The organism is Micrococcus sp. M4NT, assembly GCF_033790745.1.
Classification (GTDB): domain Bacteria; phylum Actinomycetota; class Actinomycetes; order Actinomycetales; family Micrococcaceae; genus Micrococcus.
The window spans coordinates 1-44,308 of record NZ_JAMYEH010000015.1; the positions used below are offsets into that span (position 1 = coordinate 1).

The 44,308-nt window shown below is 73.3% G+C and carries 35 protein-coding genes, 4 tRNA genes and 1 rRNA gene; 25 read left to right on the plus strand and 15 right to left on the minus strand.

Annotated features, from left to right (window positions below):
• The first annotated feature begins 1 nt into the window (after position 1).
• Positions 2 to 118: ribosomal RNA gene (rrf, locus tag NJC10_RS10690) — 5S ribosomal RNA — on the plus strand.
• Positions 119 to 221: 103 nt separating this feature from the next.
• Here rrf and NJC10_RS10695 read toward each other — a convergent pair.
• The gene (locus NJC10_RS10695; RefSeq protein ID WP_319076512.1) at positions 222 to 647 is read right to left on the minus strand and encodes a hypothetical protein; all 426 of its coding nucleotides are present in this window, start codon (positions 645 to 647) and stop codon (positions 222 to 224) included.
• 173 nt (positions 648 to 820) lie between these two features.
• Here NJC10_RS10695 and NJC10_RS10700 point away from each other — a divergent pair.
• Positions 821 to 897, plus strand: a tRNA-Pro gene (locus NJC10_RS10700).
• Positions 898 to 1,094: 197 nt separating this feature from the next.
• Here NJC10_RS10700 and NJC10_RS10705 read toward each other — a convergent pair.
• Positions 1,095 to 5,441 carry a lamin tail domain-containing protein gene (locus tag NJC10_RS10705; protein WP_319076513.1) on the minus strand — a complete coding sequence of 1,449 codons (4,347 nt, stop codon included), beginning with the start codon at positions 5,439 to 5,441 and terminating at the stop codon, positions 1,095 to 1,097.
• Between the two features lie 284 nt (positions 5,442 to 5,725).
• On the opposite strand from NJC10_RS10705, the gene NJC10_RS10710 reads away from it, so the two are divergent.
• Together NJC10_RS10710 and NJC10_RS10715 are read left to right on the plus strand one after the other, a co-directional pair.
• Positions 5,726 to 6,205, plus strand: a complete 480-nt coding sequence (locus NJC10_RS10710) for a DUF2975 domain-containing protein (RefSeq protein ID WP_319076515.1) — start codon at positions 5,726 to 5,728, stop codon at positions 6,203 to 6,205.
• Positions 6,205 to 6,435 carry a helix-turn-helix domain-containing protein gene (locus NJC10_RS10715; RefSeq protein ID WP_248115332.1) on the plus strand — a complete coding sequence of 77 codons (231 nt, stop codon included), beginning with the start codon at positions 6,205 to 6,207 and terminating at the stop codon, positions 6,433 to 6,435. The genes NJC10_RS10710 and NJC10_RS10715 overlap by 1 nt, the downstream gene beginning before the upstream one ends.
• A gap of 39 nt (positions 6,436 to 6,474) precedes the next feature.
• On the opposite strand, the gene NJC10_RS10720 is transcribed toward NJC10_RS10715, so the two are convergent.
• Together NJC10_RS10720 and NJC10_RS10725 are read right to left on the minus strand one after the other, a co-directional pair.
• The gene (locus NJC10_RS10720; protein WP_319076518.1) at positions 6,475 to 8,061 is read right to left on the minus strand and encodes a DUF5129 domain-containing protein; all 1,587 of its coding nucleotides are present in this window, start codon (positions 8,059 to 8,061) and stop codon (positions 6,475 to 6,477) included.
• Positions 8,062 to 8,129: 68 nt separating this feature from the next.
• Positions 8,130 to 8,936, minus strand: coding sequence for an NADPH-dependent F420 reductase (locus NJC10_RS10725; RefSeq protein WP_319076520.1), 807 nt, complete (start codon positions 8,934 to 8,936; stop codon positions 8,130 to 8,132).
• Between the two features lie 196 nt (positions 8,937 to 9,132).
• On the opposite strand from NJC10_RS10725, the gene NJC10_RS10730 reads away from it, so the two are divergent.
• Entirely contained in the window at positions 9,133 to 10,398 is a 1,266-nt protein-coding gene (locus NJC10_RS10730; protein WP_319076521.1) for an endonuclease/exonuclease/phosphatase family protein, read from the plus strand.
• A 47-nt stretch (positions 10,399 to 10,445) separates the two neighbouring features.
• Here NJC10_RS10730 and NJC10_RS10735 read toward each other — a convergent pair whose 3' ends face one another.
• The gene (locus tag NJC10_RS10735; RefSeq protein ID WP_319076524.1) at positions 10,446 to 11,348 is read right to left on the minus strand and encodes a fumarylacetoacetate hydrolase family protein; all 903 of its coding nucleotides are present in this window, start codon (positions 11,346 to 11,348) and stop codon (positions 10,446 to 10,448) included.
• 40 nt (positions 11,349 to 11,388) lie between these two features.
• On the opposite strand from NJC10_RS10735, the gene NJC10_RS10740 reads away from it, so the two are divergent.
• From NJC10_RS10740 to treZ, 4 genes are all read left to right on the plus strand, one after another.
• Entirely contained in the window at positions 11,389 to 12,435 is a 1,047-nt protein-coding gene (locus NJC10_RS10740; protein WP_319076526.1) for an aldo/keto reductase, read from the plus strand.
• 78 nt (positions 12,436 to 12,513) lie between these two features.
• A complete protein-coding gene (locus NJC10_RS10745) occupies positions 12,514 to 12,972 on the plus strand; it encodes a hypothetical protein (protein WP_319076528.1) in 459 nt (152 codons plus the stop codon).
• A gap of 69 nt (positions 12,973 to 13,041) precedes the next feature.
• Positions 13,042 to 15,507, plus strand: a complete 2,466-nt coding sequence (gene treY / locus NJC10_RS10750; protein ID WP_319076529.1) for a malto-oligosyltrehalose synthase — start codon at positions 13,042 to 13,044, stop codon at positions 15,505 to 15,507.
• A 28-nt stretch (positions 15,508 to 15,535) separates the two neighbouring features.
• Positions 15,536 to 17,590 carry a malto-oligosyltrehalose trehalohydrolase gene (gene treZ / locus NJC10_RS10755; protein ID WP_319076530.1) on the plus strand — a complete coding sequence of 685 codons (2,055 nt, stop codon included), beginning with the start codon at positions 15,536 to 15,538 and terminating at the stop codon, positions 17,588 to 17,590.
• Between the two features lie 6 nt (positions 17,591 to 17,596).
• Here the strand turns inward: treZ and NJC10_RS10760 are convergent, their stop codons facing one another.
• Positions 17,597 to 18,910, minus strand: a complete 1,314-nt coding sequence (locus NJC10_RS10760; RefSeq protein ID WP_248115341.1) for a DUF4032 domain-containing protein — start codon at positions 18,908 to 18,910, stop codon at positions 17,597 to 17,599.
• 124 nt (positions 18,911 to 19,034) lie between these two features.
• Between NJC10_RS10760 and NJC10_RS10765 the strand changes: the two genes are divergently transcribed.
• The 5 genes from NJC10_RS10765 (at position 19,035) to NJC10_RS10785 (ending at position 24,315) form a co-directional block, all read left to right on the plus strand.
• The gene (locus NJC10_RS10765; protein ID WP_248115342.1) at positions 19,035 to 19,901 is read left to right on the plus strand and encodes a DsbA family protein; all 867 of its coding nucleotides are present in this window, start codon (positions 19,035 to 19,037) and stop codon (positions 19,899 to 19,901) included.
• A 56-nt stretch (positions 19,902 to 19,957) separates the two neighbouring features.
• Positions 19,958 to 20,031 (plus strand) — tRNA-Thr (locus NJC10_RS10770).
• Positions 20,032 to 20,160: 129 nt separating this feature from the next.
• Complete coding sequence (locus tag NJC10_RS10775) at positions 20,161 to 22,098, plus strand: S8 family serine peptidase (protein ID WP_319076532.1); 1,938 nt, start codon at positions 20,161 to 20,163, stop codon at positions 22,096 to 22,098.
• Positions 22,099 to 22,216: 118 nt separating this feature from the next.
• Positions 22,217 to 22,290, plus strand: a tRNA-Val gene (locus tag NJC10_RS10780).
• Between the two features lie 126 nt (positions 22,291 to 22,416).
• On the plus strand, positions 22,417 to 24,315 hold the full coding sequence (locus NJC10_RS10785; RefSeq protein ID WP_319076534.1) for a threonine/serine ThrE exporter family protein: 1,899 nt from the start codon (positions 22,417 to 22,419) through the stop codon (positions 24,313 to 24,315).
• 39 nt (positions 24,316 to 24,354) lie between these two features.
• Here NJC10_RS10785 and NJC10_RS10790 read toward each other — a convergent pair whose 3' ends face one another.
• Positions 24,355 to 25,032 carry a uracil-DNA glycosylase gene (locus tag NJC10_RS10790; protein WP_298713892.1) on the minus strand — a complete coding sequence of 226 codons (678 nt, stop codon included), beginning with the start codon at positions 25,030 to 25,032 and terminating at the stop codon, positions 24,355 to 24,357.
• A 53-nt stretch (positions 25,033 to 25,085) separates the two neighbouring features.
• On the opposite strand from NJC10_RS10790, the gene NJC10_RS10795 reads away from it, so the two are divergent.
• The 3 genes from NJC10_RS10795 (at position 25,086) to groL (ending at position 28,419) form a co-directional block, all read left to right on the plus strand.
• Positions 25,086 to 25,424: a DUF3263 domain-containing protein gene (locus NJC10_RS10795; protein WP_319076536.1), complete on the plus strand. Its 339-nt coding sequence runs from the start codon at positions 25,086 to 25,088 to the stop codon at positions 25,422 to 25,424.
• 3 nt (positions 25,425 to 25,427) lie between these two features.
• Positions 25,428 to 26,438 carry a LytR C-terminal domain-containing protein gene (locus NJC10_RS10800; RefSeq protein ID WP_319076538.1) on the plus strand — a complete coding sequence of 337 codons (1,011 nt, stop codon included), beginning with the start codon at positions 25,428 to 25,430 and terminating at the stop codon, positions 26,436 to 26,438.
• A 346-nt stretch (positions 26,439 to 26,784) separates the two neighbouring features.
• Positions 26,785 to 28,419 (plus strand): chaperonin GroEL, encoded by a 1,635-nt coding sequence (gene groL, locus NJC10_RS10805; protein WP_248115347.1) that lies wholly within the window; start codon positions 26,785 to 26,787, stop codon positions 28,417 to 28,419.
• An 89-nt stretch (positions 28,420 to 28,508) separates the two neighbouring features.
• Here groL and NJC10_RS10810 read toward each other — a convergent pair whose 3' ends face one another.
• The 5 genes from NJC10_RS10810 to NJC10_RS10830 form a co-directional block, all read right to left on the minus strand.
• Positions 28,509 to 29,441: a DUF4031 domain-containing protein gene (locus NJC10_RS10810; protein ID WP_319076539.1), complete on the minus strand. Its 933-nt coding sequence runs from the start codon at positions 29,439 to 29,441 to the stop codon at positions 28,509 to 28,511.
• A gap of 38 nt (positions 29,442 to 29,479) precedes the next feature.
• Positions 29,480 to 29,770 carry a WXG100 family type VII secretion target gene (locus NJC10_RS10815; RefSeq protein ID WP_319076540.1) on the minus strand — a complete coding sequence of 97 codons (291 nt, stop codon included), beginning with the start codon at positions 29,768 to 29,770 and terminating at the stop codon, positions 29,480 to 29,482.
• Positions 29,771 to 29,926: 156 nt separating this feature from the next.
• On the minus strand, positions 29,927 to 31,696 hold the full coding sequence (locus NJC10_RS10820; protein ID WP_319076541.1) for a HAMP domain-containing sensor histidine kinase: 1,770 nt from the start codon (positions 31,694 to 31,696) through the stop codon (positions 29,927 to 29,929).
• A gap of 1 nt (position 31,697) precedes the next feature.
• Positions 31,698 to 32,405, minus strand: a complete 708-nt coding sequence (locus NJC10_RS10825; RefSeq protein WP_319076543.1) for a response regulator transcription factor — start codon at positions 32,403 to 32,405, stop codon at positions 31,698 to 31,700.
• Positions 32,406 to 32,466: 61 nt separating this feature from the next.
• Positions 32,467 to 32,739, minus strand: a complete 273-nt coding sequence (locus tag NJC10_RS10830) for a hypothetical protein (RefSeq protein WP_319076544.1) — start codon at positions 32,737 to 32,739, stop codon at positions 32,467 to 32,469.
• Between the two features lie 235 nt (positions 32,740 to 32,974).
• Here NJC10_RS10830 and NJC10_RS10835 point away from each other — a divergent pair, with 235 nt between their 5' ends.
• Both NJC10_RS10835 and NJC10_RS10840 read left to right on the plus strand, forming a co-directional pair.
• The gene (locus NJC10_RS10835) at positions 32,975 to 33,358 is read left to right on the plus strand and encodes a cold-shock protein (protein ID WP_248115353.1); all 384 of its coding nucleotides are present in this window, start codon (positions 32,975 to 32,977) and stop codon (positions 33,356 to 33,358) included.
• Positions 33,355 to 33,816 carry a DUF3027 domain-containing protein gene (locus NJC10_RS10840; RefSeq protein WP_298713911.1) on the plus strand — a complete coding sequence of 154 codons (462 nt, stop codon included), beginning with the start codon at positions 33,355 to 33,357 and terminating at the stop codon, positions 33,814 to 33,816. Before NJC10_RS10835 ends, NJC10_RS10840 begins: the two co-directional genes overlap by 4 nt.
• A gap of 7 nt (positions 33,817 to 33,823) precedes the next feature.
• Here the strand turns inward: NJC10_RS10840 and serC are convergent, their stop codons facing one another.
• Positions 33,824 to 34,957, minus strand: coding sequence for a phosphoserine transaminase (serC, locus tag NJC10_RS10845; RefSeq protein ID WP_319076545.1), 1,134 nt, complete (start codon positions 34,955 to 34,957; stop codon positions 33,824 to 33,826).
• A 128-nt stretch (positions 34,958 to 35,085) separates the two neighbouring features.
• Here serC and NJC10_RS10850 point away from each other — a divergent pair, with 128 nt between their 5' ends.
• The 3 genes from NJC10_RS10850 to NJC10_RS10860 all read left to right on the plus strand — a co-directional run bounded on the left by NJC10_RS10850 (position 35,086) and on the right by NJC10_RS10860 (position 38,382).
• The gene (locus tag NJC10_RS10850; RefSeq protein WP_319076546.1) at positions 35,086 to 35,808 is read left to right on the plus strand and encodes a metal-dependent transcriptional regulator; all 723 of its coding nucleotides are present in this window, start codon (positions 35,086 to 35,088) and stop codon (positions 35,806 to 35,808) included.
• Positions 35,809 to 35,930: 122 nt separating this feature from the next.
• Positions 35,931 to 36,425, plus strand: coding sequence for an HNH endonuclease (locus NJC10_RS10855; protein ID WP_248115357.1), 495 nt, complete (start codon positions 35,931 to 35,933; stop codon positions 36,423 to 36,425).
• An 82-nt stretch (positions 36,426 to 36,507) separates the two neighbouring features.
• Complete coding sequence (locus NJC10_RS10860; RefSeq protein WP_319076547.1) at positions 36,508 to 38,382, plus strand: ABC transporter ATP-binding protein; 1,875 nt, start codon at positions 36,508 to 36,510, stop codon at positions 38,380 to 38,382.
• Positions 38,383 to 38,406: 24 nt separating this feature from the next.
• Here the strand turns inward: NJC10_RS10860 and NJC10_RS10865 are convergent.
• Together NJC10_RS10865 and NJC10_RS10870 are read right to left on the minus strand one after the other, a co-directional pair.
• Positions 38,407 to 38,483 (minus strand) — tRNA-Arg (locus NJC10_RS10865).
• Between the two features lie 44 nt (positions 38,484 to 38,527).
• Positions 38,528 to 39,127, minus strand: coding sequence for a hypothetical protein (locus NJC10_RS10870; RefSeq protein WP_319076548.1), 600 nt, complete (start codon positions 39,125 to 39,127; stop codon positions 38,528 to 38,530).
• A 73-nt stretch (positions 39,128 to 39,200) separates the two neighbouring features.
• Between NJC10_RS10870 and pcrA the strand changes: the two genes are divergently transcribed.
• The 3 genes from pcrA (at position 39,201) to sucD (ending at position 44,083) form a co-directional block, all read left to right on the plus strand.
• Complete coding sequence (gene pcrA, locus NJC10_RS10875) at positions 39,201 to 41,801, plus strand: DNA helicase PcrA (protein ID WP_319076550.1); 2,601 nt, start codon at positions 39,201 to 39,203, stop codon at positions 41,799 to 41,801.
• Positions 41,802 to 41,969: 168 nt separating this feature from the next.
• The gene (gene sucC, locus NJC10_RS10880; protein ID WP_319076551.1) at positions 41,970 to 43,139 is read left to right on the plus strand and encodes an ADP-forming succinate--CoA ligase subunit beta; all 1,170 of its coding nucleotides are present in this window, start codon (positions 41,970 to 41,972) and stop codon (positions 43,137 to 43,139) included.
• 26 nt (positions 43,140 to 43,165) lie between these two features.
• Positions 43,166 to 44,083 (plus strand): succinate--CoA ligase subunit alpha, encoded by a 918-nt coding sequence (gene sucD, locus NJC10_RS10885; protein ID WP_319076552.1) that lies wholly within the window; start codon positions 43,166 to 43,168, stop codon positions 44,081 to 44,083.
• Positions 44,084 to 44,308 lie beyond the last annotated feature (225 nt).

Below are 44,308 nucleotides of genomic sequence, written 5' to 3' on the forward strand. Positions count from 1 at the left end.
TTACGGCGGTCATAGCGTGGGGGAAACGCCCGGTTCCATTCCGAACCCGGAAGCTAAGGCCCACAGCGCCGATGGTACTGCAACCGGGAGGTTGTGGGAGAGTAGGTCGCCGCCGGACATCTTTTGAGGCAAAGGCCCCGCATTCGTGCGGGGCCTTTGCTGCGTTCAGGGGTCTTCTCCGCTCCGTTCCACCACGGCGAACACGGGGAAGCCCCGAGCCCTCAGTCCTCCAGCAGCTCTCCCTGGGCCTCCAGGGCTGAGGTCAGGACACGCGTGAGCCGGCGCCTTGATCCTTCGACCCGCCGGCCCAGGACCTCGATCTGCCGAGCGAACTCGTCGGCGTGCCAGGGCTTCTGGTCGTCTGGGATGGCGAGGAACGCGTCCACGGCTCGGGGGAGGTGTCGCTGCAGGACGTCGAGCACGTCGAGAGCCTCCGCTGCGCGCGCGGCGGCCATCCGATCCCAGGCGGGAAGCAGTGCCTCCACCCCGGCATGGAGGTCCCACAGTTCCCTCCACGTGTCCGGGCGCAGACGGTCACTCTCCCGCGTCAGCAGCTCGCGGAGGCCGTCGGCGGCGGCCTTGAGGTCCTCCCTCGGGGCCAGGCTCTCACGGACGCCTCGCGGCCGGTCCTCGGCGCGAGCGGGCATGTCGGCGCGGGAGGAATGCCTCCAGGGCGGCCAGTGCATCTCTCCTCCTCTGCTGTCACCTGCGGCGGCGTCGTGACCATCCTGCCTGACGAGCGGGGGCATGGGCTGGTTTGGCTCCGTCACTCCACCGTGGTAGTGTGGCTCCCTGTTGGATTCCGGTCTTCGACCGCCAACGGGGTGTGGCGCAGCTTGGTAGCGCGCGTCGTTCGGGACGACGAGGCCGCAGGTTCAAATCCTGTCACCCCGACCACAGGGAAGGCCCCCGCTCAGCTGAGCGGGGGCCTTCGTCGTCGGCACCGTCAAGGTGCCGAGCAGCCGTCGTCCTCCCCGTTGCCGTGGACGGTGCCGACCACACGGCGGCCGGCGGTGCCCCACCGGGCCGCGCCTGCCTGCTCGAACAAGCGGGAGGGGCGGGACGCGCGTCCCGCCCCTCCCGTTCTGAGGCCGTCAGGGACGACCGTTGCCCTTGCCGGGGTGGCCGTCGCGGTGTCCCGGGGGGACGCCGTCCTTGAGGCCCTTGCCCTTGCCGGGGTGGCCGTCGCGGTGTCCCGGGGGGACGCCGTCCTTGAGGCCCTTGCCCTTGCCGGGATGCCAGGGGGCAGGTCCCGGCTCCACCTCGACGGGCGGCTCGGTGGGGGACACGACGACGAACTCACGCACGGCGCTGAGGTCGACGGCGCCGTACGGGTCCTCGGTGCGGATGTACCAGCCGTACTCGCCGGGCGTCAGGCCTGCCCAGGTCGAGCTCACGGTGGAGCCGGAGGCCACGTCGGCCTGCTGGTCGATGAGCTTGCCGGTCAGCACCTCGACGGTGACGGCGTCGGTCCCGAGGGTCTTGGTCCGCGACTCGATGCCGAGCTGGGCGTAGGACACCTCGAACTCCTGGTGCTGCGGCTCCAGGGACGGATCATCGGCGTTGTAGTCCTGCAGGGACGGCGAGTAGGTCCGGGCGAGCATCCGCTGCCCCTCGTTGTCGAAGTGCAGCAGGCGCAGGTATCCCAGGCCGCCCTCCGCGAGGCCCTGGTAGTCGAAGAGAACCTGCGTGACCTGACGGTCGTCGACCCCGTCCCCGTCGTCGTCGAACCCGTCGACGCGGGTAAAGGCGTCGTGGTAGTGACCCGAGAACACCAGGGAGACGTTCGGGTTGGTCGCCACGACCTCGTCGTAGATCCGCTGCGGGATCGGTCCGAGGCCGCCGGTCGTCAGCATGTACTCGTGGAGGTTGAGGACCGCGGTGCGCTCGGGGTACTGGGCCAGCACCTCGTTCATCCAGGCGATCTCCTCGTCGCCGGCCCCCCACCCCTGGTACAGCATGATGAAGTCCACGCCGTCGACCGTGATGAGGTCGTAGTGGCCCCGGTTGTCCTCGTACGACCCGCCGTACCAGGGGTTGCCGTCGAACCGCTCCGCGCCGAAGAACGTGCCGTAGGGCCCGTAGTCCTCAAGGGCGTGCCCCACGTCGTGGTTGCCGGCCAGGACTCCATACGGCAGACCCGCTTCGTCGAGCATCCGGTAGGCGTCGTCGGCGCGCTCCCACTGCTCCGGCTTGTCCCACTCGTCCACGATGTCGCCCGTGTGGAAGACGTAGGCCAGGTTGAGCCGCTCGCGCGCCTGGAGGAAGTACTCGTGGATCGCGAGCTGATGCTCGTACCAGGTCTCGTTGTAGTACTGCGTGTCCGACTCCCAGCCGAGGGTGAAGTCGTACTCGGAGCGGGGCACGTCCTCCGGGTGGCCGCCGGCCACCGCGGACTCGCGGGTGCTCAGGTCGGTGTGGGCGAAGCCCTCCGAGTGCTGGACGAGCAGCTGGACGCTGCCGTCGCGCACGTGGTCTGCGACGTCGACGAGGCCCTCGAGCGTGAACTCCGTCGGGTTGTCCCCGGTCGTCAGGGCGCGGTCGAGCTCCTCCCAGCGACCGGTGGCGGTGTTCAGCACCGAGAGGATCACCTTGGCGTCCGGATTGGCGCTGCCGTCCCAGGTGACGCGCACCTTCCCCTCGGCGGTGACGTCGTCGACGGGGACCTCGAGGAGCTGGTACGGGAATGCGTCGTCCGAGCTCACGACGTGCTCACGGCCGTCGTCGGCGCCCATCAGCTCGAGCGCCGCGGCGTCGGCCACGACCTTGCCGTCCCGCTCGGTGGCCGCGGCCACGGTGGTCTCACCGGTCCACACGTCGAGGCCCTCCTCGCCCGGAACGACCTCCCGGCCCGCGTAGAAGTCGACGTCGAGCGCATCGCCGCTGGGGTCCGTGACGGTCGCGGACAGCTCCACGTCCGGGCCGTCGACGGCTGCGCCGTCCGCCGGTGACACCGGCGTCGCCCCGGGCTGCTCGACCGGAGTCGTGAACGTGATCGTCCGGGTCGAGGTGTTGCCGGCCAGGTCCCGCGCGGTGAGCACGAGCCGGTGCTCGCCCGCCGGCAGGCTCAGCGAGCTGATCTCATGGGGAAGCTCGACGGGCGTGCCGTCCAGCTCGGCGGTGAGGACGTCCACGCCGGCCCCGGCATCGGAGGCAGTGGCCTGAAGGGTGTGGGCGCCGCGGACCTCCGCGCCGTCGGCCAGGTCGGTGCTGATCTCCGGTCCCGTGTTGTCCACGGTGACGGTCCGGGTGACCGTCGTGGTGCCGTCCGTCGCCGTCACGGTGTGCTCGCCGTCGGCCACCGTGGTGGTGTCCCAGTCGAACGCGGTCGCGGAGAAGGCGTCCTGGGGCAGGTCGAAGGCGGCGTCGACGTAGTCGTTCTTGCCCGCGGAGTCGCCCATGGGGATCCACTGCGTGCCGTCCTCGAGGCCTGCCGGGCGCAGGGTGCGGCCGTCCGGCAGGACGAGGCGCAGGTTGCGGATCTGGAAGTCGTCGTTGTTCTCGTCCGGGTCGATCTTCGGCCAGGCCTTGGTGCCCGCATAGACGCTGAGCGTCAGCGGCTCCCCTGCGGTGATGTGCTCGAGCGGCACGTCGACGGGCACGGTGACCTCTCGGTCGTAGAAGCCCTCGTCGAAGATGTGCAGCACCTCGTCACCGACGAGCACGCCGTTGCGGAAGAAGGCGTCGGTGCTGGTGGCCTCGAAGGCGAACACCGGGCGACCTTCGAGTGCGGCCTCGGTGCCCTCCACACGCACGCCGTCCACCGCGACGGTGGTCGTGGAGGGGTAGGCGTCGCCGCCGGCGGTGATCCGTTCGCGGCCGGAGACGACCTCGCCCTCGGCCACGGACAGGCGGACGCCACTCTGATCGACGCCCGCGACCGGCACACGGTGGGTCTCCAGCTCCGTGGTGTGCGTGCCGTCGGAGGCCACGACGGAGTACTCGACCCACCGCTGACCGGTGAGGTCGACTGCGTTGATGACGTGCCGGTAGAGGTCGCCTTCGGCAGCCCGCAGGGTGTGCGTGACGGGCTCGGCCATGCCGGAGGTCCGCACCGCCACGGTGACCGTCTTGACCTGGACGTCGTCAGCGATGTGCAGCTCGATGGGGAAGTCCGCCGCCGGGTCGACCTCGGTGGCGGTCCGGTCCTCGATGACGGGTCCGGCGGCGTCCGCGGCGGGAAGCATGAGGCCGGCGGGGACCTGCTCGGTGGTGACGCTGCCGGGGGAGGCGGGGGCGGTGCCGACGAGGGTCTGCCGGTTCGGGTCAGCCGGGTCGACGGCGTACTGGATGCCCTGGTCGGCGATCGCGTCGTCCGCGCCGTTCAGGTTGTAGTAGGCCGTGTTCACCGGGAAGCCGGTGTTCGTGACGATCTGCAGGCCACGCGGGCTGCCGTTGGCCATGCCGCCGGTGTGGATCTCCACCAGCTCGGTTCCGGCCGCGAGGTCGGTGCCGAAGTGGGTGTTGAAGTCGTCCGATGTGAGGTGGTCGTTCTTGCCGTTCTTGATCCAGAACACGACGGTCTCGCCCGGCTGGATGAGGAAGGAGGCGGGATCTGCCGGCCACGTGACGACGTTGTTGTTGGTCAGATCGTCCGCGGGGTACAGGTAGTCGAGCGTGTAGTCGCCGAAGTCCACCGGTTCGGAGGTCGCGTTGTAGACCTCGATGAACTCGTAGCCGTCTGCGCCGTCGACGTTCGCCGTGTCAGGAGTGACCTCGGTGATCTGCAGCGGCGCCGTGGCCAGCGAGGGATCCGGCACCGGCGCCGGCTCCTCGGGATCGGGCTCCGGGGTCGGGGAGGCGAGCGCGTCGGACGAGACCTGGCCCGGGGTCGGGACGGCCGGCCCCTCCAGCAGGGCGGTTCCGGCGTCGCCGTCGTCGTCCACGCGGAACTGTGCGGTGCGGCCCGCCGAGGTCGAGCCCGCGGGATAGAAGGACCACGTCGTCGTGCCGTCGGGCAGGGTGAGGCGAACGCCCCGCTCACCGCCGTTGGCCATGCCGGGCTGGCCCTCCACGCGCACGAGGCGGTAGTCGGTCCCGGCGCCCTCGGTGGCCCAGTAGTCGCGGAAGTCCTGCTCGGTGCGGGCGAAGCTGTCGACGGTGCTGCTCGTGTAGGAGAGCCACAGCACGACCGTCTCGCCCGGCTGCACCAGCGTGCCCGACGGCACCTTCAGGGCGACGTCGCGGGACGTGTCGTCGCTGTCCGCGTAGATGTAGGCGAGACCGGCCTGCGACAGGTCGACGGCGGTGTCGCCGGTGTTCCGGACCTCGATGAACTCGAAGTGGTCGGAGCCCGCGGTGTCCGGGGCGATCTCGGTGATCATCAGCGCCGGCAGGGTGGGCGCGGCGCTGGCGGGCGAGGCCGCGAGCGGCGAGGCCACGAGGGCGGCGGCAGCCGTCAGGGCGATGAGCTGACGTGATCCGTGGGGCAGGGGAGCCATGGGTGATCCTTCGGGTGGCGGACGGGTGACTTCCGCACTGTTCCAGTCGTGGGCGACGACGATTCGATCGTTCGGCCACGGGAAGGTGAACGGTCGACGACGGCCCGGCCGTGAGGGCACTTCCAGCGCCTGACAAGGACGCGGAGGGCGTGGGGTGTGGTGCCGTTGGGGGTGTGCGCCGCTCTGAGGAGGCCGTGGGGAGGATCCGGATGGCGGGGCCGTGGCTCTGAGGGGCGCGGCGGAAAGGTATTGACTGTCGATAGGATCCGGTCGAAACTCGGGTCATGACACATCGCCTCACCACCTGGGTGCTCCAGGCGCTGCTCGCGGTCGCCGGGGTGCTCATCCTCCTCCTGCAGGTGATCGGCCTGCCGGCCCTGGGCGCGGAGATGGCCCGAGAGCTCCCCGCCGAGGCCCACATGCGCTGGCCCATCACCGTTCTCGCGATCCTCGGCCTGGCGTGCGTCCAGGGCGGGATCGTGTGCACCATCCGCCTGTTGGCCCTGACCCGGTCGGACCGCATCTTCACCTCCCGCGCGCTGCCATGGGTGAACGCCATCGTGGGCGCCTTCCTCGGCGGCGCTCTCGTGTGCGCGGCCACGCTCACCTATCAGTCCGCCACCGTCGCCGGCCCGCCGCTGTGGCTCCTCCTGCTGTTCGCCGGTGTCGCCACGGGCCTGGCCATGGCGCTGCTCATGCTCGTGATGCGGGCCCTCCTGGTGCGCGCCACGCGGCTGCGCGCCGAGATGGACGAGGTGATCTGATGCCCATCGTGGTGAGGATCGACGTCGAACTGGCCCGCCGCAAGATGTCCGTGGGGGAGTTCGCCGAGCGGGTGGGCATCACGCCGGCCAACGTGGCGGTGCTGAAGAACGGGCGGGCCAAGGCGGTGCGGTTGACCACCCTCGATCGGATGTGCGAGGTCCTGCAGTGCCAGCCGGGAGATCTGCTGGAGTGGGTCCCTGAGGGCGACGACGTCGGCGCCCGCGCCTGAGGCAGGCCAGGCCCGGCGGAGCAGGCGCCGGCGCCCCGCTCAGAAGCTGCCCGACGAACCGGAGCCCGAGAACGAGCCGCCGGAGGAGCCGTAGCCGGTGCCCGAGCCCGTCGAGCTCTGGTGGGACGACTCCACGGAGGAGACGCCGGCGCGGTAGCCGGCGTCGAACGAGGTGATCGTCCAGTACGTCCGCCAGCCGTCGCCGGCGTCGAGGATCGAGCCGCGCGCGTCCCGCGGACGACGGCGATGTTCGTCCAGCCCCTCCTCCATGAGCCGGGTGTCGTCCGAGTCGTCCTGTGCGAGCGAGACCGCCTGGGCGACCTGCTCCAGGAGGTCGGTGAGCCGGCGGCGGAGGCGGTCGAGCGACTCGAGCGCCGCCTGCGGGGTGACCCTCCGCTCGGTCAGGCCGGCACCGGTCGACTCGAGCTCGCCCAGGGCCTCGGTGCGGAAGGACTCGAGTGCGCCCAGCGGGGCCGCCGCGCCCGCGATCCCGTCGAGGTGCTCGCGCAGGTCGCCGACGTGGTCCAGGTCCGAGCGCAGGGGCCCGGCCTGGCGGTCCCAGGCGTCCTCCCAGCCGGGGAGGCGGTTGAGGAACGTGTTCGCATCGGCGATCGCGTCGTCGAGGCGGTCGAGCTCCGCGACGTCGTCGCGCAGGCTGCCGGCGTCCTTCCTGAAGGACTTCGCGTGACGGCGGCCCGGCGGCACGGCGTCGAGGTCCTCGAGCCGCCGCGTCGCGTCGAGGGTGGACTGGTGGAAGCCCCGGAACCGCTCCATCAGGCGCGCGCCGAACGGGTCGTCGGTCGGCACGGTGGAGGCGTTCACCTCCGTGGCGTCCCAGTCCATCGTCACGCTGGTGAGGTGGGTGCGGGCCGCGTCGAGGTCGGCCTCGGCCTTCCGGCGCTGGGATCGCCGGGTGGCGATCACCGCCGCGGCCGCGGCCGCCCCTCCGACCGCGACGCCGCCCGCGCCGAACCACAGGCCCGGCTCCTCGTGCAGCGGCCGCCCGATGTGGGAGGCCGCCGAGTCCACGATGTCCACGACGGCGTCCGTCCACCGCGCGTCGCGGGCCGCGTCCTTGCCGTCGTCGCGGACGGCCGCCTGTGTGTCCGTGCTGAGCCTGCGGTCCTCGCCCTGGTACACGCCGAGCATCCGGTTGTCCGGGTCCACGGCGACGATCAGGAGCCCGTCCGCCCACTTCTGCCCGTCTGCGCTGAGCCAGTCGGGCCGCTGCGTGCGGGCGTGGTCGAGGACGCGCCCGTTGAAGGCCTGGGCCCGGCGGTCCTCGTCGAGGTCCCGGATGTCCGGGCCGCGCTCGGTGAAGACGGCGACGCGCGTGGGCTCGCGGAACTCGATCTCCGCGAGGTCGCGCAGCAGCTGGTTCCGGTCGAGGATCCCCGCGGTGTCCGCGAGGTCCACCTGCTCGGCCGGGACGGCGCTTGCGGCAGGCGCGAGGGTGAGGGCCGCGGCCGCGGACGTCCCGGCGACGGCCCCCGCGGTCAGGGCGGGCGTCCCCGCACCGGCCACCGCGGCGGCAGCCAGGGCCAGGGCGGCCGCCCGAGAGGCGGTGCGGTGCGGGCCCGAGCAGCGCGGGGAGGAGAGCGGAGCGTCGGGCGTCGGCCGGGTCATGGCGGTCCTCTCGGGGTCCGGGTGATCAGTCGATGACAGCCTACGCACAGGCGCGGGCGGCGTCGGCGTCATTCCCGCGGCCACGCGTCCGGTCGCGCATCCGGCCACTCCGGAGAGGATCTCATGCGGCGGGACAGCTCCTCGAGGTCTCCGCCGGAGCCGAACGCGGGGCCGCCGGGCTCGAGCCGGGCTCCCTCCTCGAACCCCTGGTACACGACCCCGTCGAAGCCCATCGCGTGGACGAGGTCGATCACCGTGTCCCGGGCGCGCAGCCGCTCCCGCCCGCCGGGGAGGGCATGCCCCCCGCCGTCGGTGTGCCGCTCCGTGCCGATGGCGAGCGCCCAGCGCGGTGCCTCGGTGCGGCCTGCGACGCCCAGGTCGTGGTGCGAGATCTCGGAGAACGCGCGGACCAGGGGCGCCGTGAGCCCGGCCGCCGCCCAGCGCGCGGCGAGGCGCTCCGTGCCGAGTCGTGGGTCGCCGTCGTGCGGGTCCATCCAGTCCGGCAGGGGCTCGGCCTCCCAGGTGTTGGTCATGTCCACCACCGCCCGGGTGGCGGGCCCGGCGAACCAGGCGGGGTCGACGTCGTCGAGGGCCTCGCGCGGCACGGCGACCACGGTCAGCTCCGCCTGAGCGAGGTCCTCCGGGGCGACCGCCACCGCCTCCGGGGCGTAGATGCCGAGGTGGCGCTGCACCGCCGCGGGCCGACGCGTGGCGGCCATGACGACGTCAGGCGCGGCGATCCAGGGATGGAGCCGGGGGATGCGCGCGAGGGCGCGGGCGAGCGCGGTGCCGGCGCGGCCGGCCCCCAGGATCCCGACGGTCGACGGGAGATGCGGGAACCGGGGGAGGGCGGGGTCCATGGACGTCGGGCTCATGGGACCATCCCATCACGGGAGGAGGGAACGGGCCCTGCGTCGTCGTCCACGTCCGGCGCCGATGGGCCCCACAGCGCAGGGCTCGTCTCTCAGGTGGTCCCGCCCCGCACCGACTGTTCACCGCCGCGCCACCGGCCCGGCGTCTGCGCGCCGTACCGTGGCCGCCGTCGTCGTCCCCTCCCGAAGGAGTCTCCCCATGCGTCCCCTCCGCACCCTCAGTGCCGCGATCGCCGTCGGCGCGCTCGCGGTGACCGGCGCCGTCGCCTCCGGCGCGGCTCCCGCCCCGCACGCCAAGGCCCGCGCCGCCGTCGAGGCCGGACCGGCGAAGGCCGTCGAGGCCCGCACCAAGCACGACGTGCGCATCGCCACGTACAACGCGTCCCTGAACCGCGGCGCCGAGGGCCAGCTGGTCCGCGACCTCTCCACGCCGGACAACGCGCAGGCCCAGAACATCGCCGAGGTCGTGCAGACCACGCGCCCCGAGATCCTGCTGGTCAACGAGTTCGACTTCGACGCCGCCGGTGAGGGCGCCCGCCTGTTCCAGGAGAACTACCTCTCCGTGGGCCAGAACGGCCACGAGCCCATCGAGTACGCGTACCGCTACACCGCTCCCGTGAACACCGGCGTCCCCTCGGGCCTGGACCTGAACAACGACGGCACGGTCGGCGGCCCGGACGACGCGTGGGGCTTCGGCCTGTTCCCGGGCCAGTACGGCATGGTCGTCTACTCGCAGCACCCCATCCTCGAGGACGAGATCCGCACCTTCCAGGACTTCCGCTGGCAGGACATGCCGGGCAACGTCATGCCCACCGACTTCTACAGCCCCGAGGAGCAGGAGCAGCTGCGCCTGTCCTCGAAGTCCCACTGGGACGTGCCCGTGCAGGTCGGCACCACGACGCTGCACCTCCTCGCCGCGCACCCCACCCCGCCGTCCTTCGACGGCCCGGAGATGCGCAACAAGCGCCGCAACCACGACGAGATCCGCCTGTGGGCCGACTACGTCACCGGCGGCAAGACCGCCGAGTACCTCTACGACGACGCCGGCGTGCACGGCGGCCTGGACCGTGGCGAGCGCTTCGTCATCCTGGGCGACTACAACGCCGACCCGGTGGACGGCGACTCGTGGGACGGCGCGATCGACCAGCTGGTCTTCCACTCCCGCATCCGCGACCCGAAGCCCACCTCCGCGGGCGGCGCCGAGGCGTCCGTGCTGCAGGGCGGCGCCAACCTGACGCACGAGGGCGACCCGAGCCTCGACACGGCCGACTTCAACGACAGCCCGGCCCCGGGCAACCTCCGCGTGGACCTGGCGCTGCCGTCCAAGAACCTCCCGCTGCGCGGCGCCGGCGTCTTCTGGCCCGAGAAGGGTCAGCCCGGCTCCGAGCTGACCGGCGAGTATCCGTTCCCCACCTCCGACCACCGCCTCACCTGGGTGGACGTGAAGGTGCCCGGCAAGCGCTGAGGCCCCTCAGCTCCAGACGAGCCCTGTGTCGTCGCCGTCTGCGCGGATCAGCAGAGCTCGTTGCGCTGCCGGCCCAGCCCGGTGATCTCCACCTCCACGACGTCGCCGGCGCGCAGCCACGGGCGGCGGCCCTCCTCGTCCTTGCGGGCCAGCGCGACGCCGGCCGGGGTGCCGGTGAGGATGAGGTCGCCCGGGTTCAGCGTGATCAGCTGCGAGGCGTAGGCCACGAGCTGCTCGGGGGAGAACACGACGTCGGCCACGCGGCTCTCCTGCCGCACCTCCCCGTTCACGTGGGTCAGGATGCGGGCGTCCTTGGACAGCTCGTCCGGGGTGACGAGCCACGGGCCCACGGGGGTGGAGGCCTCCCAGACCTTCCCCTGGAGCCACTCGGAGGTGCGGCCCTGGAAGCCGCGCATCGAGACGTCGTCGGCCACGGCGAACCCGGCGATGTGCTCGCGCGCGTCCTCGACCGCGATGCGCCGCCCGGGCTCGCCGATCACGATGCACAGCTCGCCCTCGTAGTCCACGCGGTGGTCCTCCTCGGGGACCTCGATCGGGTCCAGCGCGCCCGTGAGCGACTGCGCGAACTTCGCGAACAGCGTGGGATGCTCGGGGCGCTCCTGGCCCGTCTCCGCGATGTGGTCCGTGTAGTTCAGCCCCACGCAGATCACCTTCGTGGGGAACGGGATGAGCGTGTCGTACACCAGCTGCGTGGTGTCCAGCAGGAGGGAGTGGTCCTCCTTGGCGGCGCGCAGCGCCTGCTCCACGCGCTCCTTCTGCTCCTGCGGCGTCAAGGTCAGGTGCTCGCCGACGTCGCGGCAGCCGGGGAGGGCCACGGCGCGCACCGCGACCTCGGGGTCATCCGGGTGCACCGAGGTGATGACGGCGGCGAAGGTGTCCCCGGGGTAGGCGGCGTCGGAGTCGGGCTGGCGGAACGTGGCGAGCTTCATGCGCCCATCTCACCACAGGGCCCCATGAGACGCTGAGGGCATGAGCACCGCCGAGCACGCCGCCGCGTCCCCGCTGATCCTGGGCACCATGGGATGGGGCGTCCCCGTCGACGACGGCGAGGGTCCCCACAGCGCAGGCCCCGGCGCCGACGTCGCCCTGGCGCGGGCGCGCGGCGCGCTTCGCGCTGGCCTCGAGGCCGGCATCACGGTGCTGGACACCGCGGACATCTACGGCGGCGGCCTCTCCGAGTCGACGACCGGGGCCCTGCTGGCCGAGCTGGACCCAACCGAGCGGGGGCGCCTGCGTGTGCAGACGAAGGCCGGGATCGTGCTCCCCGGGCAGGACCCCGCGGGAGGCGGCGTCACGCGCTACGACTCCTCTCCGGCGCACGTGCGCCGCGCCCTCGAGGGCTCGCTGAGCCGCCTGGGCACGGGCGCGGTGGAGACGCTGATCATCCACCGCCCGGACGTGCTCACTCCCGTGGAGGACACGGTGCGGGCGTTCCTCGACGCGCGGGAGGCCGGGCTGGTGCGCCGGCTCGGGGTGTCCAACCTCGGCACCGGTCGCCTCCTGTCGTTCCAGCGCGCCCTCGGCCGCCTCGCCGCAGACGGCACGGGCCTGGCCTGCGCGCAGCTCGAGCTGGGCCTGCACCACCGCACCCTCGTGGAGGCCGAGGTCCTCGCCAATCACGGCGCGGCCCCGGCCACCGCCGGCGCGGCGGACCTGGGGCGGGTGTGCGCCGAGGAGGGGATCGAGCTTCAGGCCTGGGGTCCGCTCGGCCAGGGCCGCTTCACCCCGGGCTCGGACGGCTCGGTGCCCACCGACCCCGCCGAGGCCGCCGCGCTGGCCTCGGCGGGCGGGCCGGCAGCCGTCGTGGCGCAGGTGGCGCAGGAGCTGGGCGCGGGGCGGGAGGCCGTGGTCCTCGCCTGGCTGCTCAAGCTGCCGTGGGGCGTGCGCCCCGTGGTGGGAAGCCAGGACCCCGGCCGACTTGCGGCGTGCGCCGCAGCGCCTGAGGTGGCCGCCGCGATGGATGCGGCGCAGTGGCATCGGCTCTGGACCGCCGCGCGCGGCGAGAACCTGCCCTGACCCCGCCCTCCGGGGCGGAGCGGGTGAATCCGCGTCCGCGGCACGGGCACTCGATGTGACATGGCCCACAATGGAGCCATGGACTTCTCGCGTGTGGACCTCTGGACGCCCTGGATCCTCTACTGGACGGCCGCGGTCGCGGCCGTGGCGGGCGTCGCCCTCGTGGTCGCGGGGGCGTGGCGCGCGCACCGGCACCGCCGGTTCGCGGCGTCGACGGGGCGCAACCAGGACGTGCGGCTGCTGCGGGACACCCGCACGCAGCGCCGCGTGGGCGTGGGATTCCTCGCGGTGACGGGGCTGCTGCTGGGGCTCGGCGTCTGGCTGCACCTCAGCGGGCTCGCCGCCCTCCGGGAGAACCTCGTGCGGAAGTACGGCTACACGGCCGTGGAGGGCATCCGGCAGTCCGGCAGCGGCTTCACGGCCGACCTCACCACCGCGGACGGCACGGTGCTGGAGGACGAGCTGGTGCTCCTCGAGCCCACGGGGGAGCCCCTGGTGGGGGAGGACATCTTCTACGACCTGCCCGGGGGGCGCTGAGCCCCCTCGGCGCGGGCGGCGACGTCCGGTCCTCCTGCCGCGTCCGGAGCCTCTGTTAGCGTCGGCGGAGTGATCCCCGCTGAGCGTCCCGTGCCCGCGTCCACCTATCGGCTCCAGGTCAGCCCGGACCTCCCGTTGCCCTCCGTGGCCGAGCTCGTGCCGTACCTGCACCGGCTCGGGGTGGACTGGCTCTACCTCTCCCCGCTGCTCGCCGCGGAGCCGGGCTCGGACCACGGCTACGACGTCGTGGACCCCAGCCGCGTGGACCCCGCCCGCGGAGGCGCCGAGGGCCTCGCCGAGGTGGCGCGCGCCGCGCACGAGGTGGGGATGAAGGTCCTCGTGGACATCGTCCCCAACCACGTGGGAGTGGCCACGCCCGAGGCGAACCCGGCGTGGTGGGACCTGCTGGCGCACGGCCGGGAAGCGCAGCACGCCGCGTGGTTCGACGTGGACTGGGGGGCCGGGGACGGCCGTGTGCTCATTCCCGTCCTGGAGGACGGTCCTGAGGGAGGCGATCGCGGGGACGACGCCGCGATCGAGCGCCTCGTGGTGGTCCCGGGCGAGCGGCCGGACGCCGGCCGGCTCCTGCACTGGGACACCGCCTATCCGCTGGCCCCCGGCTCGCTCGAGCGTGCCGAGGCCGCCACCGGCCTGGGCGCCGCTGAGGTGTTCGCCGGCGCCCGCCCCGAGGACGATCCGACCCCCGAGCGCGCCCGTCTGGCCCACGCCGTGCACGAGCTGCAACACTACCGCCTCATCGGCTGGCGCCGCGGGGACGCCGAGCTGAACTACCGGCGCTTCTTCACCGTGACCACCCTCGCGGGCGTCCGCGTCGAGGACCCGGAGGTCTTCGACGCCACCCACGCGGAGATCGCCCGATGGGTGCGCGAGGGGCTCGTCTCGGGGCTGCGCGTGGACCATCCGGACGGCTTGACGGACCCGGCCGACTACCTCCGCCTCCTGCGTCGACGCGTGCTGCCGCAGGGCTGGCTCGTCGTGGAGAAGATCCTGGAGCCCGGCGAGCTCCTGCCTGCGGCGTGGGACGCGGACGGGACCACCGGCTACGACGCCCTGGGCGAGGTCGAGCGCGTGTTCATGCCCCGCGCCGCTGTGGGGACGCCCGAGCAGGACGCGGCCCGCCGCGCGGAATGGCACGAGCTGATCGCCGAGGCCAAGGAGGACGTGGCCACCGGCTCCCTCGCGGCCGAGACCGGGCGCCTCGTGCGGGAGGCCCGCGCGGCCGGCGTCCTCGGCGCCCACGACGACGAAGCCCTCACCGCGGGCCTGGCGGAGGTGCTCGCCCAGCTGCCCGTGTACCGCACCTACCTCCCCGTGGGACAGGGCCACCTCGAGGAGGCCGTCGAGGCGGCCGCCGTGGAGCGACCGGAGCTCGCACCCGTGCTCGCGGACCTCTTCGCGGTGCTCTCGGACCCGGAGTCCCCGGTGGCCCGCCGCTTCCAGCAGACCTCCGGCATGGTGATGGCCAAGGGCGTGGAGGATCGCTCCTTCTACCGGTATACCCGGTGGGCCAACCTCAACGAGGTGGGCGGGGACCCCGCGCACGTCGCCCTCACCCTGAGCGGGTTCCACGCTGCGCAGCAGGCCCGGCAGGCGTCCTGGCCCACCTCCATGACCACACTCACCACGCATGACACGAAGCGCAGCGAGGACGTGCGCGCCCGCATCGCCGTGCTGGCCGAGGACCCCGAGCGCTGGGCGGCCGATCTGACGCAGCTGTGCGCCCTCCACCCGTTGGGGGAGCCGGACGCCGCGCGCCTGGTGTGGGAGTCCATCGTGGGCGTGTGGCCCACGGACGGCACCGCGCCGGACGCCGAGCGCGTGCTCGGCTTCCTCCAGAAGGCGGCGCGCGAGGCCGCCGTCCACACCACGTGGACGGACCAGGATGCCGACTACGAGGCCCGCCTCGCGGAGCTGGCCCACGCCGTCACGGCGGCGGACGGCCCCGCGCGCGGCCTCGTGCAGGCGGTGGCGGACCGGATCTCCGAGGCCGGGCTCGCGGTGCAGCTGGGCCACAAGCTCGTGCAGCTCACGGCGCCGGGCGTCCCGGACGTCTACCAGGGCACCGAGCTCCCGTTCCCCTCGCTCGTGGACCCGGACAACCGCCGCCCGGTGGACTTCGCGGCCCGCGCCGCCCTCCTCGACCGCCTCGACACGGGGTGGCGCCCCACGCGCCAGGACCCCGACGCGGCCAAGCTCGCCGTGGTCGCCGCGGCGCTGCGCACCCGCCGCGACCGACCGGAGCTGTTCACGGGATACCGCCCGCTGGACGTCTCCGGTCCGGCCGCCGAGCACGCCGTGGCCTTCAGCCGCGGAGGCGCCCTCGCCGTGGCCACCCGCTGGCCCGCCACGCTCACCGAGCGCGGCGGCTGGGGGGAGACCACCGTGACCGTCCCGGCCGGGGCGTGGGAGGACGCCGTGACGGGCCGCCGCGTCCAACCGGACGAGCGGGGCGCCGTGCGGCTCGCCGAGCTACTGCACGACCTCCCGGTGGCGCTGCTCGTGCCCGCCGCCTGACCGATCCGTCCACCCCAGGAGACCCGCCATGCGCGACCACACCGCCCCCGACACCGCCCCTTCCCGCGCGCCGCAGGCCGCCGCGGACGTCGTCGCCGCCGCCCCCGTGCCGGATGCGGGCCTCGGCCTGCGCCGCATCGGGGCCGACCCGGTGGACCCCACCGGTGCGGAGCCGGAGGCCGCGGCCCAGGCGCGGCGCACCCCCTACGCGGTCTGGGCTCCGCACGCGCAGACCGTCGAACTCGTGCTCGTGGACGCCGTGCCCGGGTCGCGGCACGACGCGCAGGACCGCTGGGCGGGCGCCCGCGCGGTGGCCATGGACCGTGCGGCCGGCGGGTGGTGGACGCCGTCGCAGGACCCGGCGGCCGTGCTCGGCGCCCCGGCCCCCGCCGACCCCGGCTACGGCTACCGCGTGGACGGCGGCGACCCCGTGCCGGATCCGCGCTCGCGCCGCCAGCCGGACACGGTGCACGGGCCCTCCCGCCGCGACGTCGAGGGTGCAGACTTCGCGTGGACGGACGCGGACTGGCGCGGGCCGGCCGGCGTGCTCGCGGATCCGGCCGCCCCGCAGGGCGGGGGGCTGCGCGGCGCGGTGCTGTACGAGCTGCACGTGGGGACCTTCACGGCGGAGGGGACGCTCGAGGCCGCGATCGAGCGGCTTCCCCATCTCGTCGAGCTGGGCGTGACCCATCTCGAGCTGCTCCCCGTGAACTCCTTCAACGGCCCCCGCAACTGGGGCTACGACGGCGTCGCGTGGTTCGCGGTGGACGAGTCCTACGGCGGCCCTCAGGCGTACCGGCGCTTCGTGGACGCCGCGCACGCCGCGGGGCTCGGCGTGGTGCAGGACGTGGTCTACAACCACCTCGGCCCCGCCGGGAACTACCTCGGGGCCTTCGGCCCGTACCTCACCGCGGGGGACACCGGCTGGGGCGAGGGCGTCAACCTGGACGGTCCGGACTCGGACGAGGTGCGCCGCCACATCCTGGACAACGTGCGCATGTGGATCGAGGAGTTCCACGTGGACGGGCTGCGCCTGGACGCCGTGCATGCCCTGCGGGACACCCGCGCCGTGCACCTCCTCGAGGAGATGGCCGCGCTCGCGGACGAGGCCGCGGCCCGCGCGGGCCGCCCCGTGCCGCTCATGGCGGAGTCCGACCTCAACGACCCCCGGCTCGTGCTCCCGCGCTCCGCCGGCGGGCTGGGGCTGGCCGCCGCGTGGAACGACGACGTCCATCACGCCCTGCACGTCGCGACGACGGGGGAGACGGGCGGCTACTACGCGGACTTCGCGCCCCTGGAGGCGGTGGCCAAGGTGATGGAGCGGGCGTACTTCCACGACGGCACCCGCTCGACGTTCCGCGGACGGGACCACGGGCGTCCCGTTCCGGCGGACGTGCCGAACGAGGCGTTCATCGTGAGCATCCAGAACCACGACCAGGTGGGCAACCGCGCCGCCGGGGATCGCACCGGGGCGACTCTGAGCGAGGGGTCGCTGGCCGCGGAGGCGGCCCTCCTGCTCACCGGCCCGAACGTGCCGCTGCTCTTCATGGGCGAGGAGTTCGCGGCGAGCACACCGTGGGCGTTCTTCACCTCGTTCCCGGACGAGGACCTGGGCGAGGCGGTGCGCCAGGGCCGGCGTCGCGAGTTCGCCGCGCACGGCTGGGACCCGGCCGACGTGCCCGACCCCCAGGACCGGGTCACCCGCGACTCCGCGGTGCTCGACTGGGCCGAGCCGGGGCAGGGCCGCGGGGCCCGCGTGCAGGAGACGTACCGCCGCCTCATCGGGCTGCGCCGCACCCTGCCGGCACTCACGGAGCCGCGGCGCTCGCTCACCCGCGCGTGGGTGGACCCCGAGCGACGGCACGTGCGCCTCGAGCGCGGACGGGCCGAGCAGGCGGCGTGCGGCGACGTCGTGCTCCTCGCCGCCCTCGGCGACCTCCCGCTCACCGTCCCGGAGGACCTGCGGGGCGCGCACGTGCTCGCCGGCCACACCGACGCCGGCCCGCTCGCCGCGGACGCGGACGCGCCCGCCGCCGCGCCGGTGGAGGTGGCCGCGCCGGGCTTCCTGCTGCTGCAGCGCTGAGCCGGCTCAGCCCGCGCCGGGCTCCGGGTCGGGCACGGCCCGCAGCATCGTGGTGGTGGGGTGCAGGGCGAGCGCGTCCTCGTCCCTGCGGGCGCGCAGGATCGTGTCCACGTAGGAGTCCACGGCCTCCTGGAGGGGCACGGCTGCGCCGCGCGCCTCGGAGAGGTACCAGCGGTGCTCGAGAAGCTGGTGCATGATCTCGGCAGGCTCGAGCTTGGCGCGCAGCTCGAGTGGGACGGAGTGCACCACGGGATCGAAGACCTCCACGACCCAGCGGTGGGCGGCCCCCTCCATGTCCAGGTACGGGTCCCAGGCCCGCCGGGCCGCGTCGATGTCCACGAGCAGGCGTCGGGCCTGGTTCTCCTGCACGTGCAGGCCCGTGAGCCGCTCGAGGCGGCGCCGGTGGAACCCTGCGAGGACCTCCGTGGGCCGGGCCGTCATCATGCCGGGGGCCTCCGCCGCCCGCAGGGAGTACTCCTCCACCTCGAAGCCGAGCTCGCCGAGGCGGCGGAATCGGCGGTCCATGCGCCACGGCTCGGCACGGGGGAAGGCGACCGGAGCGGTCAGCTCCTCCCACAGCCGGCGGTACGAGTCCACCATGAGGTCGGGGGTGGCCGCGGGGTCCACGTCCGGGTCGGCGAGCCCGCTGGCCAGCAGGTCCAGCAGCTCACCGCCCACGTTCACGCGGGCCACTTCGAGATCGTGCTCGCGCTGGCCCGTGGAGAGCCGTTCCCGCAGCTCGCCGGTCTCCGCGTCCACCAGGTGCGCCGCGAATCCGCCCGCGTCCCGGCGGAACAGCACGTTGGAGAGCGAGACGTCGCCCCAGAAGAACCCCTCCAGGTGCAGCTCCACCAGCAGGGTCGCCAGCGCCTCCATGAGCCGCACGAGGGTCGGCCGCTGCAGCCGCTCGGAGAACACGGCGCGGTAGGGCAGGGAGAAGCGCAGGTGCCGGGTGACCAGTGCCGCGGGCAGGGGCGTGCCGTGGTCGCGGGTGCGTCCAGTGACGACCGCGACGGGCTCCACCGAGGGCGGCGGGCGGTCCGCGAGGCGGCGCAGCAGCCGATATTCGCGGAAGGCGAGCTCCTCCGTGGTCTCCTTGACGGCCACGATGCTCCCGCCCACGTGGGCGAAGCGCACCACGTGCCGCGAGATGCCGCGTGGCAGGGCGGCGAGGACGTCCTCCGGCCACTCCTCGAGCGGCGTGGACCACGGCAGCGCGAGCAGGGCCGTCGCGGGGTCCTCGGTCGCGTCGCCGGACGGGGCGCCGGTGACGGTCAGGCGGTCGGCGGGGGAGGGGGCGTTCGTCTCCGGGGGGGCCATGCCGCCGATCCTCCCAGACTGGGCGGATATGCTCGCCTCGCGCATCGCGAGCCCGGCCCCGGCAGGTGCCCGCGCCCGCCGCCCGGAGCGCACCGGGACGCACACTTCGACCCCAGGAGGACCCTTGGCCAGCAGCAGAGCCTCGACGCCGTCGACCGACGCCCGAGCGCGCGCCCGCCGCATGCAGGAGGAGCAGCAGCGCAGGGATCGCCGCCGCCGCTCCCTCTGGATCTGGGGCGCCGTGCTCGCCGCCGCGCTCGCGGCCGCCCTCGTGGTGGCGCTCGTGGCGAACCAGGGCCGCGACGCCGCCGCCGAGGCCGGGCCCCTGCCCGCCGTCGCGAACACCGAGGGCGGCGTGGCCCTCACCTCCACCACCGCGCTCGCCGACGGCGGGGAGGACGTCGGCGAGGTCAAGGCCGCCGACGTGCAGGTCCCCGAGGGCGCCGGCGGCCAGCCGGAGAGCGTCCCGGGCGCCGAGGCGCCCGCGGACGGGGAGCCCCACCACGTGGTGGTGTACGCCGACTTCAACTGCGTGCACTGCGCCGAGTTCGAGAAGAGCAACGCCGAGCAGCTGAACACGTGGCTCGACGAGGGCAAGGCGACCGTCGAGTACCGGATCGTCGACTTCCTCAGCACCCCGGGCAACCAGAACTACTCGGCGCGCGCCGCGAACGCCGCGTACTGCGTGGCCGAGCAGAAGCCCGAGGCCTACAACGCCTTCGTCGAGGGCCTGTTCGCGGCCTACCAGCAGCACGGGGGCAAGGGCATCTCCGACGACGAGCTCGTGGACCGCGCCGAGGAGCTCGGCGCGGACATCTCCTCCTGCGTGAAGGACGACGCCTACCGGCCCGCCGTGGCGTACGCGACCGCCAAGGCCAAGGCCGCCGGCGTCGGCGGCACGCCGACCGTGCTCATGGACGGCAAGAACTGGGCCATCGACGGCGCCGAGGACTCCTTCGGCGACTGGGCGTCCGCCAAGATCGAGGGCTGATCCCGGTATCCTTCAGGGGGTCGGTGCCGCGCCCGCGCGGACCCGGCCCCCTGCCCGCCCCCTTAGCTCAGCTGGCCAGAGCATCTGCCTTGTAAACAGAGGGTCACCGGTTCGAATCCGGTAGGGGGCTCGCGACGACCTCTGCATCCGTGCTGGTCAACTCCGCGCGTCGTGCCCTAGTGTGAGCCTCGTCACCCCCGGTGCCCGATCCCTCGGACTCCACCGCAGGCGGTGGCCCGTCCCCTCTTGGAGCAGCACGATGACGCCCTCTCCCCCCTCCCGCACGCGTCGTCTCGGCGCCCTGCTCGCGGCCGCCGTCGTGGCCGGCAGCGCCCTCGGCGCCTCGCCGGCCGTCGCCGTCGACGCCGCCCCCGACGCCTCACGCCCCGCGGCCTCCGCCCCGGCGCGCACGGGCGCGTCCACCGCCGCGGACCCGAACGCGGACGGCTACGACTCCTTCATCGTCACCTACAAGGAGACCGCGTCCGTCTCCGGCCCGAAGGGCAGGGCCCTCGCGTGGGGCAAGGCGGCGAAGGAGGCGGGCGTGTCTGTGAAGGAGCTGCGCGAGACCGCGCTCGGCTCCCACGTGATCGCCACGGACGAGAAGCTCAGCCCCTCCGCGTCCGCCGCGTTCATGGCGGACCTGAAGGCCTCGAGCCTGGTGGAGGCCGTGGAGCCGAACGCCATCATGACCGCGAGCGGCCTCACCCCCGCCGATCCGTACTACGGGCAGCAGTGGGGCTTCACCGGGGTGAACGGCATGCGCGTGCCGGGGGCGTGGGACAGCACCACGGGCACCGGCTCGATCGTCGCCGTGATCGACACCGGCATCACCTCCCATGCGGATCTCAACGCCAACGTGGTGGCCGGCTACGACTTCATCTCCAACACCACCTCCTCGCGTGACGGCAACGGCCGTGACGCCAACCCCGCCGACGAGGGCGACTGGTACCTCGCCGGCGAGTGCGGCGATCCCAACCCGTCGAACTCGTCCTGGCACGGCACGCACGTGGCCGGCACCGTGGCGGCCGCGACGAACACGGTGGGCGTCGTGGGCGTGGCCCCGAACGCGAAGATCCAGCCGGTGCGCGTGCTGGGCAAGTGCGGCGGCTCGCTCGCCGACATCGCCGATGCGATCGTGTGGTCCGCGGGCGGCTCCGTGCCCGGCGCCCCCCTGAACGCCACCCCGGCCGACGTGATCAACATGTCCCTCGGCGGCTCCGGCACCTGCGGGACCACCTACCAGAACGCCATCAACGCGGCCGTGGGTCGCGGGGTGCCCGTCGTCGTGGCCGCCGGCAACGAGAACCAGCCTGCCGCCAACGCCCGCCCCGCCAACTGCCAGAACACCATCACCGTGGCCGCGTCCGACTCCTCCGGCCGCCGCTCCTCCTTCTCCAACTACGGCAGCGCCGTGGACGTGACGGCGCCGGGCAGCTCCATCATCTCCACGGTCAACACGGGCACCACCCGGCCGTCCGGCGCGGGCTACGCCTCCTACAACGGCACCTCGATGGCCACCCCGCACGTGGCGGGCCTGACCGCGCTCATGCTCACGAAGCAGCCCGGCCTGACCCCGGCACAGGTCGAGTCCACCCTGAAGTCGACCGCCCGCGCCATGCCCGTGACCTGCTCCGAGGGCTGCGGCGCCGGCCTGGCCGACGCCACCGCGGCCGTCGCCGCCGTCGGCGGGACGGCGCCGACCGACCCGACTGCTCCCGTGGAGCCGGCCCCCGCGCCCTCCGGCAACCTGCTGGTAAACCCGGGCTTCGAGTCGGGGGCCACCGGCTGGAGCGGCACCGGCCGGTCGCGGTACGAGTCCGTCTCCCCGCACTCGGGGATCTACCACGGCGTGCTCAACAACCTCGGCTACGCGAACACCGCGACCCTCTCGCAGACCGTGGCCGTGCCCGCCGGCACGACCACGACGCTGTCCTACTGGGTGCGCGTCGACTCGGCCGAGACCAGCTCGTCCACCGCGTACGACAAGCTGTCCGTGCAGGTCCGCGACGGCGCATACGGCACGTACACCCTCAAGACCCACTCCAACGTGGAGAAGGGTCGCGGCTGGGTGCAGCACACCGTGGACGTCTCCCGCTTCGCGGGCAGGACGGTGACCCTGCAGTTCCGGGGCGTGGAGGACTCGTCCGCCTGGACGGCCTTCAGCCTCGACGACCTCGCGCTCTCCGCGAAGTGAGGCGAGCGGCAGGAGGGCCGGCCGGCCCTCCCGCCGTCGCGCGGACTTGCCCCCGCCGGGGGGATCCGGTAGAGTTCTGCGAGTTGTCCGGTCCGCCACGGCGGATCGGGACGCGCGCGGATCTTTAGCTCAGTTGGTTAGAGCGTTCGCTTCACACGCGAGAGGTCGCTGGTTCGAGTCCAGTAAGATCCACCGCAGCGGGGCCCTCCTTCGGGAGGGCCCTTTCGCGTGCCCGAAGGTGCGTCCGGCGTGATTGGATGTCACCGGCGACCAGCCGCGATCGAGGAGCAGCCAGGCGCAGAGCGCAGGAAGGACACGGTGGACGGCGTGGACCCGGACGGCCCCCAGGAGGCGGAGCGCTTCGACCCGCGCATCCCCGAGCCCGCCGCGGAGCCCACCCTGATCCCCGTGATCCGCCCCGCGGCCGCCGCGGAGTCCCCCGGGCGGCCGGCGCCCCCGGTGATGCTCGCCCCGGACTCGGCGGTGGACCTGGACCCGCTGCTGCTGGACGAGGACGCCGTCAACGAGACCGGGCTCGCGGCAGACCCCGGCCTGCACCCGGACCAGGGCGTCGTCCAGACGGACGGGGCGGAGGACGCCACTCCCACCCCGGCCGCCGACTCGCCCCTGACCGAGCCGCCGCTCTCGGAGCAGGTGCCCACCTCGGTGCTCTCCCCGGCGGACGCCGACGGCGCCCTGCCCGCGCCGGCCGTGATCCCCGAACCGGACGTCACCGTCCCGGACCCGGTGGTCCCGCACGGCCCGCCGGAGAAGAAGGGCCGGCGCCGAGGGCGGCGGGGGCGCCAGGACCGCGCCGTGTTCGAGGAGGCCCTGCCCACGCAGACCCTCGCCATGGTGGAGCGTCTGCAGAGCTCGCCGTACGGGCGCAGGATGCGCTCCACCCTCCAGCAGCGCAGGGACGTCGAGCACCATTCCGTCGAGGCGCGGACCACCCTGGACTTCGCCCTCAAGCTGGGGGAGACGATGTTCAGCTTCGGGGCCACCTCGCTGGACGTGGAGACCTCGATCATCGTGGTGACCCAGGCCTACGGCATCCAGGAGACCGAGGTGGACCTGACCAACCAGGCCATCTCCCTCAACTACGCGCCCGACTCCTCCCGCGGCGAGGTGCCGTACACGCTGCAGCGCGTGGTGCGCTCCTCGTCCACGCACTTCGACGGCCTCGTGGCCGTCCACCGCCTCGTGGAGCAGATCTCCGAGGGGAAGGTCGAGCGCTCCGAGGCGCAGCGCCGTCTCGTGGAGATCCGCCACCGGCCCAAGCCGTTCCCGCCCTTCTTCGAGGTCCTGTTCGCGGGCGTGTTCGCGGGCTGCTTCGTCCCGTTCATCGGCGGCTCCTGGGAGGGCGCTCTGCTGGGCATGGTCTCCACGTGGCTGGTGTTCTGGCTCAAGGTCCAGGCGGACAGGGCCCGCTTCCCCGAGATCTTCTCCGCCATGTTCGCCGCCTTCCTCGCCACGGTCATCGCCCTGGTGGCGTTCGCCCTCCGGGTGCCCGTCAACCCCGCCGTGGTGACCGCGGGCGGCATCATGATGCTCCTGCCGACGGTGCGGTTCGTGACGGCCACCCAGGACGCGATCAACGGGTTCCCCGTCACGGCCGCCGGCCGCTTCATCTCCGCCCTGCTCGTCTACGCGGGGATCATGGGCGGGATCATGCTCGCGGTGGGGGTGGCGGAGATGGTCGGGCTGCCGCCGCTGGACCTCGCCGAGACCTCGCAGGAGAGCCACCCGTTCCTGCTCCTGCTGGCCCTCGTGGCGGTGGCGTCCATGTCCGACGCGGTGGTGGAGCAGAACCGCAGTCGCGCCATCCTCGCGAGCGGGGCGGTCTCCGCGGTGGGCTACCTCGTCTTCACGGCGGTCACCGCGGCGGGCACGAGCGGTCGGCTCGCCCCGGCGATCGCGGCGGCCGCGATCGGCTTCACGGCGCGGATCGTGGCGGAGCGGATCGGTGCTCCCGCCCTCGTGGTCGCGCTGCCCAGCGTGCTCTTCCTGCTCCCCGGCCTGACCATCTTCCGCTCCCTCTACGGATTCACCGTGGAGTCCCAGTCGGAGATGCTCGGGATCGTCGGGATCGTCGACGCGATCGTCATCGTCGCCGCGATCGCCGCCGGCGTGGCCCTGGGCAACACGGTGGCCAAGCCCGTCACGGACCGCCTGCGGGACTCCTCGCCCCGCGCGCTGCCGCCGCGCCTGCGCTGACGGGACCCGCCCGGCGTCGTCGGGGCGGGCGGGACCGACTCAGGCCGGGAGGCGCCAGTCCACCGGCTCCGCGCCCGCCTCGGCGAGGAGGGCGTTGACCCGGCTGAACGGCCGCGAGCCGAAGAAGCCCCGCTGCGCGCTCAGGGGGGAGGGGTGCGGGGACTCCACGACGCCGCACCCCGCCTCGCGCAGCACCGGAGCCATGCGCCGGGCATCGGCGCCCCACAGCAGGCCCACGAGGGGGGTGCCGCGCCCTGCCAGCGCCCGCACGGCGGCCTCGGTGATCTGCTCCCAGCCCATCCCGCGGTGGCTCGCCGGCGCGCCCGCGCGCACCGTGAGGACGCGGTTGAGCAGGAGCACCCCCTGGTCCGTCCACGCGGTCAGGTCGCCGTGCTCGGGGGGCGTGACGCCGACGTCGTCGTGGAGCTCCCGGTAGATGTTGGCCAGGGAGCGCGGCAGCGGACGCACACGGCGGTCCACCGCGAAGCACATCCCGATCGGGTGGCCCGGCGTCGGGTAGGGGTCCTGGCCCAGCACCAGCACGCGCACGTCGTCGAAGGGCTGGCGGAAGGCCCGGAGGATGTCCTCCGGCGCGGGCAGGACGTGCTCGCCGGCGTCGCGGCGCGCGCGCAGGGCGGCGCCGACGTGCTCGAAGGCGTCCGACTGCGCGGCCAGCGCCCTCTCCCATCCGGGGTCCAGGGGTGCGAGGAGATCCATGCTCCGAGCGTATCCGCGCGCCGACGGCCGCGACGGTCACTAGAGTGGCCGTCATGTCTCAGCCGGATCTCCGCCCCGACGACGCCGCCGCGCGCGCCTCCCGCGCGCCCCTCGGCGGTCTCACGGAGCAGGAACGGGCCGTCCTCGATCTCGAGGCCGCGACCTGGCGGCACACCGGCGCGAAGGACCACGCGATCCGGGAGCGCCTCGGGCTGGCGCCGACCGCCTACTATCAGGTGTTGAACGGACTGCTGGATCGCGAGGCCGCCCTGGCCTACCGCCCCCTCCTCGTCCGCCGCCTGCTGCGCACGCGCGGCACCCGGCGTCGGGCGATCAGGAGGCCCGTGACTCCCTCGTCCACCGCTCCCGCTTCCCCCCGCCAGGAGAACTGACCGATGGCATACCGGCCCGACCGCTTCGACGACGTCCCCGAGTACACCGAGCAGCGCGGCGCGCACCGCGCGTCCTTCGCACCGGCCGCCGCCGGCGCCACCGCCGCGTCCGGCGGCGCAGGCGGGGGCGCTCTCCGCCCGCTGCTGCTGCTCGCCGGGCTCGTGCTGCTCGCGGGCCTGTTCCTGGGTGTGATCCTGCCGTGGCTCACCGGCGGGGACGACCGCCCGACGGCCGGCGCGGCGGACTCCTCGTCCTCCTCGGCGCCCACGGACAGCACGACCGAGGCCCCGGCCTCCTCCTCCGAGGCCGCCGCGTCCTCGACCGAGCCTGCCCCGCCCTCCGCGACCACGGACGCGTCGAGCACCGGGCCCGCCCCGGACGCCGAGTCCGAGCGCGCCGCGCAGGAGTCCGCCGCCCAGGCGTCCCGTGACGCGGAGGCCTCCCGCGCCGCCGAGCAGTCCTCCGCCGCCGCGCAGGCCGCCGAGTCCTCCCGTGCCGCGCAGGAGTCCGCCGCCCAGGCGTCCCGTGACGCGGAGGCCTCCCGCTCCGCCGCCGCGTCGGCCGAGGCCTCCCGCTCCGCCGCCGCGTCGGCCGAGGCCGCCCGCGCCGCCGAGGCCTCCCGCTCCCAGGCCGCCGAGGCCTCCCGCTCCCAGGCCGCCGAGGCCTCCCGCTCCCAGGCCGCCGAGGCCTCCCGCTCGCAGGCCGCCGAGGCGTCCCGCAAGGCCGAGGCCTCCCGTGCCGCTGCAGCGGCGAAGAGCACCCGTGTGACGGTGTACAACGCAACCCGCATCAACCGCCTGGCCGCCCGCAACGCGCAGGAGCTCAAGAACGCCGGCTTCACGTCGGTGTCCGCCCAGAACTGGCGCGGCCCCCGCGTGGGCGCCTCCACCGTGATGTACAACCGCTCCGGGGACAAGGCCGCCGCCGAGGCCGTCGGCCGCGAGCTGGGCCTCCCCGTCGTCCAGAGCCCGAACCTGCAGGTCGACGGCGTCGCCGTCGTCGTCGCCGGCTGAGCCCGGCGGCGGCGCGTCCGCCGACGCTGTGCGACCCCCGTGGGCGCCACCCTGAGGGGACGGCGCCCACGGGGGTCGCGTGCATGCGGACCCGCGCGCCGTCCTCGTGTCGTCCGCCCGGTGCGGATGCGGGCGGACGACGCCCCAGCCTTTTGCACTCTCCCGGGGAGAGTGCTCATAATGGGGTTAGCACTCCGAAGGTGGGACTGCCAGTCGTACCCCGGCCGGCACCCCCGTGGAGGAGGACCTGTCCATCGGTGAGGCCCCGTTCCGGGCCGTCCGTCGCGGGCATCGGTGCGGGTCAGCCACCAGCAAGGAACGTGACGTCCAGAAAGGACATGCACTCATGGCCAAGACCATTGCATTCGACGAAGAGGCCCGCCGCGGTCTGGAGAAGGGTCTGAACACCCTCGCGGACGCCGTGAAGGTGACGCTCGGCCCCCGCGGCCGCAACGTGGTGCTCGAGAAGAAGTGGGGCGCCCCCACCATCACCAACGACGGCGTGTCCATCGCCAAGGAGATCGAGCTCGAGGACCCCTACGAGAAGATCGGCGCGGAGCTCGTCAAGGAGGTCGCCAAGAAGACCGACGACGTCGCCGGCGACGGCACCACCACCGCCACCGTGCTCGCCCAGGCGCTCGTGCGCGAGGGCCTGCGCAACGTGGCCGCCGGCGCCGATCCGCTCTCCCTGAAGCGCGGCATCGAGAAGGCCGTCGAGGCCGTCACCGCCGAGCTGCTCTCCGCGTCCCGCGAGATCGAGACCAAGGAGCAGATCGCCGCCACCGCGTCCATCTCCGCCGCCGACCCGCAGATCGGCGCCCTCATCGCCGAGGCGCTGGACAAGGTCGGCAAGGAGGGCGTCATCACCGTCGAGGAGTCCAACACCTTCGGCCTCGAGCTCGAGCTCACCGAGGGCATGCGGTTCGACAAGGGCTACATCTCCGGCTACTTCGTCACGGACACGGACCGCCAGGAGGCCGTCCTCGAGGATCCCTACATCCTCATCGTGAACTCCAAGATCTCCACCGTGAAGGACATGGTGGCGATCCTCGAGAAGGTCATGCAGTCCGGCAAGCCGCTGCTGATCATCGCCGAGGACGTCGACGGCGAGGCCCTGGCCACGCTGGTGGTCAACAAGATCCGCGGCACCTTCAAGTCCGTGGCCGTGAAGGCTCCGGGCTTCGGCGACCGCCGCAAGGCCATGCTCGCCGACATCGCCATCCTCACCGGCGGCCAGGTCATCTCCTCCGAGGTCGGCCTCTCCCTGGAGAACGCCACCCTCGACCTGCTGGGCACCGCCCGCAAGGTGGTCATCACCAAGGACGAGACCACCATCGTCGAGGGCGCCGGCGACGCCGAGCAGATCGCCGGCCGCGTGGCCCAGATCCGCGCCGAGATCGAGAACACCGACTCGGACTACGACCGCGAGAAGCTCCAGGAGCGCCTCGCCAAGCTGGCCGGCGGCGTGGCCGTCATCAAGGCCGGCGCGGCCACCGAGGTGGAGCTCAAGGAGCGCAAGCACCGCATCGAGGACGCCGTGCGCAACGCCAAGGCGGCCGTGGAGGAGGGCATCGTCGCCGGCGGCGGCGTGGCCCTGATCCAGGCCGGCGCGAAGGCGTTCGAGGGCCTGCAGCTCGAGGGCGACGAGGCCACCGGCGCGAACATCGTCAAGGTCGCCATCGAGGCCCCGCTGAAGCAGATCGCCTTCAACGCGGGCATGGAGCCGGGCGTCGTGGCGGACAAGGTCAAGACCCTCGAGGCCGGCCACGGCCTGAACGCCGCCACCGGCGAGTACGAGGACCTGCTGGCCGCGGGCATCAACGACCCGGTCAAGGTGACCCGCTCCGCCCTGCAGAACGCCGCGTCCATCGCGGGCCTGTTCCTCACCACCGAGGCCGTCGTGGCCGACAAGCCGGAGAAGAACCCGGCCGGCGGTGCCGAGGGCATGGACCCGATGGGCGGCATGGGCGGCATGATGTGACCACCCGCTGAGCCCGCCCGGTCCTCCCGGGCGCCCAGCACGCGAGGCCCGTCTTCCCGATCCGGGGAGGCGGGCCTCGCCGTGTCGGCTCAGGAGCGCAGGGCCTCCAGTTCGCGGCGCAGGTTCAGACGCGCCGGCTGCTCCCAGCGGGCGCGGCCGGTGGCGGTGGCGTAGAGGTGCTCGGCGGAGAGCAGGTGCTGGAGGACGGCAGCCCTCCCGGTGCGCCAGTGCGCGTCAGCGACGTGCGCGAAGTCCGCGCGCACGGCCTCGACGTAGCGGTCATACCCCTGGGGGGAGCTGCCGAGCACCGCGAGGTCCGCGTCGCTCAGAGCAGCCCCGGCGGGGTCGCCCGGGGCTGGGCGGTGGTCCACGGTGAGCAGCACGAGCCGCTCGACCTCGGCGACGAGGGCGGTGGGCACCCGCAGCCGCGGATCGCCGAGCAGGTGGAGGGCGAGCTCGGCCGAGTCCGCCTCGTCCTGGCCGGGGTCGGCCGTCTGGTCCGCCGCGTAGACGGCGTCGTGGAACCAGGCCGCCAGACGCACGGCGCGGGGGTCCGCGCCGAGGTCCTCACCAGCGGCGTCGAGCTCGTCCAGCGCCTCGAGCACGGCGAGCAGGTGCGCGGGGGAGTGGTAGTGGCGGTGCTCCTCGGCCCACCGCGTCAGCAGCTCCTGACCCGTCGCGAGCACCGCGTCCGGGTGGGCACCGGCCCCCGCGAAGAGCCGCTCCCAACGGCGGCGCAGCACCGGGGTGATCCGCGTCGGCCGGCGTCGGGCCGGAACGCGCAGGCCCGATCGGACGAGGCGCCGGACCAGCTCCGCGCCGCTGACCTCCTCCGCCCCTGCCGCCACGAGGTCCGCGTGGCGGTGCGCAGGCACGTCGTAGTGGTCCAGGTCGAAGGCGCGCGGGCTGAGGCCAGCCGTCCGCGCGAAGGCGTGCAGCTCCTCGAGGGAGGCGTCCGAGACGAGGTGCGAGAACACCGTGCCGTGCGCGGGCCAGACGGGTGGGTCGATGAGCACGCTCATGACCGTCACTCTAGGCCGCGCGCGGCACGGGCCCCGGATCAGAAGCGGAACATCGAGGCGTTCGCCGCCTCTGCGTCCTGGTACTGCTGGGCGGCGGCGTCCATGGCCTGGCGGATGGAGGCCAGGGAGGCCTCCACGCGCTGCTGGGTGGCGCGCCACTCCGTCAGCACGCCCTGGAAGTTGCTGGACGCCTGGCCGCGCCACGTGTCCTGGAGCTGGCGGAGGCTCGCCTCCATGGTGTTCACCTCGGTCTGCAGGCGGCCGATGGACCCCTCGACGGCGCCGCTCTTGGCGCGCAGGTCCTCGATGTCGATCTGGACGATGGTCATGTGCGTGTCCCCTCTGTGTACGCCGGAGGTGCGGCCGGCTCCGCTGACCCCCACGCTAGGGACGGCCGCTGCCGGCCCGCCGTCGGTCCCCGCGGTCTGGGGACCGGCCGGGGGAGCGGTGAGCCCTGTGCAGGAGCCGCGGCCGGGCCGCGGGACTCAGCCGCCGTCGCGCGGGCCGCGGTCGCGACGGCTGGCCGCAGCGCGGCGCAGTCGTCCGGCGACCCGCGTCAGCCGACGGCGCTGGACCGCGGACGAGGCGCCCGCCCCCGAGGGGGCCACAGAGGAGGAGGCGCGCCCGACGGGATCCGCCGTCGGACGCCCGCCCTCCGGGCCGTCCTCCTCGAGGCCGGTTTCGACGTCGTCCTCGTGCCCGGCTTCGCCGTCATCTTCGAGGTCATCGTCCTCGAAGGGGGTCCACGGCAGGTGCACGGAGAACGTGGCGCCGCCGCCCTCGGTCTCCAGGAGCCGGACGGAGCCGCCGTGCTGGGCGACGATCGCGGCGACGATCGCCAGGCCCAGCCCTGTGCCGCCGGTCTCGCGGTGGCGCGAGGAGTCCGCGCGGTAGAACCGCTCGAAGATCCGTGCGCGGTCCTCCTCGGAGACGCCCTGGCCGTGGTCGCGGATCTCGATCACCGAGTCCCGGTCCGGTCCCCCGCCGGGGCCGCCGGAGCCGCCGGAGGGGATCTCCACGGTGCCCACCGCGATCTCGATGGGGGTGCCGGCCGGGGTGTACCGCAGCGCGTTCGTCATGAGGTTGACCACCACCTGGCGGATGCGGTTCTCGTCGCCCATGAGGGGGGCCGAGGAGGCCCGTCCGCCGTCCAGCCCGACGAGCCGCACCGTGCGGTCCGGGGCGTTGACCGAGGCGTCCATCATGGAGTCCACGCCCAGCACGAGCAGGTCCACCGGCGCGTGCTCGAGGGGCCGCTGCTCGTCCAGGCGGGCGAGGGTCAGCAGGTCCTCCACGAGGCGCGTCATGCGGGCCGCCTCGGACTCGATCCGGCCCATCGCCGCGGCCACGTCCTCCTCCTTCGTGATGCCGCCGTGGCGGTAGAGCTCGGAGAAGCCGCGGATGGTCACGAGCGGGGTGCGCAGCTCATGGGACGCGTCCTGCACGAACCGGCGCATCTTGCCCTCGGAGACCTCCTTGTCCCGGAAGGCGGACTCGATGTGAGCGAGCATCGCGTTGAGCGAGCGGGACAGTCGCCCCACCTCGGTGTCCGGGGGCGCGGTCTCGACGCGCTGGCTCAGATCGCCCGCCGCGATCTTCGCGGCCGTGCGCTCCACGCGGTTCAGCGTCCGGAAGGCGCGCTTCACCGCCAGGTTGGCCACCACGACGGCGCCCGCCGTCGCCAGCAGCCCGATGGTCACCACGAGCGCGGTGACCCGCTCCACGGAGGAGGAGACGGTGTGCAGGGGCAGGGCGATGGCGATGGAGCCCTCGCCGCTGCGCAGGGGGTACAGCTGGACCCGCCAGCCGTTCGAGTCCGCCTGCGTGCCGGGCACCTCGAAGGACTCGGAGCCGATCTCGCGCACGCGATCCAGGGAGAGCCCCTCGAGGCGCGGGGCGTCCGCGTCCATGATCACGGGGGTGCTGACGACCGGCGCGCCCGTGGTGTCCCACAGGGCGCCGTAGAAGCGCAGGATCCCGTGCTGGGGCGTGTAGTACCCGCCGGTCTGGACTACGGTGGTCAGGTACACGGACACCGCGTCCCGGTTGGTGACCATGTCCTCGTCCAGCTGCCGCACGAGCTCCTGCCGGAACAGGGCGGAGGTGACGAGGGCGGTGACCGCCACGAGGGTGAGCATGAGCGCCGTGATCATCACGACGAGCTTGGTGCGCAGGGACTGGGCCGACCACGCGCCCCGGGCCCACGTGCGGGGGTGCCGCAGCCGGGACGACGCGACGCGGAGGCGCTCCGCCACCTCAGCGCTTGTCGGCCGTGCGCAGCATGTAGCCCACCCCGCGCTTGGTGTGGATCATGCGGTCCCGCCCGGCCACGTCGATCTTGCGACGCAGGTAGGAGATGTAGGACTCCACGATGGAGGCGTCCCCGTTGAAGTCGTACTCCCACACGTGGTCCAGGATCTGGGCCTTGGAGAGGACGCGGTTCGGGTTCATCATCAGGTAGCGCAGGAGCTTGAACTCGGTGGGGGAGAGGTCCACCACCTCGCCGCCGCGACGCACCTCGTGCGCGTCGTCGTCCAGTTCGAGGTCGTCCACGCGCAGCACGGCGCCGTCGTCGTCCAGGGACGCGGTGCGCCGCAGCACCGCGCGGATGCGGGCCACCACCTCGTCCAGCGAGAAGGGCTTGGTGACGTAGTCGTCCCCGCCCACGGTGAGGCCGGTGACCTTGTCCTCGGTGCCGTCCCGGGCGGTGAGGAACACCACGGGGAAGTGGCGGCCCGCGGCGCGCAGCCGACGGGTCACGGTGAAGCCGTCCATGTCCGGGAGCATCACGTCCAGCACCGCCAGGTCCGGCTGGAACTCCTCCGCCGCCTCGAGGGCGTCGTGGCCGTTGGCGGCGGCGCGCACCTCGAAGCCCGCGAAGCGCAGGGACGTGGAGAGGAGCTCGCGGATGTTGGGCTCGTCGTCCACCACGAGGAGGCGGGCTTCAGGGTTCTGAGACTGCATGAGTCCAGTCTGGCCACTCCACCTGGGAGTCCGCTGGGCGTTCGCTGACGTGCCGGGCCGCTCAGGAGCGGGCGCGCCGCACGGCCGAGAGGACCAGGTGCAGCACCAGCAGGCCGAACCCCGCGGGAAGCCCGTAGAGGGCCAGGCGGTACAGGAGGGGCAGGGCCGGCGCCGAGAGGAAGTAGGCCACCAGGAGGGCCGCCAGCGCGAGGGCGGAGACCGCCGTGACGGCCACGCCCGCCACGAGCACCGCGCGCAGCCACGGGCTGGGCGCGCGGCCTTCCGCGGGGTCGGTGGCGGGTCGGCGCGCGGCGGAGGGCACGGTGGCAGGCATGGCCGCCACTGTAGTCCGGCTATCCTGGAGGATCAGTGCAGCACGTCCATCGCCGTCCCTCGAGGGCTCACGGTCAGAGGCGGTCCCACCGATGCCGCGGCCTCACCGCGCCGGTGCAGTCCAGGACCCCGCCGATCCCTCGGGCGAGACCCGGCCGAGCGCCCGTCGGAGACGGCGGCGGCGCCCGCCGGAGAGGCCGGTGGGCGACCCGACGACGAAGAAGCAGGTGCCAGAGATGCCCACCGGTCGCATCAAGTTCTACGACTCCGCCAAGGGGTTCGGATTCGCCCACACCGACGAGGGCGAGGAGGTCCACGTGCCCTCGTCGGCCCTGCCCGCGGGCGTGACCGAGCTCCACTCCGGGGCTCGCGTCGAGTTCGGCGTGGCCGAGGGGCGGCGCGGAAAGCAGGCGCTCTCCCTGCGCGTGCTCGACTCCGCCCCCTCCGTGGTCCGCAACCACCGCCCCAAGCCCGATGAGATGGCGGTCCTCCTGGAGGACCTCATCCGGGTGCTGGACCAGACCTCCAACGGCCTGCGCCGCGGGCGCTACCCGCAGCCCGCCCAGGCCGGCAAGATCGCGCAGGTCCTGCGCCGCGTCGCGGACGACCTCGAGGCATGAGCGCCGTGAAGCACGAGACGGAGCAGCCCGTGACGCCGTCCGCGAGCGGACAGAGCCCCGAGACCGAGGCGGCCGCCGTGCCGGCGCCTCCCGTCCGGCGTCGGGCCCCCAAGCGGGACGAGCTGCTGGCGGAGGCCGTGGAGACCGCGCGCGCCGCGCTGGCCGAGGACGCGGAGGAGGGCCAGGTGGGCGAGCACCTGGACGCCACGGCGGACGACGACCGGCTCGTCACCCACCGCTTCGCCGCGCACCTGCCCGGCTACGCGGGGTGGGCCTGGTACTGCACGCTCGCCCGGGCCCCGCGCTCGAAGCACGTGACCGTGTGCGAGCTGGGGATCCAGGCGCATGACGGGGCCCTCGTGGCCCCGCCGTGGGTGCCCTACGCCGAGCGCGTGAACGAGGACGAGCGCGAGCGCCTGGCGGCCGTCGCCGAGGGCCGCGTCCCCGGCGAGGCCTGAGCCCTGCTCAGCCCAGGCGCTCGACCACGTGGTCGATGCAGGCCAGCAGCGCCGTGACGTCGTCCGGCTCGATGGCCGCGAACGTGGCGATGCGCAGCTGGTTGCGCCCGAGCTTGCGGTAGGGCTCCACGTCCACGACGCCGTTGGCGCGCAGCACCTTCGCCACGGCGGCGGCGTCCACCGCCTCGTCGAAGTCGACGGTGCAGATGACGGCGGAGCGGTCCTCGGGGCGCGTCACGAACGGGGTGGCCACCGCGTGCCGCTCGGCCCACTCGTACACCCGGCGCGAGGACTCGGCGGTGCGCGCGGTGGTGAAGTCCAGGCCGCCGTTGCCGTTCATCCACTGCAGCTGCGCGTCCATCATCACCAGGGTGGCCAAGGCCGGCGTGTTGTACGTCTGGTCCTTGAGCGAGTTGTCCACGGCGGTGGCCAGGTCCAGGAACTCCGGGATCCACCGGCCCGAGGCCGAGACCTCCTGCACCCGCTCGAGCGCAGCGGGGGAGAACAGCGCGAGCCACAGGCCGCCGTCGGAGGCGAAGTTCTTCTGCGGGGCGAAGTAGTAGACGTCCGCCTGCGCCACGTCCACGGGCAGGCCGCCCGCCGCGGAGGTGGCGTCGATCAGCACGAGCGCGTCGTCGTCGATCCCCGCGGGGCGCTCCACGGGCGCCATGACGCCCGTGGACGTCTCGTTGTGGGGCCACGCGTACACGTCGACGCCGGCCACGGCCTCGGGCTCCGGGCGCGTGCCCGGCTCCGCGGTGCGGATGTCCGAGGCGCCGAGGAACGGGGCGGCGTCCGTGGCGCGGGCGAACTTGGAGCCGAACTCGCCGAAGCTCAGGTGCTGCGCACGCTCGTGGACCAGTCCGAAGGAGGCGGCGTCCCAGAACGCGGTGGACCCGCCGACCCCGAGGACCACCTCGTAGCCCGCGGGGGCGGAGAAGAGCTCGGCGACGCCGGCGCGCACGCGGCCCACGAGGTCCTTCACGGGCTTCTGGCGATGGGAGGTCCCCATGAGCCCGGCGGCGTCGGCCACGGCCTGCAGCTGCTCGGGGCGGACCTTGGACGGTCCAGCGCCGAACCGGCCGTCCGCCGGCAGCATGTCCGTGGGGATGACGATCTCGGTGGGGGAGGTCGGGTTCATGGTGCGCTCCTGGGCGGGGGACGGGGTCGTCCTCATTGTGGCCCAGCGGCGCTCGCGCCCCGTGAACGTGACCCCGGTCCCGTGGCTAGGATGGCGCGGGAGGAAGACCACGGGAAGAGGACGGCGCGATGACCGATCTGATCGACACCACGGAGATGTACCTACGCACCATCCTCGAGCTCGAGGAGGAGGGCATCACGCCCCTGCGTGCGCGCATCGTGGAGCGGCTGGACCACTCCGGCCCCACGGTCTCCCAGACGGTGGCCCGCATGGAGCGCGACGGCCTCGTGCACGTCGGCGCCGACCGCCGCCTGGACCTCACCGTGGACGGGCGCGAGCGTGCCGTGGCCGTGCTGCGCAAGCACCGCCTGGCCGAGCGCCTGCTCTCGGACGTCATCGGCCTGGACTGGACGCTCGTGCACGACGAGGCCTGCCGCTGGGAGCACGTCATGAGCGACCAGGTGGAGCGCCGCCTGCTCGAGATCCTGGAGAACCCGAGCGTCACCCCGTACGGCACCCCGATCCCGCCGCGCCCCGAGCAGCGCTCCGCCGAGGACTGGAGCCGGGACATGGGCCTCGCCGGGGAGAGACTGGCGACGGCGGCCGCCACACCCGGCCGGTTCCGCGTCCTCAGCCTCGCCGAGGGGATCCAGGCCGACCCGGAGCTCCTGACGGACCTCGCCGCCGCGGGCGTCGTGCCCGGCGGCCTCCTCCGGGCGCAGCCCGCGCTCGAGGCCGGATACGTCCGGATCGAGGCGGAGGCGGACGGCGACGCCGCCGCCGGCGACGCGCTGGAGCTGCACGGGGACACCGCCGCGCACGTGTGGGTGGAGGCCCTGCCCGGCGAGTGACCGGCGCGTGAGGCGCAGGTGACCGATCGGTGAAGACTTTGCGCACCCGCGTGCGACACGCCGCGCGCGGGGACCGGAGGCCCGTAGCGTGGGACCGTCCGCTCCCCGTCCCGAGGCCCGCCATGCGCACACTCGTCCTCAACGCCGGCTACGAACCCCTCTCGGTGGTCTCCGACCGCCGAGCGCTCCTGCTCGTGGCCACGGGCAAGGCCAGCGTCCTGGAGGACGGCGGGGATCCCATGCTGAGCCCGACGCGCGCGTGGGGCCGCCCCCTGGTGATCCTCCTGCACCAGTACATCCGCGTCCCCCACGGGGAGGCGGCACCCGTCTCCCGCAAGGGCGTGCTGCGCCGGGACGGCCACCGCTGCGCCTACTGCGGGGCCCACGCCACCACGGTGGACCACGTCCGGCCCCGTTCGCGCGGCGGGGAGAACTCGTGGGAGAACCTGGTGGCGTGCTGCCTGCGCTGCAACGGCGCCAAGGCGGACCGCTCGCTCGAGTCCCTGGGGTGGCGGCTGCGCGTGGACCCGGTGCGCCCGCGCGGTGCGCAGTGGCGCATCCGCGAGCTCGACCGCCCCGCCGAGGCGTGGCAGGGCTACCTGGGCCTGGCGGCCTGACGCTCCCAGCGGAATCCCCCCGCCGCTCCCGGGGCGCTCCCTAGACTGCTCTCGGTCACGAGACGACAGGGGAGTGGTGCGCATGAGCATGGAGTCGGCGGCACGGGCGTCCATGATGCGCATGACGCGCAGCGGCCCGGAGGCGTCCCAGTCCCTCAAGAAGGGCACCGTGCGGCGCGCGGTCGCGTTCGCCGGACGGTACCGCGCCCGGCTGGTCGTGTTCGTCCTCGCCTCGATCCTGGGGGCCGTGCTCGGCGTCGCCTCGCCGGTCCTCGCGGGCGACGTCGTCAACGCGATCACCGGCGGCCGGGACGGCGACCTGATCGTGCGGCTCGCGCTGCTCATCGCCGCGGTCGCCATCGCCGACGCCGTCCTCGGCGTGTTCACCAAGTGGCTCTCCGCGGGCCTCGGCGAACGGGTCATCTTCGACCTGCGCACGCAGGTCTTCGACCACGTGCAGCGCATGCCCGTCGCCTTCTTCCAGCGCACGCGCACGGGTGCCCTGGTCTCGCGCCTGAACAACGACGTCGTCGGGGCCCAGTCGGCCATCTCCCGCACCCTCTCCGGCGTCGTGGCCAACGTGGTCTCCGTGGCGCTCACCCTGGCCGTGATGATCGCGACGAGCTGGCAGATCACCGTGCTCTCGCTCGTGCTCCTGCCGGTCTTCCTGTTCCCCGCCCGGTGGGTGGGCCGGCGCCTGGCCGGGCTCTCACGCGAGCGAGCCGGGCACAACGCCGCGATGGGCGACCAGATGACCGAGCGCTTCTCCGCGCCGGGCGCCACCCTCATCAAGCTCTTCGGCGACCCGGCCACGGAGTCGGCGGAGTTCGCCCGGCGCGCGGACCGCGTGCGCGCCACCGGCGTGGACATCTCCGTGCGCCAGGCCGTGTTCACCACGCTGCTCACGCTCGTCTCCGCGCTCGCTCTCGCGGCCGTGTACGGGGTGGGCGGGCTCCAGGCCCTCGCGGGCACCCTCGACGCCGGCGACGTCGTCACGCTCGCCCTGCTCCTCACGCGCCTCTACGCCCCGCTGACCGCGCTGGCCAATGCGCGCGTGGAGATCATGAGCGCGCTCGTCTCCTTCGAGCGCGTGTTCGAGGTCCTCGACCTGGAGCCCCTCATTCGGGAGCCGGAGCCGGGCCGCGCCGCGGCCGTGCCCGAGGGGCCGCTCTCCGTGCGCCTGCGGGACGTGCGCTTCTCCTACCCCACCGCGCAGGAGGTGTCCCTGGCCTCGCTCGAGGAGGTGGCCGTGCTGGACACGCGCGGCGGCGAGGAGGTGCTCCACGGGATCGACGTCGAGGTGCCGGCCGGGCGCACCGTGGCCCTCGTCGGCTCCTCCGGGGCCGGCAAGTCGACGATCGCCTCCCTCGTGACCCGCCTGCAGGACGTGAGCTCCGGCGCGGTCGAGCTGGGCGGCGTGGACGTGCGGGACATGACCTTCGCGGATCTGCAGCAGGCGGTCGGCATGGTCACGCAGGACGGACACCTGTTCCATGACACGGTGCGCGGCAATCTCGCCCTGGCCCGCCCCGACGCCACGGACGCCCAGCTGTGGGATGCGATCGAGCGCGCCCGCCTGGGAGACGTGATGCGGGCCCTGCCCGACGGCCTGGACACCGTGGTCGGCGAGCGCGGCTACCGCCTCTCCGGCGGCGAGCGCCAGCGCATGACCATCGCGCGCCTGCTGCTGGCCGCCCCGCGCGTCGTGGTGCTGGACGAGGCGACGGCGGCGCTGGACTCCACGAACGAGCGCGCCATCCAGGACGCGCTCGGGGAGGCGCTCGCGGGCCGCACGGCGATCGTGATCGCCCACCGGCTCTCCACGGTGCGCAGCGCGGACGAGATCCTCGTGGTGGAGGCCGGGCGGATCGTGGAGCGCGGCACGCACGCGGCGTTGCTCGAGCGGGGCGGCCGATACGCCGAGCTCTACACGACCCAGTTCGCCGACGCGGGCTGAGGCACGCGGGCGCCGCGACGGCGGTGGTGCCCCAGGCCGGAATCGAACCGACGGCCTACCCTTTAGGAGAGGGTCGCTCTATCCAACTGAGCTACTGGGGCGGGGACCCGTGGCCGGGTCCGGTCGGTCAGTCTAGCCGAGCGCGTCAGGCCGAGGCGGGCACCGACGTCGCGGCCTGCCGGCCCTTCCCGCCGCGCACCAGCATCACGACGACCGCGAGCGCGATCAGGGCGAGCAGCACCCAGCGGGCAAGGGTGAGCGCGGCCGCGAGGCCGGCGCCGGGGCCGCCCGCGGCGATCGCCTGCTCGATGGCGATGTTCTCGGCGATGTCCACCACGGCGAACAGCACGCCGAGTCCGAACGCGCCCCACTTCGCCGCCGCGGGACGCAGGCGCCAGGCCGCCACCGCGGTGAGCGTCAGGGCGACGGCGATCGGGAAGATCACCCCGGCCGTCTTGTGCACCCAGTTGAGCTGGCCGCGCGCCGCCTCGTCCATCACGCCGGCGAGGGCCCGCACGTGGTCCTGACCGTAGACGAGCATCGAGTCCGGCACGGCCAGCCCGCCGGTGAGCTGCGTCATCTGCTGCAGGACCAGCAGGTGGTAGTAGGCGCCGACGAACAGCGTGGTGCCGATCAGCGCGATCACGAGCATGGTCGGGTCGCCGTCCGGGCGGCTGGCGGCGGTCGGAGCGGGAGTCGCCGCCGTGGACGACGACGGTCGGGGCGTGCGGGACTTCTTCGACATGGGACCTCCAGGGGACATCATCGCAGACGGCCCCCGCTGTCGTGTCCGGGGCCGCGCCTAGACTGGACGGGCCATGGCTGACCTGTTCTCCGCGCTCGGACGCGACCCCCTGCCCTCCTCTCGGACCCGCCCGTCGGCGGATCCGCAGACCGCCCTGCCCGGGCTCGTGCCCGCCGCGGTGACGCGTGCCGCGCTGGACCCGGAGGCGCCGGGGGGAGCGTGGGGCGGGGACAGCGTCGGGAACGGCGCGGGCACCGCCGCCCACACCCCGGAGTCCCTCGTGGAGGGGCTGAACCCCCAGCAGGCGGCGGCGGTGACCCATGCCGGGGCGCCGCTGCTGATCGTCGCCGGGGCCGGCTCGGGCAAGACGCGCGTGCTGACCCATCGGATCGCGCACCTGCTGGCCACGGGGCAGGCTCGCCCGCACGAGATCCTGGCCATCACCTTCACGAACAAGGCCGCCGCGGAGATGCGCGAGCGCGTCGCCGGGCTCATCGGCCCCACGGCGCAGCGCATGTGGATCTCGACGTTCCACTCCTCCGCTGTGCGCATCCTGCGCAACGAGGCGGCGAGCATCGGGCTGAAGTCCACCTTCACCATCTACGACGCGGCGGACAGCCTGCGGCTGGTCACCACGATCGCCAAGCTGCACGAGCTGGACCCCAAGCGCTTCGCGCCCAAGGCCCTGCTCAACCGCATCAGCTCCCTCAAGAACGAGCTCATCGAGGCGGACGACTATGCGGGCACCGTGTCCGTGAAGGATCCGTGGGGCCAGGCGGTGGCCGCGGTGTACCGCGACTACACGGCGCGGCTGCGCCAGGCCAACGCCCTGGACTTCGACGACCTGATCGGCATGACCGTCCACATGTTCGAGGCGTTCCCGCGCGTGCTGGACAGCTACCGCCGCCGCTTCCGCCACGTGCTCGTGGACGAGTACCAGGACACCAACCACGCGCAGTACCGTCTCGTGCGGCTGCTCACCGGCCCGGCCGGCGAGCCCGAGGGTGTGGACACCCCCGGCGGCGAGCTCACCGTGGTGGGCGACTCGGACCAGTCGATCTACGCCTTCCGCGGCGCGGACATCCGCAACATCGTGGAGTTCGAGCAGGACTTCACGGACGCGGCCACCATCCGGCTCGAGCAGAACTACCGCTCCACGCAGACCATCCTGGACGCGGCCAACGCGGTCATCCAGAACAATCCGGACCGCCGCAAGAAGGATCTGTGGACGGCCGAGGGTGCGGGGGAGAAGATCACCGGCTACGCCGCGGAGAACGAGTCCGCGGAGGCCGAGTGGATCTCCTCCACCATCGACCGCCTCCAGGACGAGGGCGGGGTGCGCCCGGCCGACGTTGCCGTGTTCTACCGCACCAACGCCCAGTCCCGCGCCCTCGAGGAGCGCCTCGTCACCCGCGGCATCCCGTACCGCGTGATCGGCGGCACGCGGTTCTACGACCGCAAGGAGATCAAGGACGCCCTCGCGTACCTGCGCGTGGTGGTCAACCCGGCCGACGACGTCAACGTGCGCCGCATCCTCAATGAGCCCAAGCGCGGCATCGGCGACCGTGCTGAGGGCGCCGTGGCCGCGTGGGCGCAGCGCCAGCGCACCACGTTCTTCGACGCCCTGCGGGACGCGGAGAACGCCCCGGGCATGGCCACGCGATCCGTGAAGGCGATCCGCGGGTTCGTCCAGATGATGGACGACCTCATGCAGCTGGCGGAGGGCGAGAGCCCGGCTACCGTCCTCGAGGCCGTCCTCGAGCAGTCCGGCATGCTCGCCGCGCTGCGCGAGTCGGAGGACCTGCAGGACGAGTCCCGCGCGGACAACCTCGGCGAGCTCGTGGCCGTGGTGCGCGCCTTCTCCACCGCCCACCCGGACGGCACGCTCTCGGACTTCCTCGAGCAGGTGGCGCTCGTGGCGGACGCGGACCAGCTGCCCTCGCCGTCGGACGCCGAGGGCGCGGACCTCGCCGAGGCGCAGGGCCAGGTGACGCTCATGACGCTGCACACGGCAAAGGGCCTGGAGTTCCCGGTCGTCTTCCTCACGGGCATGGAGCACGGCGTCTTCCCGCACGCCCGCTCCATGACGGATGAGAAGGAGCTCGCGGAGGAGCGCCGCCTGGCCTACGTGGGGCTGACCCGCGCCCGTGAACGGCTGTTCCTCTCCCGCGCGGAGGCGCGCTCCCTGTGGGGCCAGCACCAGTTCAACCCGCCCAGCCAGTTCCTCGGGGAGATCCCCGAGCGGCTCATCGAGTGGGAGCGCGAGGGGACCACGCGCTCGGCCGGCTCCCTGACCTCGCTCACGGGGGCGGGGACCTCGCGGTACGCGGGGCGGTTCGGCTCCGGCGGCGAGGGCGGCCGGCCCTCGTGGTCCTCTCGCGATGACGGCACCGGCGCGCGCCCCGCGCGCCTCACCCGCGGCGAGGAGGCCGCGGACCTGACCGTGCCGTCGTCGGTGGTGCGCGGCAAGGCCCCCTCACGGGTGCAGCCGCAGAAGGAGATCGCGGCCCTGAACCCCGGAGACCGCGTGTCCCACGCCACCTTCGGTGCGGGCCGCGTGGACGCCGTCACCGGAGCCGGGGACAAGACCGTGGCCACGGTCACGTTCGAGGACTCGGGGGCCCAGAAGCGCCTGCTGCTGCGCTATGCACCCCTCACCAAGCTGGAGGGCTGAGAGCCCTCTGCGCGCCGGGCGGTGTGGACTACAGTGACGGAGGAGAGCTCCTCGACGTCGTCTCCGCGCCTCCGCGCGCGGCGGACCGGCGCGGGGCCCGCTCCCGCCGAGGCGCCGTGATGCGGCACCCCGGCAGACCGAAGTCTTCGACCCAGAAGGACATCCACCGTGGACCTGTATGAGTACCAGGCGCGCGATCTGTTCGAGAAGCACGGCGTCCCCGTGCTCGCCGGCATCGTGGCGCAGACCCCGGAAGAGGCCAAGGCGGCCGCTGAGAAGATCGGCGGCGTGACCGTCGTCAAGGCGCAGGTGAAGGTCGGCGGCCGCGGCAAGGCCGGCGGCGTCAAGGTCGCGAAGACCGCCGACGAGGCGTACGAGCACGCCAAGGCCATCCTGGGGATGGACATCAAGGGCCACACCGTGCACCAGGTCATGATCGCGCAGGGCGCCGACATCGCCGAGGAGTACTACTTCTCCGTGCTGCTGGACCGCGCGAACCGCACCTACCTGGCCATGTGCTCGGTGGAGGGCGGCATGGACATCGAGACCCTCGCCGAGGAGCGCCCCGAGGCCCTCGCCAAGGTGCCCGTCTCCGCGCTGACCGGCATCGACGCCGAGACCGCCCAGAAGATCGTCGCCGAGGCGAACTTCCCCGAGGAGCTGCGCGCCGACGTCGCCGACGTCCTGCAGACGCTGTGGACCGTCTTCGAGAAGGAGGACGCCACCCTCGTCGAGGTCAACCCGCTGGTGAAGACCGGCGACGGCAAGATCCTCGCCCTCGACGGCAAGGTCTCCCTGGATGACAACGCCGAGTTCCGCCAGGAGGGCCACGCGGCCCTCGTCGACGAGCGCACCGAGGACCCGCTGGAGGCCAAGGCCAAGGCGAACGACCTCAACTACGTGAAGCTCGACGGCCAGGTCGGCGTGATCGGCAACGGCGCCGGCCTCGTGATGTCCACCCTCGACGTGGTGGCCTACGCGGGTGAGAAGCACGGCGGCGTGAAGCCCGCCAACTTCCTGGACATCGGCGGGGGCGCCAACGCCGAGGTCATGGCCAACGGCCTCGACGTCATCCTGGGCGACGAGCAGGTCAAGTCCGTGTTCGTGAACGTCTTCGGCGGCATCACCGCGTGCGACGCCGTGGCCAACGGCATCGTGAAGGCCCTCGAGATCCTGGGCGACGCCGCCACCAAGCCGCTCGTCGTCCGCCTGGACGGCAACGCCGTGGAGGAGGGCCGCCGCATCCTGCAGGAGGCGAACCACCCGCTCGTCACCCTGGCCGCCACCATGGACGAGGGCGCCGACAAGGCCGCCGAGCTCGCCCACTCCGCGAACTGACCGTTCGGAAAGACTGAGGAACAGCTATGTCGATCTACCTGAACAAGGACTCCAAGGTCATCGTGCAGGGCATCACCGGCGGTGAGGGCACCAAGCACACCCGCCTGATGCTCAAGGCCGGCACGAACATCGTGGGCGGCGTGAACGCCCGCAAGGCCGGCACCACCGTGTCCCATGAGGACAAGGACGGCAACGCCGTCGAGCTGCCCGTCTTCGGCTCCGTCACGGAGGCCATGGAGAAGACCGGCGCGGACGTGTCCGTCGCCTTCGTGCCGCCGGCCTTCGCCAAGGACGCCGCGATCGAGGCCATCGAGGCCGAGATCCCGCTGCTCGTGGTCATCACCGAGGGCATCCCGGTGCAGGACTCCGCGGAGTTCTTCGCCCTGTCCCAGTCGAAGACCGGCGAGGACGGCAAGCCGAAGACCCGCATCATCGGCCCGAACTGCCCCGGCATCATCACCCCGGGCGAGGCCCTGGCCGGCATCACCCCGGCCACGATCACCGGCTCCGGCCCGATCGGCCTCGTGTCCAAGTCGGGCACCCTGACCTACCAGATGATGTACGAGCTGAAGGACTTCGGCTTCTCCACCGCCATCGGCATCGGCGGCGACCCGGTCATCGGCACCACCCACATCGACGCCCTCGAGGCGTTCGAGGCCGACCCGGACACCCAGGCCATCGTGATGATCGGTGAGATCGGCGGCGACGCCGAGGAGCGTGCGGCCGAGTTCATCAAGGCCAACGTCACCAAGCCGGTCGTCGGCTACGTGGCCGGCTTCACCGCCCCGGAGGGCAAGACCATGGGCCACGCCGGCGCCATCGTCTCCGGCTCCGCGGGCACCGCGCAGGCCAAGAAGGAGGCCCTTGAGGCCGCGGGCGTGAAGGTCGGCAAGACCCCGTCCGAGACCGCCGAGCTCATGCGTGAGATCATGAAGGGCCTCTGAGTCCCCAGATCTCGGGCTGATCCCGACGACGCGGGCCCCGTGCCTCCCGAGAGGGAGGCGCGGGGCCCACTGCGTTCTTGCTCCCGTGTTCCTGCGTTGTTCCTGCGTTGTTCCTGCGTTGTTCCTGCGTTGTTCCTGCGTCGTTCCTGCGTGCGGGAGGGCTGCCATGGACGCTGCCGCCGATGAGCTGGGCGCAGTACTGCCAGGTAACCTCGGGGGTTACCT

Excerpts from the sequence above, each read along its gene's own strand:
- NJC10_RS10695 (WP_319076512.1), bottom strand. The coding sequence starts at position 647 with ATGCCCGCTCGCGCCGAGGACCGGCCGCGAGGCGTCCGTGAGAGCCTG.
- NJC10_RS10705 (WP_319076513.1), bottom strand. The coding sequence starts at position 5,441 with ATGGCTCCCCTGCCCCACGGATCACGTCAGCTCATCGCCCTGACGGCT.
- NJC10_RS10710 (WP_319076515.1), top strand. The coding sequence starts at position 5,726 with ATGACACATCGCCTCACCACCTGGGTGCTCCAGGCGCTGCTCGCGGTC.
- NJC10_RS10715 (WP_248115332.1), top strand. The coding sequence starts at position 6,205 with ATGCCCATCGTGGTGAGGATCGACGTCGAACTGGCCCGCCGCAAGATG.
- NJC10_RS10720 (WP_319076518.1), bottom strand. The coding sequence starts at position 8,061 with ATGACCCGGCCGACGCCCGACGCTCCGCTCTCCTCCCCGCGCTGCTCG.
- NJC10_RS10725 (WP_319076520.1), bottom strand. The coding sequence starts at position 8,936 with ATGAGCCCGACGTCCATGGACCCCGCCCTCCCCCGGTTCCCGCATCTC.
- NJC10_RS10730 (WP_319076521.1), top strand. The coding sequence starts at position 9,133 with ATGCGTCCCCTCCGCACCCTCAGTGCCGCGATCGCCGTCGGCGCGCTC.
- NJC10_RS10735 (WP_319076524.1), bottom strand. The coding sequence starts at position 11,348 with ATGAAGCTCGCCACGTTCCGCCAGCCCGACTCCGACGCCGCCTACCCC.
- NJC10_RS10740 (WP_319076526.1), top strand. The coding sequence starts at position 11,389 with ATGAGCACCGCCGAGCACGCCGCCGCGTCCCCGCTGATCCTGGGCACC.
- NJC10_RS10745 (WP_319076528.1), top strand. The coding sequence starts at position 12,514 with ATGGACTTCTCGCGTGTGGACCTCTGGACGCCCTGGATCCTCTACTGG.
- treZ (WP_319076530.1), top strand. The coding sequence starts at position 15,536 with ATGCGCGACCACACCGCCCCCGACACCGCCCCTTCCCGCGCGCCGCAG.
- NJC10_RS10760 (WP_248115341.1), bottom strand. The coding sequence starts at position 18,910 with ATGGCCCCCCCGGAGACGAACGCCCCCTCCCCCGCCGACCGCCTGACC.
- NJC10_RS10775 (WP_319076532.1), top strand. The coding sequence starts at position 20,161 with ATGACGCCCTCTCCCCCCTCCCGCACGCGTCGTCTCGGCGCCCTGCTC.
- NJC10_RS10790 (WP_298713892.1), bottom strand. The coding sequence starts at position 25,032 with ATGGATCTCCTCGCACCCCTGGACCCCGGATGGGAGAGGGCGCTGGCC.
- NJC10_RS10795 (WP_319076536.1), top strand. The coding sequence starts at position 25,086 with ATGTCTCAGCCGGATCTCCGCCCCGACGACGCCGCCGCGCGCGCCTCC.
- NJC10_RS10800 (WP_319076538.1), top strand. The coding sequence starts at position 25,428 with ATGGCATACCGGCCCGACCGCTTCGACGACGTCCCCGAGTACACCGAG.
- groL (WP_248115347.1), top strand. The coding sequence starts at position 26,785 with ATGGCCAAGACCATTGCATTCGACGAAGAGGCCCGCCGCGGTCTGGAG.
- NJC10_RS10810 (WP_319076539.1), bottom strand. The coding sequence starts at position 29,441 with ATGAGCGTGCTCATCGACCCACCCGTCTGGCCCGCGCACGGCACGGTG.
- NJC10_RS10815 (WP_319076540.1), bottom strand. The coding sequence starts at position 29,770 with ATGACCATCGTCCAGATCGACATCGAGGACCTGCGCGCCAAGAGCGGC.
- NJC10_RS10825 (WP_319076543.1), bottom strand. The coding sequence starts at position 32,405 with ATGCAGTCTCAGAACCCTGAAGCCCGCCTCCTCGTGGTGGACGACGAG.
- NJC10_RS10830 (WP_319076544.1), bottom strand. The coding sequence starts at position 32,739 with ATGCCTGCCACCGTGCCCTCCGCCGCGCGCCGACCCGCCACCGACCCC.
- NJC10_RS10835 (WP_248115353.1), top strand. The coding sequence starts at position 32,975 with ATGCCCACCGGTCGCATCAAGTTCTACGACTCCGCCAAGGGGTTCGGA.
- NJC10_RS10840 (WP_298713911.1), top strand. The coding sequence starts at position 33,355 with ATGAGCGCCGTGAAGCACGAGACGGAGCAGCCCGTGACGCCGTCCGCG.
- serC (WP_319076545.1), bottom strand. The coding sequence starts at position 34,957 with ATGAACCCGACCTCCCCCACCGAGATCGTCATCCCCACGGACATGCTG.
- NJC10_RS10850 (WP_319076546.1), top strand. The coding sequence starts at position 35,086 with ATGACCGATCTGATCGACACCACGGAGATGTACCTACGCACCATCCTC.
- NJC10_RS10855 (WP_248115357.1), top strand. The coding sequence starts at position 35,931 with ATGCGCACACTCGTCCTCAACGCCGGCTACGAACCCCTCTCGGTGGTC.
- NJC10_RS10860 (WP_319076547.1), top strand. The coding sequence starts at position 36,508 with ATGAGCATGGAGTCGGCGGCACGGGCGTCCATGATGCGCATGACGCGC.
- NJC10_RS10870 (WP_319076548.1), bottom strand. The coding sequence starts at position 39,127 with ATGTCGAAGAAGTCCCGCACGCCCCGACCGTCGTCGTCCACGGCGGCG.
- pcrA (WP_319076550.1), top strand. The coding sequence starts at position 39,201 with ATGGCTGACCTGTTCTCCGCGCTCGGACGCGACCCCCTGCCCTCCTCT.
- sucD (WP_319076552.1), top strand. The coding sequence starts at position 43,166 with ATGTCGATCTACCTGAACAAGGACTCCAAGGTCATCGTGCAGGGCATC.